Annotated in this window: 50 protein-coding genes and 1 tRNA gene (1 of these 51 cut by a window edge); 21 read left to right on the top strand and 30 right to left on the bottom strand. The window is 71.1% G+C overall.

Features of this window, described 5'->3' with window-relative positions; all coding sequences use genetic code 11:
• The 3 genes in view from JMJ55_RS20575 to JMJ55_RS20565 are tightly spaced (each overlapping or abutting the next) and all read right to left on the bottom strand, a layout consistent with a single transcriptional unit that may run on beyond the window.
• A protein-coding gene (locus JMJ55_RS20575) for a peptidase (protein ID WP_202827483.1) crosses the window boundary here: on the bottom strand, window positions 1-432 show its 5' portion. The gene continues 321 nt to the left of window position 1, outside the view; only the first 432 of its 753 coding nucleotides appear in the window; the start codon lies at window positions 430-432; its stop codon lies beyond the left edge, outside the window.
• Window positions 432-1370: an alpha-E domain-containing protein gene (locus JMJ55_RS20570; RefSeq protein ID WP_202827482.1), complete on the bottom strand. Its 939-nt coding sequence runs from the start codon at window positions 1368-1370 to the stop codon at window positions 432-434. The genes JMJ55_RS20575 and JMJ55_RS20570 overlap by 1 nt, the downstream gene beginning before the upstream one ends.
• Window positions 1370-2887 (bottom strand): circularly permuted type 2 ATP-grasp protein, encoded by a 1518-nt coding sequence (locus tag JMJ55_RS20565; RefSeq protein ID WP_202827481.1) that lies wholly within the window; start codon window positions 2885-2887, stop codon window positions 1370-1372. Before JMJ55_RS20565 ends, JMJ55_RS20570 begins: the two co-directional genes overlap by 1 nt.
• A 238-nt stretch (window positions 2888-3125) precedes the next feature.
• On the opposite strand from JMJ55_RS20565, the gene JMJ55_RS20560 reads away from it, so the two are divergent.
• Window positions 3126-4772 (top strand): thiamine pyrophosphate-binding protein, encoded by a 1647-nt coding sequence (locus tag JMJ55_RS20560; protein ID WP_202827480.1) that lies wholly within the window; start codon window positions 3126-3128, stop codon window positions 4770-4772.
• The gene (locus JMJ55_RS20555) at window positions 4769-5389 is read left to right on the top strand and encodes an MSMEG_1061 family FMN-dependent PPOX-type flavoprotein (protein WP_202827479.1); all 621 of its coding nucleotides are present in this window, start codon (window positions 4769-4771) and stop codon (window positions 5387-5389) included. Before JMJ55_RS20560 ends, JMJ55_RS20555 begins: the two co-directional genes overlap by 4 nt.
• A 2-nt stretch (window positions 5390-5391) precedes the next feature.
• On the opposite strand, the gene JMJ55_RS20550 is transcribed toward JMJ55_RS20555, so the two are convergent.
• The 4 genes from JMJ55_RS20550 to JMJ55_RS20535 form a co-directional block, all read right to left on the bottom strand.
• Entirely contained in the window at window positions 5392-5916 is a 525-nt protein-coding gene (locus tag JMJ55_RS20550) for an RES family NAD+ phosphorylase (RefSeq protein WP_202827619.1), read from the bottom strand.
• The gene (locus JMJ55_RS20545; protein ID WP_236033883.1) at window positions 5913-6263 is read right to left on the bottom strand and encodes an antitoxin Xre/MbcA/ParS toxin-binding domain-containing protein; all 351 of its coding nucleotides are present in this window, start codon (window positions 6261-6263) and stop codon (window positions 5913-5915) included. Before JMJ55_RS20545 ends, JMJ55_RS20550 begins: the two co-directional genes overlap by 4 nt.
• A 67-nt stretch (window positions 6264-6330) precedes the next feature.
• The gene (locus JMJ55_RS20540) at window positions 6331-7758 is read right to left on the bottom strand and encodes an amidase (RefSeq protein ID WP_202827477.1); all 1428 of its coding nucleotides are present in this window, start codon (window positions 7756-7758) and stop codon (window positions 6331-6333) included.
• A complete protein-coding gene (locus JMJ55_RS20535) occupies window positions 7755-7973 on the bottom strand; it encodes a hypothetical protein (RefSeq protein ID WP_202827476.1) in 219 nt (72 codons plus the stop codon). Before JMJ55_RS20535 ends, JMJ55_RS20540 begins: the two co-directional genes overlap by 4 nt.
• 121 nt (window positions 7974-8094) lie before the next feature.
• On the opposite strand from JMJ55_RS20535, the gene JMJ55_RS20530 reads away from it, so the two are divergent.
• On the top strand, window positions 8095-8307 hold the full coding sequence (locus JMJ55_RS20530) for a PsiF family protein (protein WP_202827475.1): 213 nt from the start codon (window positions 8095-8097) through the stop codon (window positions 8305-8307).
• Here the strand turns inward: JMJ55_RS20530 and JMJ55_RS20525 are convergent, their stop codons facing one another.
• Window positions 8308-10233, bottom strand: a complete 1926-nt coding sequence (locus JMJ55_RS20525; RefSeq protein WP_202827474.1) for an AsmA family protein — start codon at window positions 10231-10233, stop codon at window positions 8308-8310. It lies immediately after the preceding gene.
• Window positions 10234-10356: 123 nt separating this feature from the next.
• Here JMJ55_RS20525 and JMJ55_RS20520 point away from each other — a divergent pair, with 123 nt between their 5' ends.
• The gene (locus tag JMJ55_RS20520; protein WP_202827473.1) at window positions 10357-11901 is read left to right on the top strand and encodes an ABC transporter substrate-binding protein; all 1545 of its coding nucleotides are present in this window, start codon (window positions 10357-10359) and stop codon (window positions 11899-11901) included.
• 9 nt (window positions 11902-11910) lie between these two features.
• Here JMJ55_RS20520 and JMJ55_RS20515 read toward each other — a convergent pair whose 3' ends face one another.
• Window positions 11911-12804 carry an amidohydrolase family protein gene (locus JMJ55_RS20515; protein ID WP_202827472.1) on the bottom strand — a complete coding sequence of 298 codons (894 nt, stop codon included), beginning with the start codon at window positions 12802-12804 and terminating at the stop codon, window positions 11911-11913.
• A 151-nt stretch (window positions 12805-12955) separates the two neighbouring features.
• Window positions 12956-13948 carry a Bug family tripartite tricarboxylate transporter substrate binding protein gene (locus tag JMJ55_RS20510; protein ID WP_202827471.1) on the bottom strand — a complete coding sequence of 331 codons (993 nt, stop codon included), beginning with the start codon at window positions 13946-13948 and terminating at the stop codon, window positions 12956-12958.
• 145 nt (window positions 13949-14093) lie between these two features.
• On the opposite strand from JMJ55_RS20510, the gene JMJ55_RS20505 reads away from it, so the two are divergent.
• From JMJ55_RS20505 to JMJ55_RS20495, 3 genes are read left to right on the top strand one after another with little or no spacing between them, the layout of a single operon-like run.
• Window positions 14094-16082 carry an AI-2E family transporter gene (locus tag JMJ55_RS20505; RefSeq protein WP_202827470.1) on the top strand — a complete coding sequence of 663 codons (1989 nt, stop codon included), beginning with the start codon at window positions 14094-14096 and terminating at the stop codon, window positions 16080-16082.
• Window positions 16083-16123: 41 nt separating this feature from the next.
• The gene (locus JMJ55_RS20500; RefSeq protein WP_202827469.1) at window positions 16124-17584 is read left to right on the top strand and encodes a malonyl-CoA decarboxylase; all 1461 of its coding nucleotides are present in this window, start codon (window positions 16124-16126) and stop codon (window positions 17582-17584) included.
• 30 nt (window positions 17585-17614) lie between these two features.
• Window positions 17615-18940 (top strand): SLC13 family permease, encoded by a 1326-nt coding sequence (locus tag JMJ55_RS20495; RefSeq protein ID WP_202827468.1) that lies wholly within the window; start codon window positions 17615-17617, stop codon window positions 18938-18940.
• 1 nt (window position 18941) lies between these two features.
• Here the strand turns inward: JMJ55_RS20495 and JMJ55_RS20490 are convergent, their stop codons facing one another.
• Window positions 18942-19838 (bottom strand): diacylglycerol/lipid kinase family protein, encoded by an 897-nt coding sequence (locus tag JMJ55_RS20490; RefSeq protein WP_202827467.1) that lies wholly within the window; start codon window positions 19836-19838, stop codon window positions 18942-18944.
• 230 nt (window positions 19839-20068) lie between these two features.
• Between JMJ55_RS20490 and JMJ55_RS20485 the strand changes: the two genes are divergently transcribed.
• The 4 genes from JMJ55_RS20485 to JMJ55_RS20470 all read left to right on the top strand — a co-directional run bounded on the left by JMJ55_RS20485 (window position 20069) and on the right by JMJ55_RS20470 (window position 24007).
• Window positions 20069-20884: a UDP-2,3-diacylglucosamine diphosphatase gene (locus JMJ55_RS20485; protein WP_202827466.1), complete on the top strand. Its 816-nt coding sequence runs from the start codon at window positions 20069-20071 to the stop codon at window positions 20882-20884.
• Window positions 20877-21932 (top strand): glycosyltransferase family 4 protein, encoded by a 1056-nt coding sequence (locus tag JMJ55_RS20480; protein WP_202827465.1) that lies wholly within the window; start codon window positions 20877-20879, stop codon window positions 21930-21932. Before JMJ55_RS20485 ends, JMJ55_RS20480 begins: the two co-directional genes overlap by 8 nt.
• 30 nt (window positions 21933-21962) lie before the next feature.
• Window positions 21963-22574, top strand: coding sequence for a class I SAM-dependent methyltransferase (locus JMJ55_RS20475; RefSeq protein ID WP_202827464.1), 612 nt, complete (start codon window positions 21963-21965; stop codon window positions 22572-22574).
• Between the two features lie 71 nt (window positions 22575-22645).
• The gene (locus JMJ55_RS20470; protein ID WP_202827463.1) at window positions 22646-24007 is read left to right on the top strand and encodes an esterase-like activity of phytase family protein; all 1362 of its coding nucleotides are present in this window, start codon (window positions 22646-22648) and stop codon (window positions 24005-24007) included.
• Here the strand turns inward: JMJ55_RS20470 and JMJ55_RS20465 are convergent.
• On the bottom strand, window positions 24004-24411 hold the full coding sequence (locus tag JMJ55_RS20465) for a hypothetical protein (protein WP_202827462.1): 408 nt from the start codon (window positions 24409-24411) through the stop codon (window positions 24004-24006). The genes JMJ55_RS20470 and JMJ55_RS20465 overlap by 4 nt on opposite strands.
• A 72-nt stretch (window positions 24412-24483) precedes the next feature.
• On the opposite strand from JMJ55_RS20465, the gene JMJ55_RS20460 reads away from it, so the two are divergent.
• From JMJ55_RS20460 to JMJ55_RS20450, 3 genes are all read left to right on the top strand, one after another.
• Window positions 24484-25449 (top strand): tripartite tricarboxylate transporter substrate-binding protein, encoded by a 966-nt coding sequence (locus JMJ55_RS20460; RefSeq protein WP_202827461.1) that lies wholly within the window; start codon window positions 24484-24486, stop codon window positions 25447-25449.
• 26 nt (window positions 25450-25475) lie between these two features.
• Window positions 25476-26375, top strand: a complete 900-nt coding sequence (locus JMJ55_RS20455) for a PfkB family carbohydrate kinase (RefSeq protein WP_202827460.1) — start codon at window positions 25476-25478, stop codon at window positions 26373-26375.
• An 88-nt stretch (window positions 26376-26463) separates the two neighbouring features.
• Complete coding sequence (locus JMJ55_RS20450) at window positions 26464-28812, top strand: tetratricopeptide repeat protein (protein ID WP_202827459.1); 2349 nt, start codon at window positions 26464-26466, stop codon at window positions 28810-28812.
• On the opposite strand, the gene JMJ55_RS20445 is transcribed toward JMJ55_RS20450, so the two are convergent.
• From JMJ55_RS20445 to JMJ55_RS20430, 4 genes are read right to left on the bottom strand one after another with little or no spacing between them, the layout of a single operon-like run.
• A complete protein-coding gene (locus JMJ55_RS20445; RefSeq protein ID WP_202827458.1) occupies window positions 28809-29774 on the bottom strand; it encodes a Bug family tripartite tricarboxylate transporter substrate binding protein in 966 nt (321 codons plus the stop codon). The two genes, JMJ55_RS20450 and JMJ55_RS20445, sit on opposite strands and share 4 nt — an antisense overlap.
• Window positions 29771-30334 carry a peroxidase-related enzyme gene (locus JMJ55_RS20440; RefSeq protein WP_202827457.1) on the bottom strand — a complete coding sequence of 188 codons (564 nt, stop codon included), beginning with the start codon at window positions 30332-30334 and terminating at the stop codon, window positions 29771-29773. Before JMJ55_RS20440 ends, JMJ55_RS20445 begins: the two co-directional genes overlap by 4 nt.
• Window positions 30331-30795, bottom strand: coding sequence for a CMD domain-containing protein (locus tag JMJ55_RS20435; protein ID WP_202827456.1), 465 nt, complete (start codon window positions 30793-30795; stop codon window positions 30331-30333). Before JMJ55_RS20435 ends, JMJ55_RS20440 begins: the two co-directional genes overlap by 4 nt.
• A gap of 2 nt (window positions 30796-30797) precedes the next feature.
• The gene (locus JMJ55_RS20430) at window positions 30798-32234 is read right to left on the bottom strand and encodes an FAD-dependent oxidoreductase (protein ID WP_202827455.1); all 1437 of its coding nucleotides are present in this window, start codon (window positions 32232-32234) and stop codon (window positions 30798-30800) included.
• A 44-nt stretch (window positions 32235-32278) separates the two neighbouring features.
• Between JMJ55_RS20430 and JMJ55_RS20425 the strand changes: the two genes are divergently transcribed.
• Window positions 32279-33232, top strand: coding sequence for a LysR family transcriptional regulator (locus JMJ55_RS20425; protein WP_202827454.1), 954 nt, complete (start codon window positions 32279-32281; stop codon window positions 33230-33232).
• Here JMJ55_RS20425 and JMJ55_RS20420 read toward each other — a convergent pair.
• From JMJ55_RS20420 to JMJ55_RS20365, 12 genes are all read right to left on the bottom strand, one after another.
• Entirely contained in the window at window positions 33229-33978 is a 750-nt protein-coding gene (locus tag JMJ55_RS20420; protein WP_202827453.1) for an ABC transporter ATP-binding protein, read from the bottom strand. The two genes, JMJ55_RS20425 and JMJ55_RS20420, sit on opposite strands and share 4 nt — an antisense overlap.
• Window positions 33959-35704, bottom strand: a complete 1746-nt coding sequence (locus tag JMJ55_RS20415) for a branched-chain amino acid ABC transporter ATP-binding protein/permease (protein WP_236033882.1) — start codon at window positions 35702-35704, stop codon at window positions 33959-33961. The genes JMJ55_RS20420 and JMJ55_RS20415 overlap by 20 nt, the downstream gene beginning before the upstream one ends.
• Entirely contained in the window at window positions 35701-36558 is an 858-nt protein-coding gene (locus tag JMJ55_RS20410) for a branched-chain amino acid ABC transporter permease (protein WP_202827451.1), read from the bottom strand. Before JMJ55_RS20410 ends, JMJ55_RS20415 begins: the two co-directional genes overlap by 4 nt.
• A 5-nt stretch (window positions 36559-36563) precedes the next feature.
• Entirely contained in the window at window positions 36564-37751 is a 1188-nt protein-coding gene (locus JMJ55_RS20405; RefSeq protein WP_202827450.1) for an ABC transporter substrate-binding protein, read from the bottom strand.
• 24 nt (window positions 37752-37775) lie between these two features.
• Window positions 37776-38888 carry a mandelate racemase/muconate lactonizing enzyme family protein gene (locus JMJ55_RS20400; protein WP_202827449.1) on the bottom strand — a complete coding sequence of 371 codons (1113 nt, stop codon included), beginning with the start codon at window positions 38886-38888 and terminating at the stop codon, window positions 37776-37778.
• 74 nt (window positions 38889-38962) lie between these two features.
• Window positions 38963-39748: an alpha/beta fold hydrolase gene (locus JMJ55_RS20395; RefSeq protein ID WP_202827448.1), complete on the bottom strand. Its 786-nt coding sequence runs from the start codon at window positions 39746-39748 to the stop codon at window positions 38963-38965.
• A 50-nt stretch (window positions 39749-39798) separates the two neighbouring features.
• Window positions 39799-41265, bottom strand: a complete 1467-nt coding sequence (locus JMJ55_RS20390; protein WP_202827447.1) for an HWE histidine kinase domain-containing protein — start codon at window positions 41263-41265, stop codon at window positions 39799-39801.
• Entirely contained in the window at window positions 41262-41732 is a 471-nt protein-coding gene (locus JMJ55_RS20385) for a response regulator (protein WP_202827446.1), read from the bottom strand. Before JMJ55_RS20385 ends, JMJ55_RS20390 begins: the two co-directional genes overlap by 4 nt.
• Before the next feature lies 1 nt (window position 41733).
• The gene (locus JMJ55_RS20380) at window positions 41734-44001 is read right to left on the bottom strand and encodes an ATP-binding protein (RefSeq protein WP_328702719.1); all 2268 of its coding nucleotides are present in this window, start codon (window positions 43999-44001) and stop codon (window positions 41734-41736) included.
• A 278-nt stretch (window positions 44002-44279) separates the two neighbouring features.
• Window positions 44280-44672 carry an acyl-CoA thioesterase gene (locus tag JMJ55_RS20375; protein ID WP_202827444.1) on the bottom strand — a complete coding sequence of 131 codons (393 nt, stop codon included), beginning with the start codon at window positions 44670-44672 and terminating at the stop codon, window positions 44280-44282.
• The gene (locus JMJ55_RS20370; RefSeq protein ID WP_202827443.1) at window positions 44665-44961 is read right to left on the bottom strand and encodes a hypothetical protein; all 297 of its coding nucleotides are present in this window, start codon (window positions 44959-44961) and stop codon (window positions 44665-44667) included. Before JMJ55_RS20370 ends, JMJ55_RS20375 begins: the two co-directional genes overlap by 8 nt.
• A complete protein-coding gene (locus JMJ55_RS20365; protein WP_328702717.1) occupies window positions 44958-45632 on the bottom strand; it encodes an HAD family hydrolase in 675 nt (224 codons plus the stop codon). Before JMJ55_RS20365 ends, JMJ55_RS20370 begins: the two co-directional genes overlap by 4 nt.
• Window positions 45633-45771: 139 nt before the next feature.
• Between JMJ55_RS20365 and JMJ55_RS20360 the strand changes: the two genes are divergently transcribed.
• The 4 genes from JMJ55_RS20360 to JMJ55_RS20345 are packed head-to-tail and all read left to right on the top strand — an operon-like array spanning window position 45772 to window position 51565.
• Window positions 45772-46749 carry a tripartite tricarboxylate transporter substrate binding protein gene (locus tag JMJ55_RS20360; protein WP_202827442.1) on the top strand — a complete coding sequence of 326 codons (978 nt, stop codon included), beginning with the start codon at window positions 45772-45774 and terminating at the stop codon, window positions 46747-46749.
• 24 nt (window positions 46750-46773) lie between these two features.
• On the top strand, window positions 46774-47550 hold the full coding sequence (locus JMJ55_RS20355; RefSeq protein ID WP_202827441.1) for an enoyl-CoA hydratase/isomerase family protein: 777 nt from the start codon (window positions 46774-46776) through the stop codon (window positions 47548-47550).
• The gene (locus JMJ55_RS20350) at window positions 47547-49871 is read left to right on the top strand and encodes a molybdopterin-dependent oxidoreductase (protein WP_202827440.1); all 2325 of its coding nucleotides are present in this window, start codon (window positions 47547-47549) and stop codon (window positions 49869-49871) included. The genes JMJ55_RS20355 and JMJ55_RS20350 overlap by 4 nt, the downstream gene beginning before the upstream one ends.
• Entirely contained in the window at window positions 49868-51565 is a 1698-nt protein-coding gene (locus JMJ55_RS20345; RefSeq protein ID WP_202827439.1) for a dihydroxyacetone kinase family protein, read from the top strand. The genes JMJ55_RS20350 and JMJ55_RS20345 overlap by 4 nt, the downstream gene beginning before the upstream one ends.
• A 108-nt stretch (window positions 51566-51673) precedes the next feature.
• Here the strand turns inward: JMJ55_RS20345 and JMJ55_RS20340 are convergent, their stop codons facing one another.
• Window positions 51674-53665, bottom strand: a complete 1992-nt coding sequence (locus JMJ55_RS20340) for a flavin-containing monooxygenase (protein WP_328702716.1) — start codon at window positions 53663-53665, stop codon at window positions 51674-51676.
• On the opposite strand from JMJ55_RS20340, the gene JMJ55_RS20335 reads away from it, so the two are divergent.
• The gene (locus tag JMJ55_RS20335; protein WP_202827438.1) at window positions 53655-54578 is read left to right on the top strand and encodes a Bug family tripartite tricarboxylate transporter substrate binding protein; all 924 of its coding nucleotides are present in this window, start codon (window positions 53655-53657) and stop codon (window positions 54576-54578) included. The genes JMJ55_RS20340 and JMJ55_RS20335 overlap by 11 nt on opposite strands.
• Window positions 54579-54589: 11 nt before the next feature.
• Window positions 54590-55114: a GlcG/HbpS family heme-binding protein gene (locus JMJ55_RS20330; RefSeq protein ID WP_202827437.1), complete on the top strand. Its 525-nt coding sequence runs from the start codon at window positions 54590-54592 to the stop codon at window positions 55112-55114.
• Between the two features lie 243 nt (window positions 55115-55357).
• Here JMJ55_RS20330 and JMJ55_RS20325 read toward each other — a convergent pair.
• Window positions 55358-55434, bottom strand: a tRNA-Met gene (locus tag JMJ55_RS20325).
• Between the last annotated feature and the right edge of the window lie 97 nt (window positions 55435-55531).

Below are 55531 nucleotides of genomic sequence, written 5' to 3'. Positions count from 1 at the left end.
CGTATCGGCCGTCGCCTCGATGAAATTGCCAGCGGCATAGACCAGAAACAGGCGCGGCGGCCCGCTGGCGATCTGGCCGCCGAGCAGCAGCGAGATGTCGAACCCCACCCCTTGCGCCTTCAGCGTCGGGCCATCGGCGGCGAAGACCTCGCGCACCGCCTGGCCGACCAATTGCGCTGCGCGGAACATGCTGGTGACGGTGCGGAGCGTCAGCACCTCATTGCCGAGCGAGACGCCTTCCTGCAGCCGGTTCCACACCGCCTGAGTGATGGCGAGGTTGCCCGCCGAAAGGACGGCCAGCACCCGGTCGCCGGCGATCTCCTCGACCTGCATCTTGCCGAAGATCGAGATGTTGTCGACGCCCGCATTGGTGCGGGTGTCCGAGAGCAGGACCAGGCCGTCGCGCAGATGCAGGCCGACGCAATAGGTCATCAGTGGCGGATGTAGAAGGCGTCGATCTCGCCGCCGAGGGCGGCGGTGCGCTCGATCATGGTGGTGAGGAAGGCGTGCAGCCCCTCCTCCATGATCGCCTCGATCCGGCCGTAGCGGAGCTGCGCCTGGAGCGTGCCGGCCAGGCGGTGGCATTCGCCGCGGCGGCCGCCCTGGTCGAGCGCGATCGCCTCCAGCGTCTCCGCCACCTCGGCGAAGCAGGCCATCAGGCTGCGCGGCAGCTCGGGGCGGAGGATCATCAGCTCCGCGATGCGGCGCGGGGTGAGTCGGTCGCGATAGACCCAGTGGTAGGAGCGCAGCGCCGAGACCGAGCGCAGCACCGCCTGCCACTGCACGTAATCCACCGCACCCTCCGCCTCCTCGGTCAGCAGGTGGTGCTTTACATCGAGCAACCGGGCCGTGTTGTCGGCGCGTTCCAGCATGGTGCCGAGATGGACGAAGCGCCAGGCCTCGTTGCGCAGCATGGTGTCATGCGCGGCGCCATTGAACAGCGTCACCCTCTCCCGCACCCAGCCGAGGAAATCGGCCAGCTTCTCGCCCTCCATCGCTTCGGGCGGCATGGCGCGCATCTGGTTCCAGGTATCGTTCAACGACTCCCACATATCGACGGTGAGGGCGGTGCGGACGGCGCGGGCATTGCGCCGCGCCGCCTCGATGCAGGCCACGATGCCGGAGGAGTTGTCGAGATCGAAGACCAGCCAGTGCACCACGGCCTCGGCGGTCGGCGCCTCGTATTTCCGGTAGAAGCTGGCATCGCCGCCCGAGGCGGTGAGCAGCGAACGCCATTCGTCGTCCTCGGCACCGAGCCCGGCGCTGACGGCCGCCATGCGGGAGGCAACGGCGAGCCCGCGCGCGACATTGCCGGCGCGTTCGGTATAGCGGGCCAGCCAGAACAGGCTGTCGGCGGTGCGGCTGAGCATCAGCCCCCCATCGACTGCGATTGGGATTGCGAGCCGAAGGACTGGGATTGCGACTGGGACTGCCCCTGGGACTGCCCCTGGGACTGGCCCTGGGACTGCATCCCCTCCGCCGGGGCGCCCGGCCCCTCATCCTCGAGGATCCAGGTATCCTTGGTGCCGCCGCCCTGCGACGAATTCACCACCAGCGATCCTTCGCGGATGGCGACGCGGGTGAGGCCGCCGGGGACGATGCGGATCTCCTTCCCCGAAAGGATGAAGGGACGCAGATCGACATGGCGCGGGGCGATCCCCTGCTCCACCACGGTCGGGCAGGTCGAGAGCGCCAGCGTCGGTTGGGCGATATAGTCGCCGGGGCGCGCCAGGATGCGGGCGCGGAATTCCTCGCGCAGGTCGCGGGTCGCATGCGGCCCGATCATCATGCCGTAGCCGCCCGATCCCTTGGCCAGCTTCACCACCAGCTTGTCGAGATTGGACAGGACATAGCGGCGGTCCTCCTCCCGATCGCAGAGATAGGTGGGGACATTCGCCAGCAGCGGTTCCTCGCCGAGATAGAAGCGGATCATCTCCGGCACATAGGGGTAGACCGCCTTGTCATCGGCGATCCCGGCGCCCGGCGCATTGGCCAGGGCGACATTGCCGGCGCGATAGGCGGACATCAGCCCGGGCACGCCGACCAGGCTGTCCGGCCGGAAAGCCTTGGGGTCGAGGAATTCATCATCGATCCGGCGATAGATCACATCCACCCGGCGCGGCCCGGCCGTGGTCCGCATATGCACCACGTCGTTCTCGACGCAGAGATCGGCGCCCTCCACCACCTCGATCCCCATCTCATCGGCGAGGAAGCAGTGTTCGTAATAGGCGCTGTTATAGGGGCCGGGGGTGAGCAGCACGACGCAGGGATCGGCGGCGGCCTTGGGCGGGGCCACGGCCTTCAGCGTCTCCAGAAGCTCCTCCGGATAGCGGCTGACCGGGGCGACCCGGTGGCGGGCGCAGAGCCGGGGGAAGAGGCGGAGCATCGCCTCGCGGTTCTCCAGCATGTAGGAAACGCCGGAGGGCGTGCGGCAATTATCCTCGAGGACGTAGAACTCGTCCGGCCCGGTGCGGACCATGTCGATGCCGGAGACATGGGTATAGACGCCGCCGGGCGGCTTCAGCCCGACCATCTCGGCGCGATAGCCCTCATTCTCCAGCACCAGGGCCGCGGGGATGCGGCCGGCGCGGATGATCTCCTGCCCGCCATAGACATCGGCGAGGAAGGCGTTCAGCGCCCGCACCCGCTGGCGGAGGCCGGCGGCCATCCGGTCCCATTCCGAGCGCGTGATGATGCGCGGGATCAGGTCGAAGGGGATGAGGCGCTCGGGGTCCCCACCCTCGCCATAGACGGCAAAGGTGATGCCGATGCGGCGGAACAGCAGCTCCGCCTCGCGGCGCTTGGCATCCAGCTGCTCGCGCGGGGTGTCGCGCAGCCATCGTTCGATTTCCGCATAGGCGGCGCGGACGCCGTCCTCTGCCCGCATTTCGTCAAAAGCGGCGGTTCTTGCCTGCGACACGGACGCTTGGGTCCCCTTCGTTCTGCCTGGCCCTGGCTTCAAGGCTGCACGGAGGCAGGCCTAGCCGCAAGCGCCGCCTCGGCCGGAAATGCTCCTGCTTGCGCCGTTCTGCCCAAGCCATGGCCAGGGTCCAAGGGAGGGCGACGCATTTGGCGCCAGCCCGGGCTTCACTATGCTGCGGGCAGCATGGGGCGGGAGCCAGGGAATGCCGGCGGAGAAGACAGGGGTGGAGATGACGGGGGCGGAAGCGGTTGCCGCGGCGCTGGCGGCGGCGGGCGTCGCGCGCATCCATGGTGTGCCGGGGGGTGGCTCCAGCCTCGCCCTGATCGAGGCGGCGGCGGCACGGGGCATCCGCTTCGTCCTCGCCCGGCAGGAAAGCGCCGCGGTCATCATGGCGGCGACCGAGGCCGAGTTGACCGGCCGGCCCGGCGTCGCCCTGGTGACGCGCGGCCCCGGCGTGTCCAATGCCGCGAACGGGATGGCGCAGGCGAGCCTCGACCGCGCCCCGGTGCTGCTGCTGGCCGATGGCTTCACCGGCGCCGAGCGGGCCTATGCCAACCATCAGTTCTTCGACCATGCCGCGCTGCTGGCGCCGGTGACCAAGGGCGCGGCCCGGGCGGTGGAGCCCGGGGCGGCGGCCGGGGTGATGGCGGCGAGCCTGCTGGCGCTGGCGATGGCAGCGCCGCGTGGGCCGGTGCTCCTGGAACTCTCGGCCGCGGCGGCGCGGGCCCCTGCCCTGCCCGCCCCCCCGGTCGATGCGGCGCCGCTCGCCTTCACCCCTGGCCCGGCCCTGGCCGAGGCGCGGCGGCTGCTGGCTGCCGCCCGGAGGCCGGTGGTGGTGGCCGGGCTGGAGGCGATGGAGCCCGAAGCCTGCGCCGCGCTGCGCGGCCTGCTGGCGGCGCTCGGCTGCCCCGGCCTCGTCACCTACAAGGCCAAGGGCGTGGTGCCGGACGGGGACCCGCTGTTCGGCGGCGTCTTCACCGGCGGGGCGGCGGAAGCGCCGCTGCTGGCCGAGGCGGATTGCATCATCCTGGCCGGTGCCGATCCGGTGGAGTTCATCCCGCAACCCTGGCGCTTCACCTCGCCGGTGATCGACCTGGCGACGGCGCCGCGGCCCCTCGCCTACCGTGCCCCGGCAGCGGCGCTGCACGGCCCGCTGGCCCCGGCCCTGGCCGCGCTGGCCGAGGGCGCATCCCGCAGCGGCTGGGAGGAGCAGACGATCGCCGCGCATCGGTCGCGCTGGCGGGCGGCGCTGGCGAATGGCCCGGCGGGCGGCAATCGCGGCCTTTCGCCCCAGGCGGTGGTGGAGCTGGCGGCCGAGGCCTGCAGCGCGGCCGGACGGGAGCCGCGTGTCTCGGTCGATGCCGGGGCGCATATGTTCCCCTGCACCAGCTTCTGGCCGGCGCGGCATCCGGGCGACCTGCTGATCTCGAACGGGCTCGCCACCATGGGCTTCGCCCTGCCCGCCGGCATCGCCGCGGCGCTGGTGGATCCCGGGCGGGGCGCGATCGCCTTCACCGGCGATGGCGGCTTGCTGATGGCACTCGGCGAGCTGGCGACGGCGGCGGTGCTCGGCACCAGGCTGACCGTCGTGGTGTTCAACGATGCGACGCTCTCGCTGATCGACATCAAGAAGGACGGGCGGGCGGTGCCGGGCGAGGCGCTGGGCTGGCCGCTGGCGGATTTCGCCGCGGTCGCCGAGGGCCTGGGCGGGCTCGGCCTGCGGGCGCGGGATGAGGCGGGCTATCGCGCGGCGCTGGAACAGGCGCTGACCGCACCCGGCCTCGCGGTGGTCGATGTGCTGGTCGATCCCGGCAGCTACCCGGCCCAGATCAAGGCGCTGCGCGGATGAGCGGCGACCCGCATGCGATCGAGACGCCGGAGCAGCTCGCGGCGCATTACGCCGCGCCGCATCCGCGCTTCCTGGCCAAGGTGACGGATCGGCTGGAGGCGACATCCCTCGCCTTCATCGCCGCCTCGCCCTGGTGCGTGCTGGCGACCTGCGGGCGGCGCGGCGCGCATGCGACGCCGCGCGGCGATGCGCCGGGCTTCGTGCAGGCGATCGACGAGCGGACGCTCGCCCTGCCCGACCGGCGCGGCAACAACCGGCTGGATGCCTTCCACGACATCCTGGAGAACCCGGAGGTCGCGCTGCTCTTCGTCGTGCCCGGCGCGGGGGAGACGCTGCGGGTGAATGGCAGGGCGCGGCTCACCGCCGATCCGGCGCTGCGGGCCCGCTTCGCGGTCGAGGGCAAGGAGCCGGCGACGGTGCTGCTGGTCACCGTGCGGGAGATCTATGCGCATTGCGCGAAGTCGGTGATGCGCTCCCGCCTCTGGGGCGAGCAGCCGCGGCCGGCGGGGCTGCCGACCAATGGCCAGTTGATCGCGGCGCATACCGCCGGCGGACGGATCGACGCGGCGGAATACGAGGCCGCCTACCAAGCCCGCATCCGGGCCGAGATGTACTAGCCTCAGATGGCAGGCCAGGAGGCGGCGTCGCGCGGCAGCCGCCCGTGGTCGTCGACCACCTGCACCTGCTGCGGCGGCGCCGGTCCCCAGCGCCAGAACACCGCATTCACGTCGCGCGGCCCGGCACCGGGGGCGAAGCTCGGGACGAGGATGCCGGCGATGCCGCGCGCGGCGAGGCGGCGGGCGAGCTCCCAGCTCGGCACCGGCAGGCCGCGATCGGCGAGGTCGGCCCAGGCGCAGGCGAGCTCGGCCGGGGCGACGCCTTCCGCCGCCAGCACCGCCGGGTCGGTGAGGTCCAGCACCGCCTCGCAATCGACGCGATAGGCGCAGAGGGTCATGGGCTGGGCCTTGAAGGCGAAGCCCTGCTGCGCCTCCAGCCAGGCGGTCTGCAGCCGGAGCGCAGTGTAGAGCGCCGCCTGCCCCGGCGGGTTGAAGCGGCCGCCATAAATCCGCGCGCCCTCGCCGGAATCCGGCGCCCAGGCCCAGCCGGGATGATGCGCGCGATAGACGGTGGTCTGGAGCCTCAGGCGAAGCCGCCGGCGGCGATATGGGAGAGGTAGCGCTTCACCGCCTCGGCCCGGCCCTGCCGGACCAGATCCTCGGCGGTCAGGTCGCCGAAGGCGGGGATGGGCTGGGAGCGATACCAGGCGAAGGCCTGCGGGCCCGAGCCCGCCCAGCCGCGGATGCGGTTGAGGATTTCCACCATGTCGCGCAGCCGCGCCTGGGTGGCGGGCGCCTGGAGCCTGGCGGTCTTCGAGACGGCGTCGCGGGACAGGCCGGCAGCCGCGGCCAATTGCTGCCGGGTGGTGCCGAGGCTTTCGGTCAAGCGGTCTGGCATGATCCGGCCATCGGCGAAAACCCCATCGGAGAGCATGCCCTGCCCCATATCCTGACCCTGATCCGGGACAGTATATGGGGCAGGCACCCGGCGCTGCCAAGCCCTACAGGGCAGGCGCCCGGCGGTGCCAGTCTGTCTCCCGCTGGAAGGCATCGGCGGCGCGCAGCACCGTTGCCTCGGCGAAGGGACGGCCGGCGAGTTGCAGGCCGACCGGAAGGCCCCGCTCGTCGAAGCCGCAGGGGATGCTGATCGTGGGCAGGCCGAGATAGTTGAAGGGGCGCGTATTGGCCGAGACGGCCATGAAGCGCGACCAGTTCTCCGGATCGGCGTCGATATCCGTCTCGGCCAGGGTGGGCACCCGGGTCCTGAGCGTCGGCGTCGCCACCAGGTCGAAGCCGGTCAGCGCCTCGGCGACGAATTGCCGCAGCAGGGGGCCGCGGCGGGACAGCGCCTCGACATAGAGATGCGCCGGGAAGGCATAGCCGCCATAGAGGCGGGAGCTGAGATGGATGGCGTAGTCGCCAGGGGCTTCGCGCATCCAATTGGCATGGATGGCGGCACCCTCCACCCGGCTGACCAGGGCGGTATAGGCATTGATCGCGCGCATCGAGGGGGCGGCGATGCGGGTGACGCTGGCGCCGCGGGCGCGAAGCGCGGCGAGCGCCGCCTCGAACGCCGCGACGACCGGGGCCTCAGCGCCATCGAGGAAGGAGGTCTCGCAGACCGCGATGCGGAGGCCGCGGATATCGCCGGTCAGCGCTGCCTCATAATCCGGCACCGCCTCCCGCGCGCTGGTCGGGTCGCGCGGGTCGTGCCCGGCCGTCACCTTCAGGAAGCGCGCCGCGTCGCGCGCTGTCCGCACCAGCGGCCCGACATTGTCGCAGGAGAAGGAAAGCGGCATGGCGCCGAAGCGCGGGACGCGGGTCTGCGTCGCCTTCAGCCCAGTCACGCCGCAGATGGTCGCCGGCAAGCGGATGGAGCCGCCGGTATCCGAGCCGAGCGCGGCGAAGAAGAAGCGTGCGGCCACGCCGGCACCGGAGCCGGAGGAGGAGCCGCCGGTGCAGTATTCGGGGCTCCAGGGATTATGGCAGTGGCCGAAATGGGCGTTGTGGCCGGTCGGGTTCTGGGCGAATTCCGCCATGTTCAGCGTGCCCATATCGATCGCGCCGGCGGCATCCAGCCGTTCCAGCACGGTCGCGGTCACCGTCGGCCTGAAGTCGCGGCGGATGCGGGAGCCGCAGCTGCTCACCTTCCCCGCCCGGTAATACATGTCCTTGTGCATCATCGGCACGCCGGCCAGCGGGCCGGGCGCCTGGCCGGCGGCGCGGGCGGCATCGGCCCCGGCCGCGGCTTCCAGCGCCGCCTCGCGGTCGAGGCGGATCACGCTGTTGACCACGCCGTCATGCGCGGCGATGCGGGCGAGGCAGGCCTCGACCAGGGCGGTGGCGGTGACCTCGCCGGTGGCGAAAGCATCCGCCGCCTCGGTCATGGACAGGCCGGCGAGGTCGAGGGCGGCGACGGGGGCGTTCATGCTGCTGCCCCCTGGCCGGGCTCCTGGCAGTCGCGCAGCGCGGCCTCGAAGCCGCTCGGCTCCTCCTCGAAGACCATGGCGCCGCGGATCGCCTCCAGCTCGGCCAGCAGCGCGGCATGGTCCGCGAGGCCGTGGCGGGCGGCGGCATTGGGCGGGGCGATGCCGCTCCAGCGGCGGATCGCCTCCATCGTCGGCAAGGTCAGCTCGGGTTCCATGGGCTCCGTTCTCTCTCCAGGATGGGCGGAGCTTAGCAAGCCGCATGCCCGGCCCGAATTCCTGCTTGCCCCGGGCCCGGGCCGATGCCAAGCATGGCAATCATCGTTTCGGAATCAAATCATGCGCTGGCTGGCCCTTGCCCCATCCCTCGCCCTGTCCCTTTCCTTTGCGCTGCCCGCCACGGCGGCGGAGCGGCGGGAGCCAAGCCCGGCGCAGCGGGCGCAGCAGGAGAAGATGCGGAACTGCGCCACCCAGGCCAGGGGCCAGCAACTGCACGGTCAGCCGCGGCGGGACTTCATGAAGACCTGCCTCTCCGGCCGCGCGACCGGCTGATCAGCCCGCGCGCCGGGTCAGCCGCTCGCAGCTGGAATTCTCGCCGACGCCGAGCTGGATGGTCGGCAGCAGGGCGAGTGGCGGGAACAGGATGCCAAGGCCGACCGCCGCGCCGCCGCGCACCGCCAGTTCGCCCAGCTCCGGCAGGATGGAGGGGTTCTTGAAAGTCCCGCCGATACCGATCGGCGTCGGCAGGGAGCCGATGGTGAAATGCTTGCTGCTGGTCCGCAGCCAGAGATCGAGCGTCTCGCGGCCCAGTCCCGCCTTGCCGCCGCCCGTGACGACATAGCTGTCCGTGTCCAGCAGCAGGCTGCGGGTATCCAGCATGCCGCGTTGCAGGGTGAAGTCGGCGATCAGGCATTCGATCTCGGTCCGCGCCGGGATGCCGAGGGCGGAGAGCAGCGCATTGCCGAATTGCAGGCCGGAGAGATCGACCAGCAGCGAGGAGAGATTGCCGCCGACCGTCACCAGGGTCAGCCCCCCATTGCCGTTGCCGAGCAGCTCCGAGAGCGAGCGGCCGGCGCCGTCCAGCTTGCCGACGCCGCCCAGCGTGCCCGCGCCGCCCGCGCCCGCGGCGCGCATCAGCTTCGAGATGTCGATCCGGCGCAGGTCGAATTCCACCTGGGCCCGCAGCGCGCCATTCTCGAGCGGCGTCAGCACCCCCTCGGCGGCGAGCCGCCCCCGGCCGATGCCGAAAGAGACCGGATGCAGGCGGATCACGCCATTCTCGATATCGGCGTTCACCTCGAGGCTGTCGAAGGGCATGGAACGGCCCTCGATCGAGGCAGCGCGGTAGCGGAGATGGATATCGGCCGCGCGCAACCGGGGGATGCTGATCGGCGCGGTGGGCAACAGGCGCGGGCTGGCTTCGGCCCGTGCCAGGGCCTGGCGCTGCTGCGCCGTCTGGCCCGGCGTGCCGACACGGCCCGGGGTGCCGCCGATGAAGCCGCCGAGATCGGCGAGGTCCACCCGGCGCGAGGAGATATCGGCATCGAGGACCGGCCGCTCCTTGCCCGGGGTGATGCTGAAGCGGCCGCCGATATCGCTGCGGCCGAGCCGACCCTGGACATCGCTGAAGCGGAAGGCGCCGGCCTCGTAGTCGAGCTTGCCGGTGACGCGGAAGGGGGTCGTCGCCGGGATGGCAACGCCGGTGAGCGGCGCGAGCAGCGCCATGTCCGGCCCGGCGATGTCGAGGCGGATATCGGCGCCGGCCAGCTTCAGCGGGTCCTGCACCGTGCCGTGCAGATCGACCTTGGTCGGGCCATTGGCGAGAGAGAGCTGGATCGGCCAAGGCCGCTCGGCATCGCGCAGGTTGAGCAGGGCCCCGCCCTTCAGCTCGGCGTTGATGGGCTGGGCGGCATAGGTGCCGGTGGCGCGGGCGGTGATGCTGGACTCGCCGCCCTGTTGCTCCTCGGTCGCCACCGCGACGCGGAAGTCGGAGCGCAGCTTGGCGATGGCCACATGCGCCTGGCCTTCCGTGATGCGGAGATTGCCGATGCGCGGGCCTGGCGATGAGGGATCCGAGGCAGCGCCGCCGCCGAGATCGAAGCTGTAATTGTTGCTCCCATCCGCCCGGCCGATCACCTCCACCGCCGGCCGGTCGAGCGCGATCTCCGGGATGACGATGCTGCGATCCTTGATATAGGCGCCGACATCGACGGCGATGCTGGCACGCGGGATGGCAGCGAAGGGCGCATCACCCTCGAAGCCCGGCGGGTTGCCGACCTTCAGATCCTCGGCGGTGATGGTGGTGGTGCGACCGAGCGAGACATGCAGATGCGCGATCGTCACCGGCCGGCCGAGCTTCGCGCTCGCCTGCGCTTCCACGATCGGAATCAGCCAGTCCCAGCGAAACAGCACGACCAGGAGGGCGATCGCCAGAAGCGGCACGCCCAGCCCCAGTATCCAGCGCCAACGGCGCGCCATCAGCTTCCATCTCCCACCCTGTCCGGGGCAGAGCGCAGGAGGGGGCCGGGAGTTCAGTTCCCGGATCTTGCAGCCTGGCGCGTGGCTTGCATAACCTTGGCGTAACCTTCCGGGATGTCCCGCATGCCGCGCCTGACCCGTCGGACCCTGCCCTCCCTGGCCGCCGGGCTGCTGGCCTCGCCCGCCCTGGCCCAGGGGATCGGCAGCCGGACGCTTCGCTTCGTGCCGAGCACTGATCTGTTCAGCCTCGACTTCATCTGGTCCTCGAGCTCGGTGGCGCTGACCGCCTCGCTGATGGTCTATGACTGCCTCTATGGGCTCGACCCGCAGCTGGTGGCGCAGCCGCAGATGGTGGCGGGGCATGACCTCAGCGATGACGGGCTGCGCTGGACCTTCACCTTGCGCGAGGGGCTGCGCTTCACCACTGGCGAGCCGGTGACGGGCGCCGACTGCGTTGCCTCCATCGCCCGCTGGGCGCAGCGCCGGCCGATCGGCCAGCGGATGACGCCGCTGGTCGAGGAAATGCGCGGGCTGGACGACCGGCGCTTCGAGATCCGGCTGAAGCGGCCCTTCCCGCAGATGCTGCGCGGCCTGACCGAGCCCTGGATCATGCCGGAGCGGATCGCCAAGACCAGCGCCTTCACCGAGGTGAAGGAGATCGTCGGCAGCGGCCCCTTCACCTTCCTCAAGGAGGAATGGATCTCCGGCGCCAGCGCCGCCTTCCGCCGCAACGAGGCCTATGTGCCGCGTTCGGAGCCGCCGGCCTATCTCGCCGGCGGCAAGGTGGCGCATTTCGACCGGGTGGAATGGGTGACGATGCCCGACCCGGCCTCGGCCTCCGCGGCGCTGCAGCGGGGCGAGGTCGAGTATATGGACCGGCCGCTCTTCGACCTGATGCCGCGGCTGCGGCGGGCACCGGGGTTGAAGTTGCACAAGACCGATGCGCTCGGCTGGTCGGCTTATCTGCATTTCAACAACGGCATCCCGCCCTTCGACAATGTCGCGCTGCGCCGGGCGGTGCTGGCGGCGATCGACCAGGCGGAGTTCATGCAGGCGGCGGTCGGCAACGATGCCTCGCTCTATACGGCGGGCACCGGCCTCTTCACCCCCGGCTCCCCCTTCGAGACCAAGGCGGGGCAGGAGACGCTGCCGCCGCGCGATACGGCCGTGCTGCGCCGGCTGGTGCAGGAGAGCGGCTACAAGGGCGAGAAGGTCGTCCTGATGGTGCCGAGCGATTCGCCGCATCTGAACGCCATGGGGCTGGTCGCGGCGCAGGTGATGGCGGGCATCGGGCTGAATGTCGATGCGCAGATCATGGACCTTGCCACGCTCTTCACCCGCTGGCGCAGCCGCGACCGCAGCGAAAGTACCAATTGGCACTGCTTCCCCCTGTCTTGGCAGGGGGTCGGGACGGCGACGCCGGCGGCCCATGTGCCGCTGCTCGGCCAGGCGCCGGACCCGGAGATGGTGGCGCTGATCGAGGCCTGGTTCCAGGCGCCGGATTTCGCGGCGCAGAAGGCGGGGGCGGAGGCGATCCAACGCCGCTACTACGCCAACCCGCCCTTTGCCATCATGGGGTCCTATGTCTGGCCGGTCGCCTACCGGAGCAACATCCAGGGCGCGCTGGAGGCGCCCTTCACCGTCTTCTGGAACCTGCGCAAGGGCTGAGGGCGGGCGTCAGGCGAAGCGGTAGATGCGGCGGGCATTGTCGCAGAACATCGCCCGCTGCGCGGCTTCGGGATGGTCGGCGACGGCCTCCCGGAAGCCGCGATAGATCTCGTCATAGCCGGTGCAAAGACTGTCGACCGGGAAATTGCTGGCGAACATCACCCGGTCCGGGCCGAAGAGCGCCACCGCCTCCCGCACGATCCCGGCGGTGCCATTGGCCGCCCAGGGCTGGCCCGGCTGGCCTAGGCCGGAGATCTTCACCGCGACATTGGGCTGTTCGGCCAGATGCGCCATGGCGTCGCGCCAGCCCTGCAAGCCGGCGGGGCTGCGGTCGGCGGGCAGCCCGGTATGGTTCAGGATGATCAACGTCTCGGGAATATCGGCCGCCAGTTGCGCCGCCTCGCCCAGGTTCCACCAGGGGGTCTGGAGGTCGAAATGCAGCCCGTGCCGGGCCAGCAGCGCATAGCCGCGGCGCCAGCCAGCGTCGGACATCAGGGTCCGGCCGCGGCTGAACTCGGTGGGCTTGTGCCGGACGCTGCGGACCAACGGGGCGGCGCCATGCGCGGCCAGGACCTCCGGCGCATCGGCGCGGTCGAGCCAGGCCTGGGCAACGATGGCATTGGGCAGGCCATGTTGCTCGGACAGCGCGCTGGCGTAGCGCACCTCGCCGAGCGGATCGGCCGGGTCCCACTCCGTCTCGACATAGACGCTGCCGACCAGGTTCTGGCCGGCGGCATCGGCCCGGATCTCGGGCGGCAGATAGGGACGGCGGATGGCGCGGTAGTCGCCATAGCGGAAGGGGATGACACCGGCCTCGGTCAGCCAGGGGTGATGGTTCACCCGTGGGTCCCAGACATGGTGGTGGGCATCGACCACCGGGCCGGCATAGAGGCTCCGGGTCATGGCGCTTCCCCCCTTCCTTCAGGCGTGACCGTCTTTCGTCATGCGCGGGCTCGAACCGCGCATCTCCGATCCATGGCCCAGCTTGCGGCAGGGGATGGCCGGGTCAAGCCCGGCCATGACGGTAGAGGCAGGCCGAGCGCTTCCCGCGCCGCTAATCCAGCTTGATATTCGCCTCCCGCACCACCTCGCCCCAGCGGCGGTATTCCTCATCAAGCAATCGGGCGAAATCGGCGGTACTCTGGGGTGCCGGCTCGATGCTGAAGCTGCGGAGCCGCTCGCGGATCTCGGGCGTCGCGAAGCCCTCCAGGATGGCGGCGGCGACCCGGTCCAGGATCGGCGCCGGCGTGCCGGCTGGGGCCTGCACGCCCCACCAGATCATGGCGGCGAAGCCGGGCAGGCCGGCGGCCTCGGCCACCGTCGGCACCTCGGGCGCGGAATACCAGCGCTCCGGGCTCGTCACCGCCAGCAGCTTCAGCTTTCCCTCGCGCGCCTGTTGCAGATAGGCAGGCAGGTTGTCGCAGGCGAGGTCGAGCCGTCCGGCCAGCAGATCGGTCATCAGCGGCCCGGTGCCGCGATAGGGGACCTGCTGCATCCTGACCCCCGCGGCATGGCTCAGCGACTCCGCGATCAGATGGCCGGAGGTGCCATTGCCCGGACTGCCATAGACCAGCTGCCCGGGGCGGGCGCGGGCCAGGTCCAACGCCTCCCGCAGGGTGGAGACGGGCAGGTCGGGCCGCGCCACGATGCAGTTGGGCGTGTGGCAGGTGCGGGCCACCGGCGCCAGATCCCGCATCGGGTCATAGCCCAGGCGGGGATAGAGATGCGGCCCCATGGCGGCGGCGCTGATCGTCGTGACCAGCAGGGTGTAGCCATCCGGATCGGCCTTCGCCACCGCCTCGGCGCCGATATTGCCGCCAGCCCCGGCCCGGTTCTCGGCCACCACCGGCTGGCCGATCCGCGCGCCGATCACCGCCGCCGTGGTCCGCCCCACCGCATCGGTCGAGGCACCGGGCGGAAAGGGGATGACCAGCCGCACCGGGCGGTTCGGCCAGGGCCCGGCCCCAGGACCGGATTGAGCGCGCAGCAGGCGGGGCGCCGCCAGCAGAGGCAGGGCGCCCAGCCAGGCGCGGCGGGGATGGGTCATGCGGTCCTCATCAGGCATCGGCGGCGCAGTGTGCAGCAAACCCCGTGCCGCGCCAGCTGCCGGGCCGCGAGGGAACAACCCCTCCCTGCCGCGTTCTTCCGGTGCGGTGCCGGACAGCGGCGCCACACCGGAGACCAGCCGCCGCATGCCAGCCAGCCCCGCCGAGCCGCCGCCACCGCCCGCCCCGGCCAACCCGCCGGCCCTCCGTGCCCTGCTCGGCCTGGCGACCGGCGTGGTGATCGTCACCGCCCTCTATATCGCGCGGGAGATCCTGATCCCGATTACCCTCGCCGTCCTGCTCTCCTTCGTGCTGGCGCCGCTGGCCGACCTTCTGCGCCGGCTCTGGCTGGGGCGGGTGGTCTCGGTCCTGGTCGCGGTGCTGCTGGCCCTCGGCGCGATCCTCCTGATCGGCGGGCTGATCGGCACCCAGGTCGCGCAGCTTGCCGGCGAGGCGCCGCGCTACGCCGCGACCATCGAGCGGAAGGTCGAGACGGTGCGGGACGAGGCGCTCGGCCGCATCTCGGTCATTACCCGAAGCCTCGGGATGCCCGGCGGGCTCACGCATGAAGAGACCGCCCCGACCGGGCCCGAAGCGGCCCCGGCCCCCGCCGCGCCGGCCGCCCCGGGCGCCGCGCCGGGCGAGGCCGGCGGCACCATCCGCTCGCCGCTCGAACTGGCGCAGCGCATCCTTTCGCCGGTGCTCGGGCCGCTCGAGACCACGGGCATCGTCTTCATCGTGGCAATCTTCGTGCTGCTGCAGCGGGAGGATCTGCGCGACCGGATGATCCGCCTCGCCGGCGCGACCGACCTGCACCGCACCACCACCGCGCTGGACGATGCGGCGCGGCGGCTGAGCCGGTATTTCCTCGCCCAGCTCGGCCTCAACCTGGTCTTCGGCATCGTCATCGGGGTCGGGCTGTTCCTGATCGGCGTGCCCTCGCCGCTGCTCTGGGGCGTGCTGGCGACGCTGCTGCGCTTCGTGCCCTATATCGGCGCGATCCTCGCCGGCGCCCTGCCCCTGGCGCTGGCGGCCGCGGTCGATCCCGGCTGGACCATGGTGATCTGGACCGCCGCCCTCTTCCTCGTCACCGAGCCGATCATGGGCCAGGTGGTGGAGCCTTTGGTCTATGGCCACAGCACTGGCCTCTCCCCGGTCTCGGTCGTCATCTCGGCGATCTTCTGGAGCTGGCTCTGGGGGCCGATCGGCCTGATCCTCTCGACCCCGCTGACCCTCTGCCTGGTGGTGCTGGGGCGGCATGTGCAGCAGGTGGAATTCCTCGATGTGCTGCTGGGCGACCGGCCGGCGCTGACGCCGGTCGAGAGCTTCTACCAGCGGATGCTGGCGGGCGACCCGGATGAGGCGCTCGATCAGGCCGAGCTGCTGCTGAAGGAACGCTCCCTCTCCTCCTATTACGACGAGGTGGCGCTGAAGGGCCTCCAGCTCGCGGCGAGCGATGCAAGCCGCGGCGTGGTCCCGCCCGAGCAGATCGAGCGGGTCAGGGACGCGATCCGCGGCTTGGTCGCCGATCTCGCCGATCATGCGGATGCCGATCCGGCGCCGCATGGCGAGAAGGGCGCCCTGCCCTCCCTGGCCGAACAGGGCGTGCCGAAGACCCCGGCGCCGAAGGCCCAGGCGCCCGATCCGGCCGCGCTGCCCCCGGCCTGGCGGCGCGACTCCGCCATCCTCTGCATCGCCGGCCGCGGCCCGCTGGACGAGGCAGCCTCGGCCATGCTGGCGCAGCTGCTGCAGAAGCATGGGCTCGGCGCCCATGTGGTGCCGCATGAGGCGGTGTCGCGCGGCCGGATCGACAGTTTCGACACCGCCGGGGCGGCGATGGTCTGCATCTCCTATCTCGAGATCAGCGGCAGCCCGGCGCATCTGCGCTACCTGCTGCGCCGGCTGCGGCAGCGCCTGCCGGGGGCGCCGATCCTGGTCGGGCTCTGGCCGGCCGAGGAGGCGGTGCTGACCGACCAGAAGGTGCAGCACTTCCTCGGCGCCGACTACTACACCACCTCGCTGCGGGAGGCGGTGACGGCCTGCCTCGATGCCGCGCATAAGGCGAGCGCGCCGGCCGCCGAGCCCGCGCCCCGCCTGCCGGAGCCGGCCCCGGCCGGCCCGGCCCCCATTGCCTGAGCCGGCGCCATCCTGCCCTGCCCGAGACCGAGGAGACACCCATGCAGGAGACCGAGACGCAGACCCTGCCCAGCCCGGTCCCGCCCGTCCCGACCGAAAGCCGGACCTGGCTGGAACGGCTCTGGGCCGGCATCGCCGATCGCGGCCGCGCCTATGCCAATGTGCCGGCGGCCGGGCTGCCGCCGCTCGACCGCGCCCGCCGGCTCTGCGGCGCCATGCTCTCCGAACGCGGCGAGGCCTCCGGCGCCGCCGTGGCGAGGGAGCTGCTGGAGAGCATCCATGCCCTGGGCGGCGAGGACCGCGCCGCCTTCTTCCGCTTCCTGGCCGAGGAATTCGCCCCCGAGCCGGAGCGGCTGCGCAAGGCGGCCGAAGCCTGGATGACGGAACCTTCGCTCGAGGCCGCGGCCCGGCTGGCGGATGCCGCCGAACCGCCGCGGCAGGAGCTGCTGCGGCGGATGAACATGGCGCCCGGCGGCACCGCCGCCCTGGTGCGGCTGCGCGAGGAGCTGTTGGCCCTGCCGCGCGGCGATGCCGGCCTGAAGGTGCTGGATGCAGACCTGAAGCACCTGTTTGCCTCCTGGTTCAACCGCGGCTTCCTGGATCTGCGGCGGATCGACTGGCAGACGCCGGCCGCGGTGCTGGAGAAGCTGATCCGCTACGAGGCCGTGCACGAGATCCAGGGCTGGGAGGATCTGCGCCGCCGGCTGGAGGCGGATCGCCGCTGCTTCGCCTTCTTCCACCCGGCCCTGCCCGGAGAGCCGCTGATCTTCGTCGAGGTCGCGCTGGTCCGCGGCATCGCCAGCGCCGTGCAGCCGCTGCTGGCGCGCGACCAGCAGCCCGGCCGGCCGCAGGACGCGGATTCGGCGATCTTCTATTCCATCTCCAACTGCCAGGAGGGCTTGCGCGGCATCTCCTTCGGCAATTTCCTCATCAAGCAGGTGGTGGAGGAGCTGAAGGCGGAGCTGCCGCAGCTCAGCCATTTCGCCACCCTCTCCCCCGTGCCCGGCTTCCGGCGCTGGCTGGAGCGCAAGCTGGCCGCCCCGCCCGAGGGCGGGCTCTTCCTGCCGGAGGAGGCGATCGAGGATTTCGCCGCGCTGACCGAGGGCGCCTGGTGGGAGGACGAGGCGCGGCGCGAGCGGCTGCGGGCGTCGCTGCTTCGCCTCGCCGCCGCCTATCTGACGCAGCCCGCGACGGGGTCCGGCATCGATCCGGTGGCACGCTTTCATCTCGGCAACGGGGCGCGGCTGGAGCGCATCAACTGGCTCGGCAATGTCTCGCCCCGCGGCATGCGCGAGAGCTTCGGCATCATGGTCAACTACCTCTATGACCGCGAAGCGATCGAGGCCAACCACGAGGCCTTCGCGCAATCCGGTCAGGTGGCCCGTTCCGCGGCGGTGGAACGGCTGCTGCAGGCGGGGCGGGCGGCAGCGCCAGGACAATCCCGCTCGGCGCTGGCGCGTTTGCTGGGCGGGGAGGAGAAGGCCGGCGCCAAGCCCGGCTGACCGCCCCACCCGCATCAAGGGGAAATCTCCATGTCGCCGCAGGCAGCCTCCATCCTGGGGCTGGTCGTGATGTTCGTCGTCGCGACCGCCCTCCCCATCAATATGGGGGCGCTTGCCCTCGCCATGGCCTTCCTGATCGGCAGCTTCGTCGTCGGCATGCCGGCGGACCGCATCATCGCCGGCTTCCCGGGCGACCTCTTCGTCACGCTGGTCGGCATCACCTACCTGTTTGCCATCGCGCAGAAGAACGGCACGATCGACTGGCTGGTGCATCAGGCGGTGCGGGCGGTGCGTGGGCATATCGCCGCCATCCCCTGGGTGATGTTCGCGGTCGCCGCGGCGCTGACCGCGGTGGGCGCCGTCAGCCCGGCGGCCTGCGCCATCCTTGCCCCCGTCGCGCTGCAATTCGCCCGCGCCTATGGCATCAGCCCGCTGATGATGGGCCTTGTCGTCATCCATGGCGCGCAGGGCGGCGGCTTCTCGCCGATCAGCATCTATGGCGGCATCACCAACCAGATCGTCGCACGCTCCGGTCTGCCGGTCGGCGAGACCTCGCTCTTCCTCGCCAGCCTCGGCTACAACCTGCTTTGCGCCATCGCGGTCTTCTTTCTCTTCGGCGGCCGCGCACTGCTGGCCCGCCGCGCGGCGGCGGATGGCGTCACCGGCGACGAGCACGGGCCGGGCGGGCTGCCGATGTCGGGCCACGGCACCTCGGCCGATGCGGTGCTGGCCACGCCGTCGCATCCCTCGGCGGCGCGGCTCGATGCGCAGCAGGCGGCGACGCTGATCGGCCTCGCCGCGCTGGCGATCGGCGCGCTCGCCTTCAGCCTGAATGTCGGGCTGGTGGCGGTGACGGTTGCCGTGGCGCTGACGCTGATCGCCCCGAATGAGCAGAAGGGCGCGGTGGACAAGATCGGCTGGTCCACCATCCTGCTGGTCGGCGGTGTCGTCACCTATGTCGGCGTGCTGCAGAAATCGGGCGCCATCGACCAGGTCGGGCAGGGCGTCTCCGGCATGGGGGCGCCGCTGCTGGCGGCCTTGCTGCTCTGCTATATCGGCGGCGTGGTCTCGGCCTTCGCCTCCTCGGTCGGGGTGCTCGGCGCGATCATCCCGCTGGCGGTGCCCTTCCTGCAGCAGGGGCAGATCGGCACGGCCGGGATGATCGCGGCGCTCGCCGTCTCCTCCACCGTCGTCGATGTCTCGCCCTTCTCGACCAATGGCGCGCTGGTGGTGGCGAATGCCGAACCGGGTGAGCGCGAGAGCGTCTATCGGCGCTTCCTGATCTACAGCATCGTCATCGTGCTGGCCGGCCCGCCGCTCGCCTGGCTCTTCTTCATCCTGCCGGGCTGGATGTAGCTCAGGCCGCGCGGGCGAAACCGGCCCGGCGTGGCAGCAGCACACGCAGCGGCGTCGGCGCCACCGCGACCTCGACCGGCAGTCGCCCGGCGGGGTCGCCATCCGCCTGCACCGCCACCCCCTCCCCTTCGATCCGCAGCCAGGTCGCCGGGCGCAGCACGAGGCCCGGCATGTGCGGCAGCAGGTTGAGCGGCAGCGCCGCGCCATAGGCCGCTGCCGCGACCGGGCCGGAGCCACGGAAGATCGCCACCTGGAAGCCCGGCGCCGCTGCTTCGGCAGCCGGGGCCAGCAGATGCCGGCCGGCATAGAGCCGCCCCTTGCTGACGATGACCGAACTCGCCCGCATCTCGCCATCGGCGAAGACCAGGCGGAGCGGCGGGAAACGGTAGCGCGCCAGTTCCCGCACCGCGCCCCAGACATAGGCGCCGCGGCCGATGCGCTGCTTCAGCCCGAGATCGAGATGCGCGACCACGGCGGCATCGAAGCCGGCGCCGAGCATCTGCACGAAGAGCCGCGCGCTGCCATCGCCGAACCGCGCCAGGCCGGGATAGAGGCCACGCGCCTCGCCCTCGGCCAGCAGCGACGCTGCCGCCTCTGGCCGGATCGGGATGCCGAGTTCCCAGGCGAAGACATTGGCGGTGCCGAGCGGCAGCACGCCGAGCGCGGCGGTGCTGCCGGCCAGCCCGGCCGCGACCTCGGCGATGGTGCCGTCGCCGCCGGCCGCGACCACCAGCCCCTGCCCGGCCTGCGCCGCCGCCCGCGCCAGATGCTCGGCATGGCCGGGCCGCGCCGTCTCCGCTAGGTCGAAGCCGAAGCCAAGCCGGCGCAGGACAGCAAGCGCGCGGTCCAGCCGCTGCCGGCGCCGCCGCCCGGCGGTGGGATTGAAGACAATCAGCATGCAGGGGCCACGCGGCGAGGTTTCCGGCCGGGCTCATAAACCAATCACCGGCGCGTCAGAAGGGAAAACCTGCGCCTCCTTACTGTCATCTGGTTGTCATATCGCGGGCTCGTGCAGGCCAATACTGCATGGTTTCATGAAGGCTTCACGACTGAACTGTCCATATTCGCGTTACGGCCCTGCCGATGACTGTGTCCGCGGAGTCGGACCGACGAGAGCGAGGGCATGCCATGCAAGCCGACGAGGTCAGGACCCGGTACCGCAGCGTCTTCCTCTCCGACACGCATCTCGGCATGCGCGGCTGCCGGGCCGATTACCTGGCCGATTTCCTGCGCCATACCGATTGCACCCGGCTTTATCTGGTCGGCGACATCGTCGATGGCTGGCGACTGCGGAAATCCTGGTACTGGGACAGCGACCATGACGAGGTGCTGCGGATCCTGCTGAAGCTCGCGCGATCCGGCACGGAACTGCTCTATATCCCCGGCAACCACGACGAGATCTTCCGCGCCTGGCTCGGCCAGGGGCTGGAGGTCGCGGGCGTGCGGCTGGTGCGGGAAGCGGTGCATGAGGCTGCCGATGGCCGCCGCTTCCTTGTCATCCATGGCGACGAGTTCGACGGCGTCATCCGCTATGCCAAGCTGCTCGCCCATCTCGGCGACTGGGCCTATGACTGGGCGCTGACCCTGAACCGCTGGTTCAACGCCGCCCGCCGCCGGCTCGGCTATCCCTACTGGTCGCTCTCGCAATGGCTGAAGCGCCAGGTGAAGGAGGCGGTGAAGGCGATCGACCGCTTCGAGCTGGCGCTCGCCAATGAAGCCGGCCGTCGCGGCCTGGACGGCGTCATCTGCGGCCATATCCACCATGCCGAGATGCGCGAGGTTCACGGCATCACCTATATGAACGACGGCGACTGGGTGGAGAGCTGCACCGCGCTGGTCGAGCATGCCGATGGCCGGTTCGAGCTGATCGACTGGGCGCGCGAGATGCGGCTGCGCACCGAGCGGCAGGCGGCCGGGCAGCGCTTGGCGATCGCCCGTGCCTGACCAGGTCCTGACGCTGGCCGAGGCGGCAGCGGAGCAGGCGCCGCTCCGCCTGCTGATCGTCACCGATGCCTGGGCTCCGCAGGTCAATGGCGTGGTGCGGACCCTGACCACCATGGTGGAGATGCTGCGCGCGCGGGGCGACATGGTGGAGGTGGTCGGGCCGGACCGGTTCAACAGCCTGCCCATGCCGGGCTATGCGGAGATCAGGCTGGCGGTCGCGCCGCGGCGGAAGCTGGCGCAGATCGTCGATGCCTATATGCCCTGCGCCGTGCATATCGCCACCGAAGGCCCGCTCGGCTGGGCCATGCGCGGCATCTGCCGGCGCCGCGGCTGGCCCTTCACCACCGCCTTCCACACCAAATTCGCCGAATATCTGGAAGCCCGCGCCCGGGTGCCGGCCGCCTGGTCCTGGCGGGTGCTGCGGCATTTCCACCGGCCTGCCCGCGCGGTGATGGCGGCGACGCCGAGCCTGCGCACCGAGCTGGCACGGCAGGGCTTCGCCCATATCCGCCCCTGGACCCGCGGCGTCGATCTCTCCCGCTTCCGGCCGGAGCCGCGCGACGCCTTCGAGAGCCTGCCGCGTCCGATCTTCCTCTATGCCGGCCGCGTCGCGGTGGAGAAGAATATCGCAGCCTTCCTCAGCCTCGACCTGCCGGGCAGCAAGGTCGTGATCGGCGACGGGCCGCAGCGGGCAGAACTCGCGGCACGCTTCCCCTCGGCCCATTTCCTCGGCTACCGCGAGAACGGGGTGCTGGCACGCTCCTATGCCGGCGCGGATGTTTTCGTCTTTCCCTCGCGCACCGACACCTTCGGCCTGGTGCTGCTGGAGGCGCTGGCGAGCGGCACCCCGGTCGCCGCTTTTCCGGTGACGGGGCCGCTCGATGTGGTCACCGACCCGCGCATCGGCGCGCTGGACGAGGATCTGCGCGCCGCCTGCCTGCGGGCCCTGGATTGCGACCGGGCGGCGGCGCGCGCGCATGCCGAGGCCTTCTCCTGGGACGCCTCGGCGGCGCAGTTCCGCGACAACCTGGTCCGCTTCAGCCGCTGAGCGCGGCGGGGCGGCGAAGAAGGATCAAGCATGTCGAGCAGCAGTCTCCGGCGGCCTGAGGCCGGAAATCCCATCGCCAACCTGCCGCTGTTCTTCCGGCGCTGGCTGGCCGACCCGTTGCAGATGGGGTCCATCGTCCCCTCCTCCCGCACCCTCTCGCGCCGCATCGCTGCGCTGGCCGCGGCGGATGCCGGGCGGGATGGCGTGGTGATCGAGATCGGCGCCGGAACCGGCGTGATCTCCCGCGCGCTGCTGGAGGCGGGCGTCGCGCCGGAACGGCTGGTGCTGGTGGAGATCGTGCCGGAGATGGCCGAGCATCTGCGCGACAGCCTGCCGGGTGCGACGGTGCTCTGCGCCGATGCCTTTGCCCTGCCGCAGCATCTGCCGGAACGCTTCGCCGGCCGCATCGGCAGCGCGATCTGCGGCATCCCGCTGGTGCTGCTGCCGATCGAGCGCCAGCGCCGCTTCATTGAGGGCGTGGAGCGCATCGCGCCCGGCCTCGGCTTCCTGCTCTACACCTACTGCATCACCTCGCCGCTGCCCTATCGGAGGCTCGGGCTTTCGGCGCGGCGCGAGGCCTGGACGCCGAAGAATTTCCCGCCTGCCAGCGTCTGGCGCTACCGGCCGCTGCAACAGGGCTGACACAGGAATGCCAAGCCGGCGCAATGCGCGCCGGCTAGGAGCGGCGCCGGACCGAATAAGGGGACCGTTCCATGCGTCGACTGCTTCTTGCCACCACCGCCTGGCTGCTCGCCGGCCCGGCCCTCGCCGATACCCGCTTCGAGGCGACGCTCGCGGGCCATGCCATCCTGCCCGCCTTCAGCATGGCTGTGCCGCCCGCCGATGCGCCGCGCGATGCGATGGTCTCCGGCAAGTTCACCGGCCCCGGCAATACCCGCACGGATCGTCCGGGCGCCATCCCCGGCACCACCGGCCCGGCCCCGGCGGGCCGGCCGACCGGCATCGCCCTGCCCTTCATCGGCCAGCCGATCCAGGGCTTCTCCGGCATCAAGCCCGTCGCCGGCCAGAACGGCCGTCCCTCGGGCGCCTATTGGGTGCTGAGCGACAACGGCTTCGGCAACAAGCGCAACAGCCCGGATGCGCTGCTGATGCTGCACCGCATCCGCCCCGACTGGCGCAGCGGCCAGGTCGCGGTCGAGCAGACCATCTTCCTTTCCGACCCCGACCGCCGCATCCCCTTCCGCATCGCCTATGAGGGCACGGAGCGCCGTTACCTCACCGGCGGCGATTTCGACATCGAGAGCATCCAGCCGGTCGCCGATGGCTTCTGGCTCGGCGATGAATTCGGTCCCTTCCTGATCAAGGTCGATGCAGAAGGCCGTGTCCGCCAGGTGGTCGAGACCACGCTAGAGGGCCGCCCGATCCGCAGCCCCGACAACCCGGCGCTGCAGATCCCGACCACGAACTTCGAGTCGCAGCGCAGCGGCGGCTTCGAGGGCATGGCGCAGAGCCCGGATGGCAGCCGCCTCTATGCCCTGCTGGAGAAGCCGCTGCTGGCCAATGGCCAGCCCGAGGGCCGCTTCCTCCGGATCGCCGAATTCGACACCGCCCGCGGCGCCTGGACCGGCCGTGTGCTGCGCTACCGCATCGAAGAGGGCACCACCTCCATCGGCGACTTCAACATGATCGACGACCGCCGGGCGCTGATCATCGAGCGGGACGATGGCGAGGGCGACCCGTCGCTCGCCTGCGCCGCCGGCGCCAACCCGCCCGGCTGCTTCGCCGCGCCGGCGCGGCTGAAGCGGATCTATGTCCTCGATCTCGGCGCGGTGGATGGCGAGGGCTTCGTGAAGAAGCTCGGCCATATCGACCTGATGGCGATCCGCGATCCGGAGGGCCTGGCCCGCACCGCGGGCGATCGCGGGCCGAACGAGGCGCGCGACCGCTTCGCCTTCCCCTTCTTCACCATCGAGAATGTCGCGGTGGTGGATGGAGAGCACATCATCGTCGGCAACGACAACAACCTGCCCTTCAGCGCCGGCCGCCACCTGACCCGCGCCGACGACAACGAACTGATCCTGCTGCGGGTCCCCGAACTGCTCGGGGCGCGCTAGACCCGCTTCGGGGTGCGCCAGGGTGCGCGGGGCCGGGCGGCCCGGCGCACCACCTGGGCGCCGCCGCGGGCCGCGGCCGTCTCGCCGGCCATCTCCAGCGCAGCCTCGGCATCGGCGGCGACGGCCTGCTGGGTCGTCTCCTCCTGGCGCGGCGGCTCGCCGGCGATCAGCCGGGCGATGGCGCCATGCACCTCCTTCACCGCCTCGTCATGGCGGATGGCCACATGGGGCCGGCCATCGATGGTGAAGATGCGGCGCTGCATGGTGAGGCGCGCGACCTGCTCCTCGGTCGCGGGCAGGAAGGTGCAGCCTTGGGCCTTGGCCGCGGCGATCTGATCGGGGGTCAGTTCCATGGCGCCGCCATAGCACGGTGTCGCGCCGAGGTCGCTCCCCCGTCGCTGCATTCCAGCCTATCAAGAGCATGAAGGCTGGCCCCGGCCCGCCGGCCGGTCCGGCATCGGGGCGGGAGGAACAGAATGGGACAAGATACGAGACTCGGCCGGCGGCTGCTGGCCGGGCTGGCGCTGGCCGCGCCGGCCATCGCCAGGGCGCAGGGTCGCACCACCCGGGTCATCAATGCCTATAGCCCCGGCGGCACCGCCGATGTGGTCTGCCGCATCCTCTTCGCCGCGCTCGGTGCCCGGATGGGCCAGGGCTTCGCGGTGGAGAACCGGCCGGGCGCCGCCGGCACCATCGCCGCCCAGGCGGTGGCCCGGGCGCCGGCGGATGGCGCCACCCTCCTCTATGACGCGACGGCGCATTCGGTGAACCCGGCCCTGTTCGGCAGCCGCCTGCCCTATGACACCCAGCGCGACCTGCTGCCGGTCTTCCTCGCCATGGTCACGCCGAACACGCTGATGGCGAATCTGGATTTCCCCGCCCGGACCGTCCCCGCCCTGATCGATCTGGCGAAATCCCGGCCCGGCAGGCTCGATTGCGCCACCACCGGCATCGGCACCGCCCAACACGTTTCGCTGGAATTGTTCAACCACCTGGCCGGCACCCGGATCGCCCATGTCGCCTATCGGGAGATGGCCTCGGCCCGGAACGACCTCACCGCCGGGCGGGTGCCGCTGCAATTCAGCAATGTCCCGACCACCCTGCCGCTGGTGCAGGCCGGGCAGGTCGCCTGCCTCGCCCATACTGGCCCGGCCCCGGTCGGCGTGCTGCCCGGCGTGCCCGGCCTTGCCGAAACCCTGCCCGGTTTCGAGACCTGGGAATGGAACGGCGTCTTCGCCCCCGCCGGCACCCCGCCCGGGCTGATCCGCGAGCTGAACGCGGCGCTGAACGCCGTGATTGCCGAGCCCGCCACGCTGGAGCGGCTGACCGGACTCGGCGCCCTGACCCGGCCGAACACGGTCGAGGAATTCGCCGCCTTCCGGGCGCAGCAGATCGAATTCTTCGCCGGCATGGTGAGGATGGCGAATATCCGCATCGATTAGCCGCTGGCGCTGGTATCATCGGGCGGATGTCCGGTCCTTCGCCTCTCGTCATCTGCCTCGGCCATCTCGTCGCCGATCACAGCTTCTGGGTGGAGGACGTGCCGCAGCCCCCGGCCAAGCAGGTGGCGCGGCGCTACGGCCTCGGCGTCGGCGGGCTCGCGGCCAATGCCGCCATCGCGGTGGCGCGGCTCGGCGGCCAGGTGCGCTTCTGGGGCCGGGTCGGCGACGACAGCAATGGCGGAACCCTGGCCGAGGAGCTGGCTGGCTACGGCGTCGATACCTCGGCCGTCCGCATCGCGCCGGGCGCCCGCACCCCTGTCTCGGCCGTCCTGCTCGACCCGGTGGGGGAGCGGGTGGTCATCGCCTTCCGCGGCGAGGGGCTGGATCTCGACCCCGAGGTGCTGCCGATGGAAAGGCTGGGCGAGGCGCAGGCCCTGCTCTGCGACCCACGCTGGCCACGCGCCGCCGAGGCCGCGCTCCGGGCCGCGCGGGCGCAGGGCATCCCGAGCATCCTCGATGCCGAGAAGAGCGAGGCGCGGCTGCTCGCCGCCCTGGTCCCGCTAACGGACCATGCGATCTTCTCCCAGCCTGGCCTGCAGATCTTCGCCCCTGGCGTCAGCCCGGCCGAGGGGCTGCGGCGGGCGCTGGCCGCCGGCGCGCGCCTCGCTGCCGTGACGCGGGGCGAGAACGGCACCCTCTGGCTGGCGGAGGGGATGGAGGCACCGGCCGAGACGCCGGCCTTCCGGGTCGAGGCGACCAATACCTCCGGCGCCGGGGATGTGTTCCACGGCGCCTATGCCCTGGCGCTTGCCGAGGGGATGGCGCTGCCCGAGGCGATGCGCTTCGCCTCCGCCGCCGGGGCGCTGCGCGCCCAGGACGGGGAGACGCCGGACCGGGCGGCGGTCGAGGTGATGCTCCAGGGCTGATATTGAGGCTTTGCAAGCCGGGCGCCACGCCGTGGCACCCGTCTCGTTGCTATCCACCCGATTACGCATCCAGGAATCCCGAGGCCGCATGAGCACCGCCCGTCCCGCCCCCGTCTCGACCGAAGCCACCCTGCTGGCGCGGATCGGCACGGGTCCCGGCAGCGCGCAGGACTGGCAGCAGCTGGCCATGCTGCGCGCCCGGGACGGACGGCATGCCGCGGCTGCCGAGGCCTTCGCCCGCGCGGTGGAGCGCGGTGCCTCGCTGCCCCCCATCGCCCTGCCCTATGCCCAGGCGCTGGCCGAGGCCGGGCGGCCGGGAGAGGCGGTGGCGGTGGCCGCCGCGGCCCATGCCAAGCGGCCGAAGGATTTCACCCTCGCCAACCTCTATGGAGTCATGCTGAAGCGCGCCGGGCGGCTGCGGGACGCGCTGCCGGTGCTGATGACGGCCCAGCGGCTGGAGCCGCGCCGCGCCAGCGCCTGGCATAATATCGGCAATACCCAGATGCTCCTGGCCGCCTTCCCGGAGGCCGCCGCCGCCTATGCGGCCGCGCTGCGGTTGGAGCCACGCAATGCCGAGCTGCACCGCCTGCATGGCCGGGCGCTGCGCGCGGCGGGCGACCTGGCGGCGGCGCTGCCCAGCCTGGAACGCGCTGCGGCGCTCGACCCGCGCCATGTCGAGGCGGTGACGGAGCTGGCCGGGCTGCATCTGGCGATGGGCGTGCCGGACCGGGCCCTCGCCACCCTCGCCCGTGCCCGCACGGCGCTGCCCGCCAGCACCGCGCTCGACGTGGCCGAGGCGCGGCTGCTGCTCTCGCTCGGGCGGATGGAGGAGGCGCGGGCGCTGCTCGACCGCGTCATCACTGCCGAGCCAGGGCATGCGCTGGCCAATATCATGCTGGCGCGGGTGGTCGGCGAGGGCGACCGGGAGGCGGCGAATGTCGCGCTGCGCCGGGCGCTGGCGGCGCATCCCCGCGATGCCGCCGTGCTCGGCGAGCTGATCGAGAGTCTCGGCCGCAGCCGCTATGGGGATGAGGCGGCGCATCTCGAGGAATCCTACCGCCTTGCCTGCCGCCTGCAGGACACCGATCCGGACGGGGCGCAGCAGCATGTGCGGGCGCTGCGCGCGGTGTTCCAGCGCATGCTCGATATCGACCGGCTGCGCCGCACCGGCAGCCTCGCGCAGCTGGCGCCGCGCTGGATCGCCGAGGGCCGGATCACCGCGCTGCATACCGAGCTCGGCCAGGTCGAGAGCATGGAGGACCGACTGCGCATCCTCGGCTGGCATGCCGAATGGGGCCGCCGCTATGCCGCCGGCCTCGCCCCGGTGGAGCGGCTGGCGATGCCGGGTTTGCAGACCGGCCGGCGCATCCGCATCGGCTTCATGTCCAGCGACCTGCGCAACCACCCGGTCGCCTATTTCGCCCTGCCGCTGCTGCTCGGCTACGACCGGGAGCGGTTCGAGGTCTTCTGCTATTCCTTCTTCGAACGCGAGCGCGATCCCCAGCAGGCGGCGATCGAGGCATCAGTGGATGCCTTCCGCTGGTGGCCGCAGCGGCCGGAAGCCGAGATCGCCGAAGGCATCGGCCGCGACGGGCTCGACATCCTGTTCGAGCTCGGCGGCACCACGGCGATGAACAAGGTCGGCGTCATGGCCTATCGCCCGGCGCGGATCGGGGCGAGCTGGCTCGGCTACCCGCATTCGGCGGGGCTGGAGGCGATCGACCGCATCCTGGTCGACCCGTACATCAAGCCCTCCGACCCGCGACTGCTGCTGGAACAGGCTTTCGAGATGCCGGAAACCTGGGTGACGGTCAGCGAGCGCGGCTTCAACCCGGTGCCGATCGAGGCGGCGCTGCCGGAGGAGCGGCGCGGCTACCTCACCTTCGGCAGCATGAACAACCCCTACAAGGTCACTGCCCAATGCCTCGACGCCTGGGCGGCGGTGCTGCGGGCGGTGCCGGGTTCGCGCTTCCTGTTCGTCCGGCCGGAAGGCTCGGCACCGGGCTTCGTCGCCAATGCGCGGGCCGGCTTCGCGGCGCGCGATGTCGATCCCGATCGGCTGGAATTCGTCGCCATCCGCGGCCGGCACATGCCGCACTACAATTCCATCGACATCTCGCTCGACAGCCTGCCGCATGTCGGCGGCACCACGACCTGCGAATGCCTCTGGATGGGCGTGCCGGTGGTCTCGCTGGTTGGGCCCGGCTTCCCGGAGCGGCTCTCCTACTCCAACCTCTCCAATGCCGGGCTGGGCGACCTCGCGGTGTTCAGCCTGGCCGACTATGTGGCGAAGGCGGCGGAGCTGGCGGCGGACCGGCCGCGGCGGCGCCTGCTGCGCCACGGCCTCCGCGCCATGATCCGCGACAAACCGCTCGGCCAGGAGGATCGCTTCCTGCGCGCCTTCTATGGCGAGGTGGAGCGGGTCGTGCGGGCCTAATCCAGGGTGATGGTCAGCGGTGCCGCCACCCGCGTCCAGCGGGCGAGGTCGGCCCGCAGCATGGCGCCGAAGGCCGCGCCATCCGCGCCATTCGGCGCCGCGCCGAGCACATTGAGCCTGGAGCGCACGAGGTCGGAGTGCAGCGCCTCGGTGAAGGCGGCGGCCAGCCGGTCGCGGATGGCGGGCGGCAGATGCGCCGGCGCCGAGAGGCCGGTCCAGATGCTGGCCTCGAAATCCGCGACGCCGGCTTCGATCAGCGTCGGCACATCGGGCACCGCTGCGAAGCGCCCGCGGGACGTGACGGCCATCACCTTGAACTGCCCCGGCGCCACTGCCAGCACCGAGGGCACGGAGACGAACATCAATGCGATCCGCCCGGCCTGGAGGTCGTTGAAGGCCGCCGCCGCGCCGCGATAGGGCACATGCTCGACCTTCAGGCTCTCCCGCGCCTTGAGGTCCTCCATGATGAGATGGGTATTGGTGCCGATCCCGGTGGAGGCATAGGGCAGCGGCTCGCGTGCCTCCCGGGCGAAGCGCAGCAGGTCCTTCGCATCTTTCACCGGCAGATCGGGGGCGGCGAGCAGCGCCACCGGGCTGTCGGTGAGCCAGAGGATCGGGGTGAAATCCTCGATCGGGTCGTAGGTCAGGCGCCGTCCGATCGCCTTGGCGATGGTGAGCTGCCCGGCCGTCGCCAGGAACAGCGTCAGCCCATCCGGCGTGGCGCGGGCAACGGTCTCGGCCCCCAGCACCCCACCGGCGCCGGCGCGGTTCTCCACCACCACCTGCCCGCCGAGCGGGCCGGACACCGCCTGCGCCAGCAGCCGCCCGAGCACATCCTGCGAACCGCCGGGGGCGAAGGGCACCACCAGCCGCACCGGCCGGTCCGGCACCCATGGCGCCTGCGCGCGCGCCGAGAAGGGCGCCAGCCCGGCCAGGGCGAGCAGCGAGCGCCGACCGGTCAAGGCGCGACCGACCGGCCGAGCGACTGCATCAGCCGGTTCGCATTGGCGAACATCGCGATGGAATGGATCAGGTCGAGAATCTCGAGATCGTCGAGCCCGGCCGCGCGCAGCGGCTTCAGATCGGCCGCCGTCACCGCATTCGGCTCCGCCGTCAGCTTCGCGCTGAAATCGACGATGGCGCGCCGGCGTGGCGGCAGGCCAGTGCCGATGCCATCATCCAGCAGGCGCTGCATCTCCGCCGTGTCCCTGGTCAGCTCGGCGAAGCGCCTGGCATGGACCGAGGTGCAGTAGATGCAGCCATTGACGATGGAGACGACGGCGGTCGCCAGCTCGCGCTCCGCCCGCGGCAGGCCGCGCGGCGCATACATCACGCTGTTGAACAGCGCGCCACGCTCGCCGAGCGAGGCAGGGTCCTGCGCCAGCGTCAGAAAATAGGTCGAACGCCGCTGCGCCGGCGGGCAGGCTTCCAGCGCCGCGAGCTGGGCGGGGGTCGCGCTCTCGGCTTCCACGGGCGGAATGCGCGGCTCCCAGCCGACCTCCTGCATGGTGAAGCGGCTCATGCGCTGGCCTCCTCCTGCATCGCCCGCAGCCCGGCCAGCAGCCGGACCTGGAAGGGGATGAAGGCGATGAGCTGCGTCACCGCCACGATATCCTGCGGCGACATCCCCTGCGCCGAAAGGGCGTCGATTTCCGCCTGGCCGCAGCGCTCCGGGGTCTCGGCGACGAGATCGGCATAGCGCAGCAGCAGCTCGGTCCGCGGGCCGGCGGCCGGCTCCCCGGTGCGGGCGAGCACCGCTTCGCATTCCGCGATCAGGGCCGGATGGCCGCCGAGCCGCGCGACGCGCAGCGCCAGCGCCGCCCGTTCGGCATGGCTGACGCCGCCCGGATGCTCGGGCAGCACCAGCTCCCGCCAGGCGCCCTGGGTGTGGCGACGGATCGCCTCCCGCTGCAGCCGCAGCGCGGCGAGCGGCGAGCCGGGCGCGATGCCCAGCAGCCGCTCGACCAGATCATCCTCCGCCATGCCTATCTCCTCTCCGGCCATTCGTCGCCCAGCAGCTCCGGTGTCGCATAGGCCTGGAGCGCGGCGAAATGCCGCTCCCGATCCTCAACGAAGAAGGCGCGGGTGATCGCCTCCGCCAGACGTCGCGCCCCGGCGCTGACCGCCGGGATGTCGCCGGTCAGCTTGCCGTGGCTGAGCGTCGCCGGATAGTTGAAGCAATGGATATGCGCCAGGGCCGGGCAGGCGCCGGGCTCGCGTTCCTGGAATGCGAAGTCGGGGGCGAGGTCGGGCGAGCTGGCCAGCTCCGCCTGTTCCTGACCCGGCTCCGGCGTGAAGCGGTCGCCCCAGAGGCGGATCTGCGGTGCGATCAGCGCCAGTTCCGGCCGCAGCGCCGGGTCGGCGAGGAAGCCGGTGCCGAAGATCAGGAAATCCACCGTGACGGCGCCGCGCGGCGTCTCGACCCGCACGGCTCCCTCTTCCTCGCGCAGGTCGAGGACCGGCGAGGCCAGGTGCAGCCGTGCCGTCGGGTGGCGGGAGACGCGCAGCGTGCTGTCGCGCGGCGGCGGGGTCTGGGCGCCGAAGACATGGTGCAGGAAGCGCCACTTCCATTCATCCGGCAGGGCCTGGAAGCCATGCACCACGCCGGGGCTGCCGATGCCGGTGAATTTGTTGACCGCCGGCACGGCGGCGCGGCGGACGAACATGTCGAGGCTCGCCGCCCCCGCCTCCAGCGCCATCGCCGCATTGTCCATGGCCGAGGCGCCAGCCCCGACCACGCCGACCCGCTTGCCGCGCAGCGCGGCGAAGTCGATCGCGTCGCGGGTATGCGCCCAGAAGCGGCGGGGAATGCGGTCCGTGATCGGTGGCACATAGGGGCCGCCCAGCCCGTCCCGCCCGCTCGCCAGCACCACCCGGCGGGCGAGGCAGGCGCCGGTCGAGGTCTCGACCTCGATCAGCCCATCCTCGCGCGGGCGCAGCAGGCGCAGCTCGACGCCATTCTCGCCCGGCACGCCCATCACCCGGCGATACCAGGCCAGGTAGTCCATCCATTGGCCGCGGGGAATCTTGCCCAGGGCCTCCCAGGCGGCGGGGCCGTGCTGCGCCTCGAACCAGGCGCGGAAGGTGAGCGCGGGGAGGCCCAGCGCCGGCCCGGCCAGCGTCTTCGGCGAGCGCAGCGTCTCCATCCGGGCATAGGTGACCCAGGGCCCCTCCTGCCCTGCCGGCGCCCGGTCGAGCACGCGGAGATTGTCGATGCCGAGCAGGCGGAGCTGGGCCGCCGCCGCCAGCCCGCACATGCCGGCGCCGATGATGACGACATCGACCACCGGCCGGCCGCCGGCCTCGCGGCGGGGGACGCAGGGCTTTGCCGGCAATTCGAGGAATTCGAGGTCCTGGCGCAGCCGCGCCTCCAGCGCGGGCAGGCCTTGGGGGGTATCGAGCGGGGCGGCGTCGCGGGGCATGGCGCCCATGCAACATAGTGTTTGCACATGATGCAAGGGTCATCATGTGCTATTCGCATCGCATGCTCGGCTCCCGCGCCCTCAGCTTCCGCCAGATCGAGGCCTTCGCCGCGGTGATCGCCACCGGCAGCCTGACCGGCGCCGCCCAGCGCCTCGGCCGGTCGCAGCCCGTCGTCACCCGACTGATCCAGGAACTGGAGGCGGAGCTGGGCTATGCCCTGCTGCACCGGAACGGCCCGCGCGTCGCCCCGACCGACCGCGGGCTTCGCTTCCACCGGGAGGTGGAGCGGCACCTGCTCGGCCTCGCCCTGCTGCGGGAACGGGCCGAGGCGATCGGGCGGGACGAGCGCCCTTCCCTCACCCTCGCCGCCATCCCGGCGCTGGCCGCCGGGCTGCTGCCCGGGGCGCTGGCCGGCCTCGGCGCGCTGCCCCGGCAGGTGCATCTGCAAAGCGCGGCGGCGGAGCAGGTGGTGCAGATGGTCGGCAGCCGCGGTGCCGATCTGGGCCTGGTCAGCCTGCCGGTGCCGCATCCGGGCCTCGCCCTGCTCTGGGCCGCCGAGGCGGACTGCATCGCCGTGCTGCGCCCGGACGATCCGCTGGCCGCGGCGCCGGTGCTGCGGCTGGCCGATCTCGCCAGCCGGCGGCTGGTCTCGACCGCCAATCCGAACCGGCTGCGGCATCGGGTGGAGGAGGCGCTGCGCGCCGCCGGCGTGGTGCCGGAGGCGGTGGTAGACAGCAACACCTCGCTCGCCGCCATGGGCGCGGTGCGGGCCGGGCTCGGCATCGCGCTGACCGAGCCGGTGACGCCGGCCGGCCTGCCGGTCGAGGGGCTGGTGACGCGCCCGCTCGACGCTGCCATCCCCTTCCGCTTCGGCGCCGTGGTGCCGGCCGGCCAGCCTCTGGCGCCGCCGCTGCCGGCGCTGCTCGTGGCGCTGGAGGCGGCGGCGCGGGCGGCGCTGCCCGGCCTCCGCACCCTGCCGGTGGAGAGTGCCAGCTAGGCGTGCAGGGCGTTCGGCACGTCCTGGCCGAAATAGGCGCGCTCCAGCCGATGCGGCAGGTCGGCCTCGCCGGCTCCTGCCTCCAGCACCAGATGGCCCTGCGCCAGGGCATAGACGCGATCGGAGACGGCGAGCGCCTTCTCGATCAGCTGCTCCACCAGCAGCACCGCCGTGCCGCGCTCCTTCAGCGCCCGCACCACGCCGAGCACACGGTCCACCAGCACCGGTGAGAGGCCGGCCGAAGGCTCGTCCAGCATGAGCAGCCGCGGCCGCTGCACCAGGCCCTGGGCCACCGCCAGCATCTGCTGCTGGCCGCCGCTCAGCGCGCCGCCCTTGTCCTGCCGCTTGGCGGCGATCTCGGGGAAGTAGGACAACGCCTCCTCCACCCGCTCCGCCCGCTCCCGCCGCGGCAGGTCATAGCCGGCCAGCAGCAGGTTGTCGGTGACGGAGATCTGGGTGAAGACGCGGTGCCCCTCGATGACATGGACGAGGCCGGCCCGCGCCGCCGCCCGCGGGTCGCCGCCGGCCAGATCGGCACCGCCGAAGCGCACCCGCCCGGCCGTGACCGGCAGCAGGCCGGAAATAGCCCGCAGCAGCGTGGTCTTGCCCGCCCCGTTCGGGCCGAGCAGCGAGACCACCTCGCCTGCGCCGATATGCAGGTCGATGCCGTGCAGCACTGCGATCTTGCCATAGCCGGAGCGGAGCCCGCCGACCTCCAGCAACGGCTCAGGCGCCGAGATAGGCACTGACCACCTCCTTATGCGTGCGGATCTCGGCCGGCATGCCGGCGGCCAGGACCTTGCCCAGGTTGAGCACCGTCACCTGGTCGCAGATGTCGAAGATCAGGTCGGCATGGTGCTCGACCAGCAGCACGCCCACCCCCTGCCGGCTGACGGCGCGGATGAGGGCGCCGAGGCGCCGGATCTCCTCCGCCGAGAGACCTGCCGCCGGTTCGTCCAGCATGAGGAATTCCGGGCGCAGCACCAGGGCGCGGGCGATCTCCATGAAGCGCAGCTCGCTGTGCTGCAAGCGATCGGCACGGACCCCGGCAAGACCCGCGAGCCCCACCGCCTCCAGCGCCAGCCGCGCCTGGGCCGCCATCGCGCGTTCCTCCGCCCGCTGCCGCGGCAGCGAGAGCAACGCCTCGAGGAAGCCGGCGCGGCCTTCGATGGTGGCGCCGATCATGACATTCTCCAGCACCGTCGCCTCGCCGATCAGGCGCGGCGTCTGGAAGGTGCGGGCGATGCCCCGGGCGGCGCGCCCGACCGGGTGGCCTGGCGGCAGCGGCGCATCGCCGAGGGTCATGCTGCCCGCTTGCGGCCGATAGTAGCCGGAGATGACGTTGAGGGTCGTCGTCTTGCCGCTGCCATTCGGCCCGATCAGCCCATGCACCTCGCCCTGGCGCAGGTCGAGATCGAGGCCGTCGATGGCGCGGACGCCGCCGAAGGCCAACACGATGCCGCGCAGCGACAGCAGCTTCCGCTCGGCCCGCTCGCCGAGCAGCGGCGCCAGCGCTTCGGGCCGCGGCTGGATGGCGCGGTCCTCCGGCAGGGGCTTGCGGCTGTTCCGGTCGAGCAGGGCCGCGATGCCGCCCGGGATGGCGAGCACGATCACCAGCAGCAGCGCGGCATAGAGGAAGGTGGACCAGGCGGCGAGCGGCGCCGCCACCTCCGGCAGCAGCGTCAGCAGGATGGTGCCGAGCAGCGGCCCGAGGATCGAGCCGCGCCCGCCGATCAGGATGGCGATGAAGAAGAGCAGCGACAGGTCGAAGGTGAAGGCGTCCGGCGTGATATAGGTCTGCAGCGTGGCGAACAGGCCGCCGGCGAAGGCAGCGAGCGCGCCGGCCAGGATGAAGACCATCACCAGCAGCCGCGGCTTGGCGATGCCGCTCGCCTCTGCCGCCACCTCGGAATCTCGGATGGCGACCAGGGCGCGGCCGAAGCGGCTGGCGCCGATATTGGCCGTGGCCCAGGTGCAGACCGCGCCGAGGCCGAGGCAGAGATAGTAGAAGCCCCAGGCGGTATCCATCGGCGCCGGCATCGATGGGCCGGGAATGCCGATGCCGCCCCCCGTCACATCCTGCCAGGCCAGCGTGATCTGCGTCACGATGGTGGCGAAGCCGAGCGTCGTCATGGCGAAGTAGAAGGTGCGCAGGCGGAGCGCCGGCAGCCCGACCACCACGCCCGCGGCGGCGCCGGCCAGCGCCGCGAGGCCGAGTGCGACGAAAGCCGGCAGCGGTTCCATCACCGTGCCGGCGGTCAGCACGCTGGCGGTATAGGCACCGATCGCCAGCAGGGCGACATAGCCGATGGCGAGCTGCCCGGCGAAGCCGACGACGAGGTTGAGCCCCGAGATCAGCACCCAGTAGATCGCCATCCGCGTCGCGATCAGCGCCCAGTACTCGTTGCCGGTGAGCGGCAGCAGCAGGGCCAGCGCCAGGATCGCCAGATAGGGCCAGAGGCGCGCCATCATACCCTCCGCGCCGCCGGCGCGCCGAACATGCCCTGCGGCCGGATCAGCAGCACGATAATGAAGAGGGTGAAGACCGCGACCGAGGAGAAGATGCCGCCCACCATGAAGTTCGCCGCCTGCTGAAAGAGGCCGAGCAGGAAGCCACCGATGACGGCGCCACGGTTGTTGCCGAGCCCGCCCAGCGCCACCGGGATGAAGCCGTAGAAATTCAGCAGCGGCCCATTGGCGAAGAAGGCCAGCAGCAGCTGCCCGCCGGCGAAGCCCGCCAGCGCCCCCACCGCGCCGGCCAGCGCATAGCTGGCGATGCGCAGGTTCCGCTCCGGCAGGCCGAGGGCGCGGGCGGCGAAATTATCCTCGGCGATGGCGACGAAGGCCCGCCCGACCAGGGTGCGGCGATAGAGGTATTCGAGGCCGATGATGGTGGCGATGCAGGCCGCGACCGGCAGCCAGTATTTCTCGTCCCAGATCCCTGCCCCGAGCCCCAGCAGCCGCGGGAAGGGCTGCGGCTCCGTGCTCCACTCCAGCGCCGTCGCATGCTGGATCAGCAGCGCGACGGCGAGGGTCGAGAGCACGTAGAGATGCTGGTCGAGGCTCTTCAGCACCGGCCGCACCGCCACCACCTCCGTCACCACCCCGACCAGGGCGCAGGCGAGGAGCGTCGCCAGCAGCCCCGGCAGTACCGGCAGGCCGAGCCGCAGGACGAAAAGCGAGCCGAAGACGCCGCCCAGCATCCCGAGCTGGCCCGCGGTGAAGCTCATCACGCGCGAGGTCAAGTACATGGTGTTGTAGGTGATGCCGATCAGCGCATAGACGGCGCCGACCGCGAGGCCCGAGGCAAGGATCGAGGCGAGCATGCGGCTCAGCCGTAGCCCGGCGCGAGGGCGAAGGTGCCGTTCTTGCCCGAGGAGGCGGCCGACATGACGACATCCGAAACCGGATAGCCGTTATGGTCGCTGGCCGAGAAACTGTATTCGCCGAAATAGCCGGGATAGCGCTGCAGCGAATTCCAGTTGGCGATGATCGCCTCGTTGCGGCTGGAGCCACTGGCCTCCACTGCCTTGGCGACCAGGTTCACCGCATCGATCCCGCAGGCAACCCACCAGAGCAGCGTATCCTGCAGGTTCACCTTGCCCTGGAGGCGCTGCAACAGCTCCTCGTTCCGCGGCGGCAGCTTGCCGGAGGCGTCGTAGCTGCAGCTCTTGTAGCCGATGGCGTAGACCTTGTCCCAATTCGCCGGCTTTTCGATCAGCGTGCCGATCTCGCCCGAAGCCAGCGAGGGATGGCCGATGAAGGGCACGTCCCAGCCCATGGTGGCGCGGGTGTTCAGCATCCGCGCGATCATGCCGGTCGAGACGCTCCAGATGATGATCGCCTGGGCGCCGGCATTGCGCGCCCGCAGCATGTCCGGCGTCATATCCGGCTGGGTGGCGTCGATATTCGCCTTGTAGACGACCTCGGCGCCGTCCTTCTGGAAGCCGGCGGCGGAGGCATTGGCCGCCGTCACGCCGTAGCCGGTGGTATCGCCGATGACGGCGACCTTCTTCGCCTTGGCGATGTTCAGCGTATAGCCGCGCACCGCATCGTCCCACTGCGTGTTGGAGGGCGCGATGCGGAAGGCATTCGGGTATTTCTGCGGGTCGATCAGGCTGTCCACCACGCAGGGATGGATGTTCGGCATCTTGCCGCGGGCCATGATCGCGGTGACGGCCAGCGATTCGCCGGAGTTGGTCGGGCCCCAGATCGCATGGACCTTCAGCTGGCTGATCATCTCCTGCGTCGCGTTCACCGCCTTGGTCGGGTCGCCCTGGGTGTCGCGGGTGATGATCTCGACCTTGCGGCCCTTCACGCCGCCAGCCGAGTTGAGCGCTTCCGCCGCCCAGACGACGCCGCGATTGAAGCCGATGGCCGGCGCCGAGCTCGGCCCGGTCATCGCGGCGAGCCAGCCGATCTTGATCGGCTCGTTCTGCGCCAGGGCGGGCGTGGCGAGGCCCATGGGAAGGCTGCTGGCAAGCCCGGCAAGCCCGAGGCCGCGGCGGGTGATCGGCATGTTGTTTCTCCCTTTTGGTTCTGGTTACAGCGTGATGCGCGTGGGCGGCAGGCGCGTGGCCTGCGCCAGCAGGTCGGGATCCGGGTCGGCGCCCAATCCGGGGCCGTGCGGCACGGCGACGCGCCCGTCGCGGCAGCGCACCCAGGGATCGAAGGGGTTCGGCTCCATCTCGAGCCACAGCACCTCGATCATCGGCCGCTCGACCAGCGCCGCCGCCACATGGATGGTGGCGATGAAGCCCGGGCCGAAATACGGGCTGTGCGGCGCGACGGCGATGCCCGCCGCTTCACACAGCGCGATCACCCGCCGCATCTCGCCGATGCCACCCACCTTCGTCACGCTCGGCTGGGCGATGTCGATGGCCCCGGCCTCGATCAGCGTCTTGAAGCCGAAGAGCCCGGCGGTGTTCTCGCCGGCCGAGAGCGGGATGCCGTGGCGGCGGAGGCTGGCGAGGCCGGCCGCATCCTCGGGCGGCCAGACCGGTTCCTCCAGCCAGTACAGGCCGTCATGGGCGAGCGAGCGCGCCATGTCGCGCGCGACCGGCGGTGTCCAGGCGCAGTTCACATCGAGCATGATCTCGGCGCCCGGCGCCGCGGCGCGGGCGGCCAGCACCGCCTCCCGCGTCACCTCATGCAGCTTGATGTGGCGATAGCCCTGTGCCGCCGCCTCGGCGGTGTTGCGCGCGACCAGGTCGAGGTCGCCGCCATAGGAGAGCAGGCTGGCATAGGCCGGCAGGCTCTCCGGCGCGCTGCCGCCGAGCAGGCGCCAGAGCGGCTCCGCCGCCCGCTTGCCGGCGAGGTCCCAGAGCGCGATCTCGATGCCCGAGAAGGCATAGGTGAAGGGCCCGTTCCGCCCGAGCAGATGGGTCCCGTGCAGCACCCGCCGCGAGAGGCCGGCGATATCGGAGGAGTCCTGCCCCAGCACCAGCGGCGCGACGATGCTCTCCAGCGCCGCCTTGGTGGCCGGGATGGCGGCATGGCCGAAGGCCTCGCCCCAGCCGACCAGCCCGTCCTCCGTCTCCACCCGGACGAGCAGGATCTCCATCCGGTCCCAGAGCTGGCCGGCAAATCGCCCATGGGGACCGCCCATGGTGAAGGGCATGGAGACGACCGAGGATTCAACCGCGGTGATGCGCATGGGGCTGGATGTTCCTCCGCAGCCCTCTCGCTGGGGCCGCTCGGCTGGCATCCTGCGGCGGCCCGGCGTGAAGTTCAACCGGGAGCGGGCAGGCCTCGCGCGAAGCGGATCAGCGCCTCGGCCACCGCCTCCGGCTGCTCCGGCAACAGGGCATGGCCGGCGCGGGGGATGACGGTCATCGTCACCTGCGGGCCGAGCGCCTCGCGCAGCCGCGCCTCGGTCGGCAAGGGCGCGATGGTGTCCTCGGCGGCGGCGACATAGAGGACCGGCACCCGTTCGGCGACGCGCTTCCAGGCGGTATCGGTCGCCGCCGTCGCCGCCCGCTGCATCCGCGCGACCGGTGCATGCCAGCCGGCGAGCCAGACCCGCGCATCATGGCCCGGCGCGAAATAGCCGCGCTGCAAGTGGCCGAGCCGTTCCGCCTCGCTCAACGCCGGGTCAAAGCTGCCATCGATCGAGGCACGGGTGGCGGGATCGATCACGGTGTCGATCGAGGCGGCGAGCAGCGCCACGCCCCGCACCAGCACCGGCCGCACCACCGCCATGGCGCGCGCCACCCAGTTGCCGAAGGCATGGCCTGCCACCACCGCCGGGCCGGTGACGCCGGCCGCCGCCAGCGCCGCCGCCGCATCCTCGGCCAGGTCGTAGAGGGTCAGCCCCTCCGTCGGGCCGGTGGAGCCGCCGATGCCGCGCGGCTCCGGCCGCACCACCCGGAAGCCGGCGCGCGCAACCAGCGGGGCGACCGTGTCGAAATCCTCGGCGCCGCGGCCGAGCGAGGGGAGGAGAAGCATGGCGGGCCCCTGCCCTTCCACCTGGAAGGCGATGCGCGCGGCGCCCTGCGTGGCGAACCCCTGTTCCATCCCTGCCTCCCCAGCTGCGCCGCTGCCATACCACCGGGCGCCGCCTGAGGTCAGGCCTCGTCCTCCCAACCCTCCGGGGAGCGGTCGGCTGCCCTATCGGCCTGCATGGTGCGGTCCAGCGGCACTTCGATATCGCAGACCAGGCCGGAGGGCTTCCAGGCCAGCGACACCGCCCCGCCGAGCTGGCCGCGGACCGTGCCATCCAGCACGCGCGATCCGAAGCCGCGCCGGCTCGGCAGCCCTGGCACCGGCGGGCCGCCGGTCTCCCTCCAACGCAGCCGCAACACCCCCGTCACCCCACCCTGGAGGCGCCAGGAGACGAGGAGCCGGCCTCCCGGAACCGACAATGCTCCGTATTTCAAGGCATTGGTCGCCAGCTCATGCGCCGCCATCGCCAGGGGCTGCGCCATGCCGGGGGGCAGGACCACCTGCGGGCCATCGAGATCGGCACGCGGGCCGCAGAGGAAGGGCGCCAGTTCGGCTTGCAACAGGGTATGCAGGCCGGCGCCGTTCCAGCTTTCCTGGGCGAGTAGCGTCTGCACCCGGGCCAGGGTCCCGACGCGGCCCTCCACTGCCCTGGCATAGCTCTGAACATCATCCTTCGGTGTGAGGCGGAGCGCCGCCTGCACGACCGCCAATGCGTTCTTGGCGCGGTGATCCACCTCGCGCGACAGCAGGATCTGCCGTTCCTCCGCGAGCTTCCGTTCGGTGACATCGAGCGTGACGCCGGCCATGCCGACCGGTGTCCCGTCCACGGCGTAGACCGGCCGGCCACGGACCTGCACCCAGTGCAGCGCGCCATCCGGCCCGACGACACGATACTCGATATCGTAGTCCACGCCCTCGGCGACGGACCGGTCCATCGCCGCCTGCATACGGTCGCGGTCATCGGGGTGAACGGCGGCGCAGAGGTCGTCATAGGTGAAGCGCATCCCAGGCGCATGGCCGAAATTGGCGCGGCAGGTCGGCGATGCCTCCAGCTTATGGCTGCGCAGGTCGAGTTCCCAGGCGCCGAGCCGCCCGGCCTCCAGCGCCAGACGCAGCCGCGCCTCGCTCTCGCGCAGCGCCGCCAGGGTTTCGCGCTGCCCGGCCCGCGCCTCGGCCTCGGCCACGGCGCGGCGGACCGCGATGGGCAGCCGGGCCAGGCGTTGCTTGACGATGTAGTCGGTGGCGCCCTGCCTCACCGCCTCCACCGCCGCTTCCTCGCCCAGCGTGCCGGAGACGAAGATGAAGGGGGTGTCGGGCGCGAGCTCGCGCGCCAGCGCCAGCGCCTCCAGCCCATCGAAATCCGGCAGGACGTAGTCGGCGAGGATCAGGTCGTAGCCGCCGGCGACCAGCGCAGCGGAGTAGGTGGGTCTCGTCGTGACGAGATGGATTGAGCAAGGGAGGCCGGTGCGTGACAGGTATTCCGTCACCAGCTCAGCATCGATGAGGCTGTCCTCGAGGTGCAGGATGCGGCAGGCAGCGCGCTCGGGCGGCGCATCCACGGCGATCTCAGCGGAAATCGGTGCTGTCACGGCTCCTCACCAGACGCGTCCTCCTTGTGATAGTCCGGCGGCGGCTCGTTCAACACCGCCCAGAAGGCCCCGATATCGCGAATGGCGTCAAAGAACTCGCGATGCCCGACTGGCTTGACGACGAAGGCGTTCACGCCGAGGCCATAGCTCCTGATGAGGTCCTGCTCCTCGCGCGAGGAGGTGAGCATCACCACCGGCACGTTGCGGGTCCGCGCCTCGCGCCTGATCCGCTCCAGCACTTCAAGGCCATCGACCCGCGGCAGCTTGATGTCCAGCAGCACCACGGCGGGCAGCTGCGACGGCTTGCCGGGCGCATTGTCGCGACGGAACAGGAAGTCCAGGGCTTCCACGCCGTCCCGCGCCACGACAACGGGATTGGCCAGCCGGCTCTTCTCCAGCGCCTCCAGCGTCAGCTCGATATCGTTCGGGCTGTCCTCGACCAGGAGGACGGGTCTCAACTCTGCCATGTCACGTCGCCTCATCGCTTGGCGCGGCCTGCCGCGGCAGCGTGAAATGGAAGGCCGCGCCCCCTCCTGGCCGGCCTTCGGCCCAGATCCGCCCGCCATGCCGCTCGACGATGCGCTGCACATTGGCGAGGCCGATGCCGATGCCTTCGAATTCCTCGGCCCGGTGCAGGCGCTGGAACACGCCGAAAAGCTTGTGCGCATAGGCCATGTCGAAGCCGACGCCGTTGTCGCGCACATGGAAGACGACGTCGGTGTCCGAGGCCTCACCGCTGACGTCGATGATGGCCGGGTCGCGGCCGCGGGTGTATTTCAGCGCATTCGACAGCAGGTTCTGGAATACCTGCCGCAGCATGGCGGGGTCGGCCCGGGTGGACGGCATCGGCCCGATCCGCCATTCGATCGGGCGCCCCGCCTGTTCGAGTTCCAGGGTCCGGCGCACTTCCGCGACCAGCGGCGCCGGGTCGAACTGGACCGGGACCAGGGCCGTGCGGCCCATCTGCGAGAAATTCAGCAGGGCATCCACCAGGCGGCCCGCGGTTTCCGCCGCTTCCACGATGGTGCTGACATAGCGCTGCCCCCGCGCGCTCAGCTTCTCGCCCTCGCGCTCACGGAGCAGCTCGGCGAAGCCGACGATGTGGCGGAAGGGCGCCCGCAGGTCATGCGAGACCGAATAGGAGAAGGCCGCCAGTTCCCGGTTCACGCGCTCGAGCCGGCCGGTCAGCTCGGCCCGCTCCTCGGCGGCGCGCAGCACGATGCCGACGATCGCGGTGCGGAGATCGCGCGCGGCCTCAATCTCGGCCGCGCTCCAGCGCGTCGAGCGCTGCCGCACCGTCTCGGCCCAGGCCGCGAAGGAGCGGCGCGGATGCAGGCGGTCGGGCGGCAGCTCCGGCTTGCGCGGATCGCCGCCCCAGGTGACCGTGCGGATCACCTCGGGCCGGAACCACAGGACGAAGCTCGGATGGAGCTTCGAGACCGAGATGGCGAGCAGGCCGCTGGCGATATCGGCATAGGCCGCGGCCTCGGGCATGACGCTCGCCAGGGAATTGGTCTCGAAAACCTCGTCCCCGCTGCGCTGCGCCAGCCAGGCGGCGATGCGCCGCACCTCGACCTCCGGGGGCGTGTAGCCGGCCAGGGCGCAGCCGCCATCGGTCAGCACCGCCACTCCGGTCGCCCGCGTCAGCTCCAGCAGGTCGGTCGGGACGGCGAGAAGCCCATCCTCCAGCCGGTCGGCGCCGGTCATGCGTGCAAGCAGCCGCCCCTCCAGACCCTTGAGCTGGGCGCGGGCCTCGATATGGGCCATTTCCTCGCGGGCGGCGACGCGCACCGCGAACATCTGCGCCACGAGGTCGCAGGCATTCCTGGCCGCGAAGGAGACCCGGCGCGGCTCGGCATGATGGCAGGAGATCAGCCCCCAGAGGCGCCCGTCGCCGCCCAGAATCGAGACCGACATGGAGGCTGGCGTGCCCATGTTGCGCATGTATTCGAGATGCACGGGCGAGACGCTGCGCAGGCCGGCATGGGTCAGGTCGAGCGGCGGCCCCGGCTGCGCCGCCAGGATCGGCACGGGGGTATAGTCCGCATCGGCGATCAGGCGCTGCGGATTGACCTCATAGAGCCGGCGCGCCTGGGCCGGGATGTCGGAGGCGGGGAAGCGCAGGCCAAGATAGGTGGGCAGCCGGCCATTGCCGTCCTCGGCGACCACGGTGCCGTCCCAATTCTCCTCGAAGCGGTAGACCAGGACCCGGTCGAAGCCGGTGATGTGCCGCACCGAGGCGGCCGCGGTGGAGGCCAGCAGCTCGGTCGAGGCGGCGCGGCCAAGGCGGGTGAAGGCGTCGCGCACGCCGGGATAGAGTGCCTCGAGCGTGACATCGGCTTCTGGCCGGTCCTCGCTCTCCATCTCAGGCTCGAATTCCAGGACAGCATGGCCATCCGGCGAGCGGTGGCCGGTCGTCTGGAAGACCGCGCCCGCGGCGGCCCGGAACCGGCCAAGTTGCTGCGGCGCGGTCGCCGAGAGTTGATGGAGGCGGGTTCTCAACGCCTCCTTCGGCGTGCCTGCGAGAACCTGCTCAATGGGCTGACCGAAGGCGGCCTCAATCGCGGTCGACAGCAACCTGCCGGCCCCGGCGCTGGCATGGCTGAGCGTGAGGCCATCGCCGGCGAAGGCCAGCAGATGGCCATGGGGCTGGATGCTGCCCGGGATGTGGATGGGCTCGCTCTCACAGCCCTCGGTCGGGACGCTGGCGGGCAACGCATCATCGGGAGGGGTCACGGCAGCGAAACCCGGCAGGGGCGGCATCGGGGTCGCGGAGCCCTTGCGGCGCGATCCGTCATGCGGCGTCGGTCATGGCTGGCACCAGCGTGGCGCGGGGTTGCAGCTCACGGAAGAGGCCGCCGGATGCGGAAACGGCCTGCAACAGAAAGCTGCGGTTACGACGCATTACCAATCCGAAACTGCCAGTTGGGCGGTATACGTAAGCCTCCCCCAACTGTCCAGGGTGCGGATGCGTACCATAACTCATCTACTAACCTGCGGCGCAGGAATGCCGTTCAACCCTCCGCGGGCAGGCTGCGGGGCCGGCCGTCCTCGTCGATGGCGACGAAGGTGAAGACACCCTCGGTGACCTTTTCCGCCTCGCCGCGGCCCCGGCCACGGGCCCAGGTTTCGATCCTGACCTTCAACGAGGTGTCGCCGGCATCCTCGGCGGTGCAGTAGCAGCTCACCTCGTCCCCGACCGCGATCGGGCGCAGGAAGCGCATCGCATCGATGGCAACCGTCACCACGCGGCCATCGGCGCGCTCCGCCGCGAAGCTGCCGCCGGCCAAGTCCATCTGCGACAGGGTCCAGCCACCGAAGACGCTGCCGCCGGCATTGGCATCGGCCGGCATGGCGATCATGCGCAACTGCGGCGATTGCGGCGGTTCGGAATTCGCGTCAGCCATTCCTGCTATCCTTCCCTTGTCCCTCGCCGCGCGCCTTGTCGATGGCGGCAAGGATGTCCTTCTCCGAAGCGGCCTGTTCCCAGCCGCCGGGCAGCGCGATCCGCACCGAGCGCGCGCCGCCGCTCGGTGTGCGGACCACATGGAAGCGGTCGGGTGCCCCAGCGACACGCGCCGCTTCGGCATTCGCGGCATCCTTGCCGAGGTCGGCGAAGGCCTGGATGCAGGACCAGGTGACGCCATCGGCATCGGTGACGTCACGAGCCGATCCTGCGTCGTTCGGCGCGGTCACGGCCGGGTGGCCGCGAGCGGGGACTCCTCATACCGGGCGAGAAGTTCGGCCGGGTCGCGGTAGAGGGCGATGCAACCGGCCTTCCGCAGATCCGCTGGCGGGAAGCCGCCGCAGAGCACGCCGACCGGGCGCAGCCCCGCCTTGACCGCCGCCTCGGCGTCATAGGGCGTGTCGCCGACCACCACCACATCCTCGACCCGCAGCGGGGCGAGGCGTTGCATGGCCGCCAGGAAGATGTCGGGAAAGGGCTTCGAGCGCTCCGCATCGTCGGAACTGGTTTCGGCATCCACCAGATCGGTGATCCCGGCAATTCTCTTGTAGTGCTCCAGCTCGTCGCCTTTCGCCGAGGAGGCGAGGACGATGCGCTGGCCGGCATCGCGGAGCCGGCGGAACAGCTCCGGCACGGCAGGGAAGCCGCGCACCTTCGGCAGGTAGTCCCGCATGAACAGGTCCTTGCGGAAGGCCTCGATCTCCTCTCCCTGCCGTTCCACCGTCTCGGGCGGAAGGAAGACGGGCATGAGCTGGTCGCCGCCCTTGCCGATCTGCCGGCGGACCTCGTCATGGCTCACGCTGCAGCCATAGCGCCGCAGGGTCACGGCCCAGGAAGCCGCGTGTTGGTCAACGCTGTCGATCAGGGTCCCGTCCACGTCGAAGATGACTGCCTTGGCCACGTGAACCCCCTGGGATGAAGGAGTGGCAACCCTGCGGAGGCGCGGCGGTTCCGCCTGCCACCCGGGCCGGGCGCCTTGACACCGCGTCAGCGGGGGAACCAGGCTGGACCCAAGGGCAAGCATCAGGGATGGAACGAGCATGATCGGCCAGGGAACCGCGCGCCGTCCGCTGCTTCTCGCCTTGCCGGGCCTTGCCCTCGCGGCTGGGGCCCGGGCGCAGGCTTGGCCGGCGCGGCCGGTGCGCATCGTGGTCGGCTTCGCGCCCGGCGGCCCCTCCGATACCTATGCGCGCATGCTGGCGACCGAGTTGCAGGCCATCTGGGGCCAGCCCGTTGTCGTCGAGAACCGCGCTGGCGCGAATGGCGTGATCGGCACGGAAGCCGTCGCGCGCTCGGCCGCCGATGGCTACACGCTGCTCAGCACCGCGACCAACCACACCATGAACGCGGCCGCCTATCCGCGCCTGCCCTATGACACGGTCGCGGATTTTACCGCGGTCTGCCTGACCGCCACCGCCCCGACGGTGCTGGTGATCCATCCAAAGCTCGGCGCCACGGATCTGGCGGGTTTCGTCGCCCATACGAAGGCGCATCCGGGCGCGGTGGGCTATGCCACCTCCGGTGCCGGCGGCGCCGGGCATTTCGCCGGGGAGCTGTTCAAGCGCCGCGCCGGGCTCGACATGCCGCATATCCCCTATCGCGGCACGGCGCCGGCGGTGCAGGACCTGCTGGCGGGCAATGTCCCCGCCTCCTTCGCGACGCTGACGACGGTGCTGGTGCATATCCGCAGCGGCGGGCTGCGCGCCATCGCCGTGGCGACGCGGGAGCGTGTCCCTCCCCTGCCGGATACGCCGACCTTCGAGGAATCCGGCTATCCCGGCTTCGAGGCCAATGTCTGGTACGGCATTCTCGCCCCGGCCGGCCTGCCGGAGGCGATCACAACGCGGATCGCGGTCGATATCCAATCCATCCAGGCCCGCCCGGCCTTCCGCAAGGCCCTGGCGGACCAGGCCTCGCTGCCTGCCACGGGGGGGCCGGCGGAATTCGCGGCGCTGATCCGGCGCGAGGTGCCGCAATGGCAGGCCGTGGCCCATGATGCCGGCATCACGGTCGATTAGGCCGCACAGGACAGGGAAGACGGGATGAGCGGAGCGGCAGCCGGGTTGGTCCTGGCCGAGACCGAGGACGGCGCGACCACGCTCTGGCTGAACCGCCCGGAGCGAGGCAATGCGCTGGGGCCGGAGCTGGTGGAGGCGCTGGACGCTGCCCTCGATGCCGCGCTTGCGGCGGGCGCGCGGCTGATCATCCTGCGCGGCAGCGGGCGGAATTTCTGCACCGGCCTCGATCTCTCGGATCTCGATGCCGTCTCGGATGGCGATCTGGCGCTCCGCATGATCCGGATCGAGCTGCTGCTGCAGAAGGTCAGCGGGCTGCCCGTGCCGAGCATGGCCATTGCCGGCGGGCGCGTCTTCGGCGCCGGGGCGGATCTCTTCGCCGCCTGCGACCAGCGTCTGGCGCTGGCGGGGTCCAGCTTCGCCTTTCCCGGCCCGGCCTTCGGCCTGGTGCTGGGAACCGGCCGGCTCGCGGGGCTGGTGGGCGATGCGACCGCGCGCCGGCTGCTGCTGGCCGGCGCCCCGGTGGAAGCGGCCGAGGCGCTCTCGCTCGGCCTCGCCTCCGCCCTGCTGGAGGCGGATGCCCTGTCCGCCGCGATCGCGGCGGCCCGGCGGGCGGCGCTGCGGCTCGATGCGCCGACCGTCGCTGCCCTGCATGGCCGGACGCGCCGGGCCGATGACGCGGCCGATCTGGCCGCGCTGGCCCGCTCCGTCGCTCGTCCCGGCCTCAGGCAGCGGGTGCAGGATTACCGGGCCCGGTCGGCCGCCGGGCGTGCGCCTCGGACCAACATAGGAGGGTCCGCATGACGGCCTATACCGCTTCTCATTGGGGCATCTACGAGGTCGAGCGCGATGCCGCCGGCCGGGCAAGCCTGCGCGCCTTTGCCGAGGACCCGGATCCCAGCCCGATCGGCCTGCATCAGACGGATGAGTCCCTGGCGCGACTCAGGGTGCTGCGCCCCGCGGTGCGGCGGAGCTGGCTCGAGCACGGGCCGGGCGCAGCGCCCGAGCTGCGTGGCCGGGAGCCCTTCGTGGAGGTGTCCTGGGAGACGGCGCTCGATCTCGTCTCGGCCGAGCTGCTGCGGGTGCGGGAAGCGCATGGCAATGCCGCGATCTTCGGCGGTTCCTATGGCTGGTCCTCCGCCGGGCGGTTCCATCACGCGCAGAGCCAGGTGCATCGCTTCCTGAATGCGGTGGGCGGCTATGTCCGCCACATGGACTCCTATTCCCTCGGCGCCGGCCGCGCGCTGATGCCGCATGTCGTGGCGCCGATGGATGAGCTGATGGGGATGCACAGCTCCTGGTCGGTGCTGGCGGAGCATACCCAGCTCTTCGTCGCCTTCGGTGGCGTGCCGGCCAAGAATGCACAGATCTCCGCCGGTGGGGCCGGCCGGCATCGCGTGCGGGACGGGCTGCGGCGGATGGCGGAGCGTGGCACGCGCTTCGTGAATATCGGCCCGGTGGCCGACAATCTTGAGACGGGCAGCGCGGTGGAGTGGATCCAGGCGCGGCCGAACACTGATACCGCCCTGATGCTCGCCCTGGCCTGGGTGCTGCGCGAGGAAGGGCTGGCGGATCGTGCCTTCCTGGCGCGCTGCTGCACCGGCTATGAGCGCTTCGAGCGCTGTCTCTCCGGCGCCGAGGATGGCACGCCCAAGACCCCGGCCTGGGCCGAGCCGATCACCGGCGTGCCGGCCGCCCGCATCGCGGCGCTGGCGCGCGAGATGGCCGCCAGCCGCACCATGCTGAACATCGCCTGGTCGCTCCAGCGCGCCTCGCATGGCGAGCAGCCCTTCTGGATGCTGGTGACGCTGGCGGCGATGCTCGGGCAGATCGGCCTGCCGGGCGGCGGCTTCGGCCTTGGCTACGGCGCCACCAACCTGATGGGTAGCGCGCATGCGCGGCTGCCCGGGCCTACCCTGCAGCAGGGCCGGAACGCGGTGCGGGACTTCATCCCCGTGGCCCGCATCGCCGACATGCTGCTCAATCCCGGCGCGCCCTTCACCTATGTCGGCGGCCACTATGCCTATCCCGATATCCGGCTGATCTACTGGGCCGGCGGCAATCCCTTCCATCACCACCAGGACCTGAACCGGCTCGAACGCGCCTGGCGCAAGCCGGAGACGATCATCTTCCACGAGCAATACTGGACGCCGGCGGCCAGGCGCGCCGATATCGTCCTGCCCGCCACCACGACCCTGGAGCGCACCGATATCGGCTCCTCCACGCGGGAGGGCTATCTGGTCGCCATGCGGCCCGTCGCCTCGCCAGCCGGCGAAGCGCGGGACGACTACGACATCTTCGCCGATCTCGCCGCCCGTTTGGGCGCGGCCGAGGCCTATACCGAGGGGCTGGACAGCGAGGGATGGCTCCGCCGCCTCTATGCCGAGACGCGGCAGAAATCGGCCGGGATGGGCATCGACCTGCCGGAATACGACGCTTTCCAGGAAACAGGTCTGGTCAGCCTCGCCGCGCATGACCGGCCGAATGTCATGCTGGAGGCCTTCCGTGCCGATCCAGGGGCCCATGCGCTCGGCACGCCCTCCGGCCGTATCGAGATCACCTCGGAGCGCATCGCCGGTTTCGGCCTGCCGGACTGCCCCGGCTATCCGGTCTGGCGGGAGCCGCTGGAATGGCTGGGCGGCGCGGGCACCGACCGGCATCCGCTGCACCTCATCTCGGACCAGCCCGTGCGGCGCCTGCACAGCCAGCTGGATGCCAGCGGCTACAGCACTGCCGGCAAGCGGCATGGGCGGGAGCTGATCCATATCCATCCCGAGGATGCGGACGAGCGTGGCCTCGCGGATGGCGACATCGTGGAGGTCTTCAATGACCGCGGGCGCTGCCAGGCGGCGGTGTGCCGGACCGGGCAGGTGATGCGCGGCGTCGTCCGGCTGAACACCGGCGCCTGGTACGACCCGGATCCGGTGACCGGCGTGGAGAAACACGGCAACCCGAATGTGCTGACACCCGATATCGGTGCCTCCGGCTTCTCCCAGGGCTGCATCGCCCAGACCTGCCTCGTGCAGGTGGGTGGCCCGGTCGCGGACCCGCCGCCCGTCACCGCCTTCGCATTGCCGGAGCTGATCCCGCAGGGACAGTGGAAGGCGAGAGGGCCCAGGCCATGAAGAAGCTCCTGAATGACCCCCGCGGCGCGGTGCGCGAGATGCTGGAGGGTCAGGTCGATCTCTCGCCCGGCCAGGCGCTGCTGGAGGAGGCGGATGTCGTGGTCCGCGCCGAACTGCCCGCGCCGGCCGAGCGGGAGGTTGCCGTGCTCTCAGGCGGCGGCAGCGGGCATGAGCCGGCGCATGCGGGCTATGTCGGCACCGGCATGCTGCATGCGGCGATCGCCGGCGATGTCTTCACCTCGCCCAGCGTGGATGCGGTGCTGGCTGGCATCCGCGCCGCGGCCGGTCCGCGCGGCGCCCTCCTCATCGTCAAGAACTACACCGGCGACCGCTTGAATTTCGGCCTGGCGGCGGAGCTGGCGCGGGCGGAAGGCATCCCTGCCGAGGTTGTCCTCGTCGCCGATGACGTGGCCCTGCATGACACGGTGGAGCCGGCGCGTCGCCGCGGCATCGCCGGCACCGTGCTGGTGCATAAGGTGGCGGGCGCGGCCGCCGCGGCGGGCCTGCCGCTCGGGGCGGTGGCGGCGGAGGCGCGGGCGGCGGCCGAGGCGATGGGCAGCATGGGCGTCGCCCTCGGCGCCTGCACCGTCCCCGCCGCCGGGCGCCCCGGCTTCGCCCTGGGCGAGGCGGAGATCGAGCTCGGCCTCGGCATCCATGGCGAGCAGGGCGTGCGGCGCGGCCCGATGCGGCCCGCCGATGCGCTGGTGGAGGAGATCCTCGACACCATCCTCGCCGATCGCGGCCTCGGCGCCGGCGAGCGCGTCGTGCTGCTGGTGAACGGGTTGGGCGGCACCCCGCCAATGGAACTGGCCGTGGTCGCCCGCCGCGCGCTCGCGGTGCTGCGCGAGCGCGGCCTGGTGGTCGAACGCGCCTGGTCCGGCAACCTGCTGACGGCGCTGGAGATGCCGGGCGTATCATTGACCGTGCTGCGGGTGGATGGCGCGCGCCTGGCGCGGCTCGACGCGGCGACCGAGGCACCGGCCTGGCCCGGCAGTGGCCGCATCGCGGCGCAGCGGCAGGTGATCGGCAGGACTCCGGCGGGGGCCGAGGCCGCACGCGCAGGCACGCCGACGCCGGCCGGTGAGGCGGTGCGCCGTGCCGCATTGGCCGCCGCCGCAGCACTGGAGGCCGCGGAGGCCAGGCTGACCGAGCTGGACAGTGTCGCTGGCGACGGCGATCTCGGCCTCAGCATGACGCGTGGCGCGGGGGCGATCCGCGCCCTCCCCGCCTCTGCCTGGGCCGATGCCCCGGGCGCGCTCACGGCCATGGGCGAGGCGCTGCGCCGGGCCATCGCAGGCAGTTCCGGCCCCTTCTACGCCACCGCCCTGCTGCGGGCCGCCCGCAACCTGCCGGAGGGCGCGCCGCAGCCGGCCGATTGGTCGCGCGCCTTCACCCAGGCGGTCGCGGCGATTGCGGAACTCGGCGGCGCGGTGCCCGGCGACCGCACCATGCTCGATGCGCTGGAACCGGCGGCACAGGGCTTCGCCGCGGCGCTGGCGACCGGCCGCACGCCGCAGGAAGCCTGGGGCGAGGCAGTCGCGGCGGCACGGCAGGGCGCCGAGGCGACGGCAGAGATGCATCCGCGACTTGGCCGTGCCAGCTATCTCGGCGGCCGTGTCCTGGGCACGCCGGATGCCGGCGCCGTCGCGGCGGTGACCTGGCTGGAAGCGTTGGAGCTGAACGCGACGGGTTGACGATGCGGCGGCTGGTAGGGAGCCGGATCTGAGGCCGGCGATGAGCTGGTCGTGTCCTGACGGCTGCAGGCCGCATCCTCGCCGCGCTCCGCTGACAAAGCCATTCTGTCAGCCCGGAAACCGCTCCAACGCAAATCCCTCATAGCCCCTTGCCACGACACCGGCGCAGATCTCGCGGTAGCGCGCCATGCCGCCCGCATAAGGCATGAAGACGCGTGGCTTGCCCGGCACATTCGCGCCCAGGTACCAGGAATGTCCGGCCTGCGGCAGCAGCGTGGCACTGGCTGCCTCATTGACATGCTCGACCCAGGAACCGACTGCATCGGGCTTCGCTTCGATCCGCGTGAGTCCCCTCGCCCGCATATGGGCGATGCAGTCGGCGATCCACTCGACATGCTGTTCGATCGCCACGGGCATGTTGCACAGCACCGAGGGACTGCCGGGTCCGGTGATGGTGAACAGGTTGGGGAAACCCGCAACCTGCAGGCCGAGATAGGTGCGTGGCCCGGCCTCCCAGGCCTGCCGCAGCGGCAGCCCATCCCGGCCGCGGATATCGATGTTCAGCAAGGCGCCGGTCATCGCGTCGAAACCGGTGGCGAAGACGATGATGTCGAGCGGATGCTCAATGCCATCCGTCGTGCGAATACCGTTCGGGGTGATGCATTCGATCGGCGTCCGCCGCAGGTCGACCAAGGAGACATTGTCGCGGTTGAAGGCTTCGAAATAGCCGCTGTCGATCGGTGGGCGCTTGGTGGCGAAGGGGTGGTCGATGGCGGCGAGGATGCCGGCCTTGTCCGGATCCTGCACGACCTGCCGGATCTTCTCGCGCAGGAATGCCGCGGCGGTGTCATTCGCCGCCTTGTCGGTCAGCAGGTCGCGGAAGGAGGCGCGGAACTGTAGCCCGCCCTTGGCCCAGGCGGCTTCATAGATGGCATCCCGTTCCGCGTCGGATACGTCGAAGGCGGATCGGTTCTCGATGACGAAGGGGTGGCCGTTGGTGTTGGAGCGCATGGTGGCGCGGATCCCGGCGGCGTTCGCCTTGGCCCAGCGCTTGAACTCCTCCGTCAAGGGCGCATTCCGGGCGGGGATGCTGTAGTTCGCGGTGCGCTGGAACACCGTCAGGTGCTCGGCCGTGCTGGCGATCACCGGCACGGCCTGGATGCCGGTGGACCCGGTGCCGATCTGGCCTACGCGCTTGCCGGCGAAGTCTACGCCCTCATGCGGCCATCCACCGGTGTGGTACCAGTCACCTGCGAACTGATCCAGGCCGGGGATGTCCGGAATATTGGCCGAGGACAGGCAGCCCACCGCCGTGATGAGGAATGTCGCGGTGTAGCGTTCCCCGGTCTCGGTCCGAACATGCCAGCGGTTGTCTGCCGAATCGTAATGCGCTTCCGCCACCCGGGTGTTCAGCTGGATGTCGCGCCGAAGGTCGAAGCGGTCGGCCACGTGGTTGAGGTAGCGGAGGATCTCCGGCTGCTGGGGATAGCGTTCGGACCAGTTCCAATCGCGGAGCAGTTCGTCCGAGAAGTAGTAGGAATAGGAATGGCTCTCAGAGTCGCAGCGCGCACCGGGGTAGCGATTCCAATACCAGGTGCCACCGACGCCGCCCCCCGCCTCCAGGACCCGGGCTGAAAGCCCGAGCCGATCGCGCAGGCAGAGCAGCTGATACAGGCCGGCAAATCCTGCGCCGATGACCAGCGCATCGAATGCGGTGCCTTCTGCGGCCGGTCCCGCTTCGCGGGAAGTCATGACCTTCGCCATCACTTGCGACATCCCCTTCGTCCGGCCCGTGCAGGTCATACGGCCGTGGCTGGCGGCGCGCCGGATGCTGCAACCGGCGCGTTCGACGCACGAGCCAAAGCTCAGGGTAGGCAGGCACGACCCGATGCAGCAAGCTGATCGGCGCCGCGAGCTTCGGGAGGCACCGAGGGGCGGAGGTTCAGCCGTCTCGGCCGGTTGACGTCGCCGCCGGCCGGCCGCAACCTCGCTCCAGGCAGGAGATCGTTGTTCTGCCCTGCGTCTGCGCGCCGTATGCCCTGGAGCCCACGCCGTGAGCCTCACCCGCCGCGCTCTGGTTGCCATTTCCATGCCGGCCATTGCCCAAGCCCAGGAGATCTGGCCGAGCCGGCCGATCCGCCTGCTGGTGGGCTTTCCACCCGGCGCGGCGGCTGACCTGACCGCTCGGCTGGCGGCGCCACTGATCAGCGACCGCCTCGGCCAGACCATCATCGTCGAGAACCGTCCCGGCGCCGGCAGCAGCCTCGCCGCCGAGGTCGTGGCGCGCGCAGCGCCCGACGGCTACACCCTTTTCCTGGCCAGTGCTGCCAATGTCACCGGCCAGCTGATGCAGCCGAGCCCCGGCGTCGATCTGCGGCGCGACTTCGCCGCCATCGCCACCCTGACCGAACTGCCCAATATCCTGGTGGTGCATCCATCGCTGGGCGTGCATTCCGTCGCCGAGCTGATTGCCTATGCCAAGGCGCGGTCGGATCAGGTCTTCTACGGCTCCACCGGCATTGGTACGGTGCCGCATCTCTCGGGGCAGCTTTTCGCCCAACTCGCCGGGGCCAATCTGGTGCATGTGCCCTATCCGGGCAGCGCTCAGGCGATGACCGACCTTGTCAGCGGCCGGGTCCAGATGATGTTCGCCCCCGCTTCCACGGCCCGGCCTCAGATGGAGGCTGGCAAGGTGGTGGCGCTGGCCACCAGCGGCGCGCATCGGACCGAGCTGGCACCAGGCCTGCCGACCGTGGCCGAAAGCGGCCTGGGTGGCTTCGACACCTCGATCTGGTTCGGTCTGGTGGCACCGGTCAGAACACCATCCTCTTTCATCGACCGACTCGCCGCAGCGACAGCGGCGGCGACGGACTCGGCTGGTCTTCGCGCACGGTGCCAGGACCAGGGCATGGATGTGCTGTCCAGCGACCCGGTGCAGTTCGCTGCCCTGATCCAGCGCGAGTTTGAAAAATGGGCCGAGGTGGTGCGCACGATCGGCAGCGGGACGCGATAGGAGAGACCAGGATGGCGAAGCTGCAGCTGGCGGAATGCCGGCAGTTTTTCCTCGCAGTCATCGAGAAGGCCGAGGCGATGCAGGTGCCGGTCTCCATCGCCGTGGTGGGACCTGAAGGTCACCTGATCGCGCTCGAGCGCATGGACAATGCCGGCTGGATCACGCCGGAAACCGCCTGGGCCAAGGCCTTTACCATGTCGGCCTTCCGCTCCATGAGTCCGCGCTTCCAGGATGGGCTGGTCACGCAGCACTGGTTGCGGGAACGCAATCCGCAGCTGGCCGTCAATGCGGCGGTCTTCACTGGCGGCAAGATCTTCATCAGCGGCGGCGCAGCGCCGATCTTCAAAGACAACGAGATGGTTGGCGCCTACGGAATCTCGGGCGGCACTTCGGACCAGGATGAGGAGATGGGCAACCATGCTCGGGCGAAGCTGGGTTGGCAGCACCGTCCCGCTGTGGATGACACCACGCCGGAGGTGAAGCAGCACATCAACCAGATCTACGACAAGATCGGTCTCGGCAAGGCGCAGCTTTAGGAACAGCCAAGGCCTCTTGGTTTGGTGGGCTGTTTGGGGCACGGCAAAGCCCCCGATGGGGACGGTTTTCCTTAGCAGCGCCACCACGAATGAGGCGGCCCGTCCCGCGCTGCAGCATAGTCATGCAAGCCTGAGAGACTTGGCGCGACGCTATAGGATAGCCCCCAAGACGATCGCCAAAGGGCGGACGGCACAACGGCCGCTCTCGGTTGGAGAGCGGCCGTTGTGGTGTGTTGGAAGCGTTGGATGCGGGGACAGGATTTGAACCTGTGACCTTCAGGTTATGAGCCTGACGAGCTACCGGGCTGCTCCACCCCGCGTGGGAGAGGGTTGTGTTGGAGACGGGTTTCACTGTTGGATCCGGCTGGGTGGCCCGGCGGCGACCGACTTTCCCGCAGCTTGAGCTGCAGTATCATG

The sequence above is a fragment of the Belnapia mucosa genome, assembly GCF_016775475.1.
In the GTDB taxonomy this organism is placed as follows: domain Bacteria; phylum Pseudomonadota; class Alphaproteobacteria; order Acetobacterales; family Acetobacteraceae; genus Belnapia; species Belnapia mucosa.
Note: the sequence above shows the minus strand (reverse complement) of the source record. Positions and strands in the feature narration are given on the sequence as shown.

Coding starts and splice junctions, on each gene's coding strand:
- JMJ55_RS20570 (WP_202827482.1), bottom strand. CDS start 1,370: ATGCTCAGCCGCACCGCCGACAGCCTGTTCTGGCTGGCCCGCTATACC.
- JMJ55_RS20565 (WP_202827481.1), bottom strand. CDS start 2,887: ATGCGGGCAGAGGACGGCGTCCGCGCCGCCTATGCGGAAATCGAACGA.
- JMJ55_RS20560 (WP_202827480.1), top strand. CDS start 3,126: ATGCCGGCGGAGAAGACAGGGGTGGAGATGACGGGGGCGGAAGCGGTT.
- JMJ55_RS20555 (WP_202827479.1), top strand. CDS start 4,769: ATGAGCGGCGACCCGCATGCGATCGAGACGCCGGAGCAGCTCGCGGCG.
- JMJ55_RS20545 (WP_236033883.1), bottom strand. CDS start 6,263: ATGCTCTCCGATGGGGTTTTCGCCGATGGCCGGATCATGCCAGACCGC.
- JMJ55_RS20540 (WP_202827477.1), bottom strand. CDS start 7,758: ATGAACGCCCCCGTCGCCGCCCTCGACCTCGCCGGCCTGTCCATGACC.
- JMJ55_RS20535 (WP_202827476.1), bottom strand. CDS start 7,973: ATGGAACCCGAGCTGACCTTGCCGACGATGGAGGCGATCCGCCGCTGG.
- JMJ55_RS20530 (WP_202827475.1), top strand. CDS start 8,095: ATGCGCTGGCTGGCCCTTGCCCCATCCCTCGCCCTGTCCCTTTCCTTT.
- JMJ55_RS20525 (WP_202827474.1), bottom strand. CDS start 10,233: ATGGCGCGCCGTTGGCGCTGGATACTGGGGCTGGGCGTGCCGCTTCTG.
- JMJ55_RS20520 (WP_202827473.1), top strand. CDS start 10,357: ATGCCGCGCCTGACCCGTCGGACCCTGCCCTCCCTGGCCGCCGGGCTG.
- JMJ55_RS20515 (WP_202827472.1), bottom strand. CDS start 12,804: ATGACCCGGAGCCTCTATGCCGGCCCGGTGGTCGATGCCCACCACCAT.
- JMJ55_RS20510 (WP_202827471.1), bottom strand. CDS start 13,948: ATGACCCATCCCCGCCGCGCCTGGCTGGGCGCCCTGCCTCTGCTGGCG.
- JMJ55_RS20505 (WP_202827470.1), top strand. CDS start 14,094: ATGCCAGCCAGCCCCGCCGAGCCGCCGCCACCGCCCGCCCCGGCCAAC.
- JMJ55_RS20500 (WP_202827469.1), top strand. CDS start 16,124: ATGCAGGAGACCGAGACGCAGACCCTGCCCAGCCCGGTCCCGCCCGTC.
- JMJ55_RS20495 (WP_202827468.1), top strand. CDS start 17,615: ATGTCGCCGCAGGCAGCCTCCATCCTGGGGCTGGTCGTGATGTTCGTC.
- JMJ55_RS20490 (WP_202827467.1), bottom strand. CDS start 19,838: ATGCTGATTGTCTTCAATCCCACCGCCGGGCGGCGGCGCCGGCAGCGG.
- JMJ55_RS20485 (WP_202827466.1), top strand. CDS start 20,069: ATGCAAGCCGACGAGGTCAGGACCCGGTACCGCAGCGTCTTCCTCTCC.
- JMJ55_RS20475 (WP_202827464.1), top strand. CDS start 21,963: ATGTCGAGCAGCAGTCTCCGGCGGCCTGAGGCCGGAAATCCCATCGCC.
- JMJ55_RS20470 (WP_202827463.1), top strand. CDS start 22,646: ATGCGTCGACTGCTTCTTGCCACCACCGCCTGGCTGCTCGCCGGCCCG.
- JMJ55_RS20465 (WP_202827462.1), bottom strand. CDS start 24,411: ATGCAGCGACGGGGGAGCGACCTCGGCGCGACACCGTGCTATGGCGGC.
- JMJ55_RS20460 (WP_202827461.1), top strand. CDS start 24,484: ATGGGACAAGATACGAGACTCGGCCGGCGGCTGCTGGCCGGGCTGGCG.
- JMJ55_RS20455 (WP_202827460.1), top strand. CDS start 25,476: ATGTCCGGTCCTTCGCCTCTCGTCATCTGCCTCGGCCATCTCGTCGCC.
- JMJ55_RS20450 (WP_202827459.1), top strand. CDS start 26,464: ATGAGCACCGCCCGTCCCGCCCCCGTCTCGACCGAAGCCACCCTGCTG.
- JMJ55_RS20440 (WP_202827457.1), bottom strand. CDS start 30,334: ATGAGCCGCTTCACCATGCAGGAGGTCGGCTGGGAGCCGCGCATTCCG.
- JMJ55_RS20435 (WP_202827456.1), bottom strand. CDS start 30,795: ATGGCGGAGGATGATCTGGTCGAGCGGCTGCTGGGCATCGCGCCCGGC.
- JMJ55_RS20430 (WP_202827455.1), bottom strand. CDS start 32,234: ATGCCCCGCGACGCCGCCCCGCTCGATACCCCCCAAGGCCTGCCCGCG.
- JMJ55_RS20425 (WP_202827454.1), top strand. CDS start 32,279: ATGTGCTATTCGCATCGCATGCTCGGCTCCCGCGCCCTCAGCTTCCGC.
- JMJ55_RS20415 (WP_236033882.1), bottom strand. CDS start 35,704: ATGATGGCGCGCCTCTGGCCCTATCTGGCGATCCTGGCGCTGGCCCTG.
- JMJ55_RS20410 (WP_202827451.1), bottom strand. CDS start 36,558: ATGCTCGCCTCGATCCTTGCCTCGGGCCTCGCGGTCGGCGCCGTCTAT.
- JMJ55_RS20405 (WP_202827450.1), bottom strand. CDS start 37,751: ATGCCGATCACCCGCCGCGGCCTCGGGCTTGCCGGGCTTGCCAGCAGC.
- JMJ55_RS20400 (WP_202827449.1), bottom strand. CDS start 38,888: ATGCGCATCACCGCGGTTGAATCCTCGGTCGTCTCCATGCCCTTCACC.
- JMJ55_RS20395 (WP_202827448.1), bottom strand. CDS start 39,748: ATGGAACAGGGGTTCGCCACGCAGGGCGCCGCGCGCATCGCCTTCCAG.
- JMJ55_RS20385 (WP_202827446.1), bottom strand. CDS start 41,732: ATGGCAGAGTTGAGACCCGTCCTCCTGGTCGAGGACAGCCCGAACGAT.
- JMJ55_RS20375 (WP_202827444.1), bottom strand. CDS start 44,672: ATGGCTGACGCGAATTCCGAACCGCCGCAATCGCCGCAGTTGCGCATG.
- JMJ55_RS20360 (WP_202827442.1), top strand. CDS start 45,772: ATGATCGGCCAGGGAACCGCGCGCCGTCCGCTGCTTCTCGCCTTGCCG.
- JMJ55_RS20355 (WP_202827441.1), top strand. CDS start 46,774: ATGAGCGGAGCGGCAGCCGGGTTGGTCCTGGCCGAGACCGAGGACGGC.
- JMJ55_RS20350 (WP_202827440.1), top strand. CDS start 47,547: ATGACGGCCTATACCGCTTCTCATTGGGGCATCTACGAGGTCGAGCGC.
- JMJ55_RS20345 (WP_202827439.1), top strand. CDS start 49,868: ATGAAGAAGCTCCTGAATGACCCCCGCGGCGCGGTGCGCGAGATGCTG.
- JMJ55_RS20335 (WP_202827438.1), top strand. CDS start 53,655: ATGCCGGCCATTGCCCAAGCCCAGGAGATCTGGCCGAGCCGGCCGATC.
- JMJ55_RS20340 (WP_328702716.1), bottom strand. CDS start 53,665: ATGGCCGGCATGGAAATGGCAACCAGAGCGCGGCGGGTGAGGCTCACG.
- JMJ55_RS20330 (WP_202827437.1), top strand. CDS start 54,590: ATGGCGAAGCTGCAGCTGGCGGAATGCCGGCAGTTTTTCCTCGCAGTC.